Raw genomic sequence first — 52,102 nt, forward strand, 5'->3', positions numbered from 1 at the left:
TGGCGACTTCCTTGACCAGCTCGGCGCCGATCTTCTCGTACGGGTCGTCCAGCTCGATCTCCTTGGCGATGGATACACCATCGTTGGTGATCGTGGGGGCGCCCCACTTCTTCTCGAGCACGACGTTGCGGCCACGCGGGCCGAGGGTCACCTTCACGGCGTCAGCGAGGATGTTCAATCCGCGCTCGAGGCCGCGGCGGGCCTCTTCGTCAAATGCAATGATCTTTGCCATAGCGGCTTACGTCCCTTCTGGACAATAGACACTGGACGCAGCTTTTGACGGCTGCTGGCCACCTGCGGTGCCCGCGACGGACGGCTCACGACGACGGCGGTTTCTGTACGCCGCGCCGCTCACCTCACCGAGGTGGCGGGTTTCACTCCCTACGGGCTTTCTTAGCAGTCAGCCCGCGAGAGTGCTAACTCAATAATTAGCACTCGCAGGTGTCGAGTGCAAGCTGTTGGGAGCGGCCGGCCGGACCGCTTCGCGGATCGCGCTACCCCTGAGCGCCCCCGGGCCAACAATCAGGGTGGACCCCCATGGAAACGGCCGGTCGCTCCCGCGTAGATTGGCAGGTAAGACAGCGCAAGCGAACTATCGGCCCGGCACCGGGCAAAGGTCGGAGAACCATGTCTGAAACACCGGACGAAAAGAACACCAGCAACCCCACCGAACCCCTGGCGCCGGGCCCCAACCCGACGAGGCCGCTCGGCGGCCAACCGCCGTACGGCGCATCCGGCCAGCGGCCTTCCGGGCAGCCCGGTTACGGGGTTCCGGGGCAGCAGCAGCCCGCTCCCGGGCAGCAGCCCTTCGGCCAGCAACCTTACGGCGCCCCGGGACAGCAGTACCCGCAGCCCGGCCAGCCGGGACAGCCCTACGGCCAGCAGCAGTACTACGGGGCTCCCCAGGGTTACTACTACCCCGAGCAGAAGTCGCGGCTGATCGGCGGCCTGCTGGGCATCCTGCTGGGCGGCCTGGGCGTGCACCGGTTCTATCTGGGCCACGTCGCCATCGGCGTGGTGCAAATTGTGGTCACCTTCCTGACGTTTGGCCTCGGCGCCGTCTGGGGCTTCGTCGAGGGGATCATGATCCTGGTCGGGGCGGAACCGTTCAAGCGCGATGCCCGCGGAGTCCCGCTGAAGGAGTAGCCCCAATCGGCGCGACGAACCGGCGGCGGAGGCACCCCAGCCTCCGCCGCCGTCGTCGTTGCGGGTCTGCTACGGCGCGACCCGGACCTCTTCGGCCTGCGGACCCTTCTGGCCCTGGCCGATCTGGAACTCTACGCGCTGCCCCTCATCCAGGGAACGGTAACCATCCATTTGAATAGCGGACCAGTGGACAAAAACATCGGAATTTTCTTCGTCCACGGTGATAAAGCCGTAGCCCTTTTCCGCGTTGAACCATTTGACGGTTCCCAGCGCCATAGCGTTCTCCATACTCAGTAGTTCCAGCCTGCCGCCTACGGTTCGGCGGCAGAGTGGTTTTACCCTAAACCAAGCAGGGGCGGAAAAGTGAGCTGCGGCACACTTAAGTTATTGAGGCGTAACCGAATTCCGCACGGGCGGAGCCTTCCCCATGGGTACCGGGAGTCCAACGCCAAGGCCTCTCGGCTGCCCTGCCGGCGGCGCCTGCGTTTATTGGTAGCCGGGACCGAGCGCCACGGTGACGTACTGCGAGACGTTGCCGTTTGCCTGCAAAGCGCTGATGCCCAGCAATTCACCGAGCGCCCGCGCATTGGCTTCCTGGCCCGGGTTGTAGAAGATTACCGAACCGGCCAGCGGCGCGCCGCCCCAGTTGTCCACGACCGCGATCGACCAACCGTCCGCCTGCACCCTCTGCGATACCGTTCCGGCCAATCCGGTCACGCCGGTGCCGTTGAGGATCATCACCGGATCCTGCTTGTTCACCGCGGCGGCCTCTTCCGTGGGCTCCTCGGTTGCTTCCTCGGTGGGCTCATCCGTGGGCTCGCTGGTCGCCTCTTCGGTGGCTTTCGGGGTGGCTGTATCCGTTGGTTCCGGGGTTTTGGTTTGCTGTGCCGTCGCCGACGGTGAAGCCGAGGCAGTTGCGGCGCTGGACTGCGCGGCCACCGGGGTCGGAGATCCCCCGCTCCCCAGCAGCGGGAGCACGAAGAACGACAAGGCCCCCACCGCCAGTGCAAGTACCGCGGCCAGGACGATCAGGCCCAGGCCGTTGGACTTCGGCGTCGCCATGCGGGCGCGGTGCACACCGTGGCGGTCTGAAGTTTCAGGGACCTGGTCGAACTCATCCCGGGGGTACTTGGTCATCGCTTACAGTGCATCCTTGGTGGTGGAGAAACGGAAACCGGCCTACCAGGCCGTCCCGGATCTAGGCGTCGGTGCCCAGCCTGCGAGCAGTGCGCGCGCGCTGGCGGGACGTACGTAGTCTACGCAATCTCTTCACCAGCATCGGATCGTGCGCCAGCGCATCCTCGGTGTCGATCAGCGCATTCAGGATCTGGTAGTAGTGCGTGGCGGACATGTCGAACAGTTCGCGGATGGCCTGTTCCTTGGCTCCGGCATACTTCCACCACTGCCGCTCCAGGGCCAGCATCCGCTGGTCGCGTTCGCTCAGGGGGCTGGCGTCGTCAACCTCGGCCTCGAGGGAAAAGGCACTGGCCTCGGCCGAACCTGCCACAACACACCTGCGCTTCCTAGTACTTGCTGACAGCAATCAATACCGCCTCCCATAATAAGTGCGAATCACAAGCGTGTCATTCACCCCGCCTGCCGGGTCTGGGTCGGCCGCTGGCCGGCAGTGGGGAGGTGCCTGGCTGGCCGCTGCCGGGAGTGCCCGCGGTGCCTGATTGACCACTGGCGACAGTGCCGGTGGCGCGTGCTTGTTCGCTGGCCGGCAGTGCCCGCGGTCCCCGATTGCCTGCCGGCGGGTGGTTTCCGCAAAGATAGAACGGTGAACTACGACGACGGTGCCCTCTTTCCGCTGCCAGCCCACCCGCCTGCCGCGGACTTTGGCGCCCCGTACCCGTTTGCCTCCCCGCAGGAGCTTTCCGCCGTTATTCATCCCGAGTGGGCCGAGGTGCTCGCTCCGGCCGAACCGCTGCTCTGGGACCTGGCCTCCTATCTGGACGGGGAGCGCGCCGCCGGCAAGACCTTGCTGCCCGCGCCGGCCAACGTGTTGCGGGCGTTCCAGCGGCCGCTGTCCAAGGTCAAGGTGCTGATCGTCGGCCAGGACCCCTATCCCACGCCCGGACACTCGATCGGACTGGCCTTCGCCGTCGAACGGCACGTGCGTCCGCTGCCGCGCAGCCTGGCCAACATCTACCGGGAACTGCAGATGGATCTGGGTATCCGGCCGCCGCAGCACGGAGATTTGAGCGCCTGGAGCGACCAGGGCGTGCTGTTGCTTAACCGGGCGCTGACCGTGGAGGCCGGCAAGGCCGGCTCGCACCGCAACAAGGGGTGGGAGCAGATCACCGAACTCGCGGTCCGGGCGCTGGCCCAGCGCGGCGGCCCGCTGGTGGCACTGCTCTGGGGCCGCGAAGCCCAGCAGCTGGCTCCGGTACTGGAGCAGGTGCCGCGGATCGAGACCGTGCACCCCAGCCCCTTGTCGGCGTCCCGCGGGTTTTTCGGGTCGCGGCCGTTCAGCCGGGTGAACGAACTGCTGGCCGCACAGGGCGCAGACCCCGTGCACTGGGAACTGCGCTAGCCGGGGCTGGGCGACGTGGGCTTCCGGCTGGCCGCCAAGACGTTTTTGTCCATGTTTAGCGCAAGGGTCCGGCGTCGCCGCAGGTCAAGGGCTTAACGGTTTCCAAGACATGGACAGTTTCGGCCAAACGTGGACAGCGGGGACCGTGCGCGGACCGCTGAGGCCAAGCGGTTCGCGGTGAGGGTTCGCGCGTTCCTGGGCGCGTGTGACCTTCCCCATCCGCAAATTGGGATTACCTGACCGGTGGATTAGGTTGTCCTAAGTAGCAGTTTCCCTTCGTCAGGAGTAGTGCAGGATGCAGACACAACCGGCAGCAGCCCCCGCCCGTGCGGGACGGAGCGCTCGGCCGCCGAAGGTGCAGACCAACCTCCAGGTGACGCGCACCGAGTGGATTTCACAGCACATGGTCCGGGTCTACGCGGGCGGCGAGGCGTTCGATTCGTTCGCCGAAAGGTTCGCGGCCAAGGACGCCACGGATCAGTACATCAAGATCTTCTTCCTGGACCCCGCGCTGGACGTGGAGCTTCCGGTCAACGTCGCGGAGCTGAAGGAAACGCTTCCGGCCGACAAGCTGCCGGTCACCCGCACCTACACCGTGCGCCGTTTGGACCGCGACACCCGCGAAGTGGTGGTCGACTTTGTGGTCCACGGCGACGAAGGCCTCGCCGGGCCCTGGGCCGCGCAGGCCAAGCCGGGCGACTGGATGATGTTCAACGGACCCGGTGGCGCGTACCGGCCCGATCCCGACGCCGACTGGTACCTTTTGGCCGGCGACGACGCGGCGCTGCCGGCAGTTGCTGCCGCCATCGAGGCACTGGCCCCGGACGCGTGCGGCCATGCTTTCCTGGAAGTGGATTCCGAGGCGGACGTGCAGGAACTAAACGCTCCGGCCAACCTGGAAATCCACTGGCTGTTCCGGCGCGGCCAAACGCCCGGGACCACTACCCTGCTGCGCGACGCCATAGCAGGCCTGGACTGGCCCGGCGGCCGGGTGGATGCATTCGTCCACGGTGAGCGCGACGAGGTGAAGTCCCTGCGCGATGTCCTGTTCAAGGACCACGGGTTGTCCCGCGATCAGGTCTCCATCTCGGGCTACTGGGCCTACGGCCGGGCCGAAGACGCCTTCCAAGCGGAGAAGCGTACGGCGGCGGGCCAGATCTTCCCGGAGAATTACCCGGCCTGATCCGACCAGGCGCCAACCGATCGCCAGGCCCATCCCGCACCCGGCGGTTCCGGCGTCCTTAACGGCGCCGGGCCCGCCGGTTTTCGTTCGAGCCCAGCCCCTTGGTGAACGGCCGGGCCAGGTTGTCGCCGAGCACAGTACCGCCGGCGATGGCCAAAATCACCGTCAGCGCACTGAACAGCCCCAGGATGCCGTTGAACGGCGCCTCGGTGTTAACGGTCAGCTCGAAGATGGACCGGAACACGGACAGGCCAGGCAGCAGGAACAGCACCGCCGGGACCGCCACCACCAGCTGCGGCGAGCCCATCCGCAGGCCCACAATGCGCCCGAGGAACCCGATCACCACGGCTCCGACGGCCGGTCCGATCCGGTCCCCGATCCCCGCCCACACCACGAGGTCGTAGATCAACAGCCCGACCAGCCCGACGGCGGCCGTGGGCAGCAGCATGTTCAGCTTGGTCTGCTCGGTCATGCAGAGAGCAATGGTTGCCACGACGAGCAGCAGCGCCCGGACCACGTAGGGGTACTGGCCTTGGCCATCCACAAAGACTTCGGGCAGGCTGACGCCGAGCATCGAGCCGCCTACCAGCCCCACGGCGACCCCGGCGGCAATCGCGGCGAAGGTAAAGAAGGCCGAGAGATAACGCCCCGACGCGGTGACCGGGAAGCCGTTGATGGCGTCCTGGGTGGCGGAGACCAGCCGACCGGTCGGCAGGAGGAACAGGATGCCGCCGGCGATCACCAGCGACGGACTCATCGGCACGTGCAGCGCCCAGAACAGCAGCGCCATGACGGTGGCCAGGCAGGCGCCGATGCCGGTGATGAAGAAGTCCGGCATCCGCCATTTGCTCAGCTTCCGTCCCACCAAACCCATCAGCACGGTGGAGATGCCGCCCACGAGGGCCGCGAAGATGCTGCCGCCGAGGAAGGCAATGATGAAGCCGGAGAACACGCCGCCGGCCGCGATGGCCATCCACCGGGCGAAGGGCTTGGGACGCGAGGTAATCTCCTGCAGCCGTTCCTTGGCTTCGCTGCGGCCCACCCCGCCGTTGACGATGTCGGTGACCAGTTCGTGCACTAGGGACAGGCCGGCGTAGTTGTTGGTCCAGGACCGCACCACCCGCATCACGGTGATGGGAATCGTGTCCGGTTTGGCGTAGTTGATCACCACGGACTGGTTGGTGATGTCCACGTCGATGTCGCTGAGCCCGAAGGCCGCGGTGACGGCGATGATGCTGGTTTCCACCTCCAGCGCGCCGGCCCCGTAGCGGAACATGGTTTCCGCCACGTCCAGGGCAAAATCCAGGGTGATGCGGGCGGAGGCATCGACCCCGCCCGTCTGGATCATCGGGTTCGCGTAGGGGCTGCCGGCCAGCCTCTCGACGATGCTCATCGGCGCAGTGGGCGGCGCCTCGCCCTGCACGAGCTTGCGCAGCATCCGGCGGGCTGCCGCGTTGGAGCGCGAGGCTGCCGCGGAGGCGGGCAGCGGCGCGGTGCCGCTGGGGACGGGCTTGACCTGCTTGGCTACCGGCCGGTCCGTCGGACGTGGCACCGGAGGGTGGGTGGGCTGGGGTCCTGCGACCGAACCGGCGCGGCCGGCACCGGAGCCGCTGCCGGCATCGTTGGCCGGAATGTTCTTCGGCTTGATGATCGGCAGCATCCCCGCCTGCGGAGTCGTGGGTGACATGGATTCCTGGTCTGGGTCCTTGTCCTGCAATCCCTCTCCGTTCTGCGTCACCGCCACCGTCACGGCGGCGCTCGTTGATCCCGGGTTAAATCCTTGCACACCTCGCTGGCAGGTCACCGGCATGGCGCCGAGGCGCACGTCACGCCTCGCGGATTTCACCGCTGACGACGTCGATGCTGAACTTCCGCGTCAGGCTCGCCACCGGGGCGCCACCGGAAGGGCTGTCCCCCGGGACAGCGGTGCAGGTGAAGGAAACGGTCAAGCCTCCGGCCGCAACGTCCGCGCGGGTCACCGTGCGGACAGGATGGAGGAAGCGGGCTTCCCCGCCGGGCCCCAGGTCCTGCGGCGGGAAATCCGCGGAGTTGTCGAACCCACCGGATAACCGCACCCTCAGGTGCTGCGGTCCCAGCATCTTTGCCCGTCCGGCAAAGACGAGCACGTCCCCGGCACGGTAGCCCGGCCCCGGCTGGCCCTCGGGCGTGCTGCGGACCGCGTGCAGCACCATGTCGAAGCGCAGCGGGTAGTCCCCGGGCACCGGCAGCGGTCCGGTCACGGGCCTCGGCCCTCCCGCGCCGCCGTCGGCCCGGGACGTGACTGCCCCGCGCGGCCACGCCGCCAGCAGCAGCCCCGGATCTGCCGTGGCATAGACGATCTCGCGGCCGCCGTGCCGCTGGTACAGCACTCCGATGCGGCCGTCCGGCAGCCGCACGGCGGCCGGCCCGGTGGCACCGCTCCCGTGAACCGTGAGCTTGTGCGGCCAGGAGTGACCGTTGTCCCGCGACAGGCTTAGCACAACATTGCGGTGCAGCAGCGGGTCCTGGCAGTTGGCGGCCAGCAGCCAGCGGTTGCTCGCCGGTGCGGCCAGCCCGCCCAGGGCCGGCAGCCCGTCGAATCGGACCAGGGTACCACTGCTCCCGGGATCCGGCAGTTCGTCGACCGGCTGCAGCGGCCCATAGCTGTGCCCGCCGTCGTCCGAGACCGCCGCCCACCGCCGGGGCGCAGCCCAGGTATGCAGCAGCACCCGGCCGTCGGTCAGGCAGACGGCGGCACTACCGCCGTCCTCCGCGGCCACCGGGCCGGAGGCCCGTGCCGGCAGCGGCTCTCCCATGGTCCAGGTGTCCCCGTGGTCGTCGCTGTAGCAGGAGGCCGCCCTCGCCCGCGCACCCTCCCCCATCACCGCGAACTGCACCAGCAACCGCCCGGCAAACCGGCCGGCATGCAGGCCCGTGCCGGGGCCGGCACCTGCCAGCGCTGTGATCGTGTCCGAAGCCCGCCGCGGGGCGACCGACCGATGCTGCCAGGTGCCGCCGTCGTCGTCGGAAGAAAGGAGTTCGAAGCGGCGTCCCTTGGCCGCGGGCTCCGGGCCTGCGTCACCGCCGCCGGCCCCGGCGACAAAGGCCAGGAAAATCCGCCCGGTTGCGGCGTCGGAGAACAGTCCCGGTTCGCCGGCCGCGTGCCCGGAGGTGTCCGCCCACGCCACCTGCTGCGGTTCCCAGGTGGCTCCGCCGTCGAAACTGCGGCGCAGCAGCAGGTCCCCGGCGGGCCGCCGGCCCTGCCTGCCCAGGCCTGCATAGGCAACCACGGCGCTGCCTGCCGGAGTCACGGCTAGCGCCGGAGCCCGGTACTGGCGGTAGCCCTCCACGCCACGAACGGCGAGGACCTGTTCCATTCCTCAACCGTACCTTTCACCGTGCCCGGAGGGCAGGTCTGCACGACACGCCGGTCGAATCCGGTTGCCTGGCCCAACCATCGGTCAGGATGTGAACTGAAACACAAGTTGTAGTTTTGCCTCGCACCCCAAACTTTTTGAAAGGACGCCCAACGATGAGTTGGTTGGACCGATCGCATACGATCGCCCCTCCGGGCTTCAACCGCTGGCTGATTCCGCCGGCGGCGCTGGCCGTGCATTTGTGTATCGGCCAGGCCTACGCGACCAGCGTGTACAAGAACGCCCTGGTCGCCCACTTCGACGTGAGCCTGACCGAGATCGGCATCATCTTCTCCATCGCCATGGTGATGCTCGGGCTCTCCGCGGCCATCATGGGCACCTGGGTGGACCGCAACGGTCCGCGCATGGCGATGTTCACGTCCGCCTTGTTCTGGAGCTCCGGGTTCCTGGTCGGCTCGCTGGGCATCTTCACCGAACAGCTCTGGCTGGTCTATCTCGGCTACGGCGTGATCGGCGGCATCGGCCTGGGCATTGGCTACATCTCCCCGGTATCCACCCTGATTAAGTGGTTCCCGGACCGCCCGGGCCTGGCCACCGGCATGGCGATCATGGGCTTTGGCGGCGGCGCGCTGATCGCGAGCCCGGTTTCAACCGCACTGCTGCAGTTCTACGACCCCAGTTTCGACGGGACCCCGGGCTGGGTAGCCAGCGGCGACGCCGTCGGCAAGCTGTTCCTGACCCTGGCCGTGGTGTACCTGGCCTACATGCTGTTCGGTGCCTTCACGATCAAGGTTCCGGCGGCCGACTGGAAGCCGGAAGGCTTCGACGCCTCCAAGGTCAAGGCCAAGGCCCTGGTCACCACGGCAAATGTCTCGGCGAAAAATGCCATCAAGACCCGCCAGTTCTGGCTGGTCTGGATCGCCCTGTTCTGCAACGTCACGGCAGGCATCGGCATCCTGGAGCAGGCCTCCCCGATGATCCAGGACTTCTTCCGCCAACCCGACGGCGTTTCGCTGGTGTCGGCGGGCGTTGCGGCCGGGTTCGTGGGGCTGCTCTCGATTGCGAACATGGGCGGCCGGTTTGTCTGGTCCACCACCTCCGACTACCTGGGCCGCAAGAACAACTACATGCTGTACCTGGGCGTCGGCGCCGCCCTGTATGTGGTGCTTGCGCTGTTCGGCTACACCTCCACCGGGCTGTACGTGCTGCTGGCAGCCGTGATCATCAGCTTCTACGGCGGCGGTTTCGCCACCGTTCCGGCTTACCTGCGCGACCTGTTCGGCACCTTCCAAGTAGGCGCCATCCACGGCCGCCTGCTCACGGCATGGTCCGCCGCCGGCATCGCCGGGCCGTTGATCGTGAACGCCTTCCTGGACGCCCAGGGCAAGCCGGGCGAGCTGACGGCACAGGCCTACCAGCCGGCCCTGCTCACCATGGTGGGCCTGCTGGTCATCGGCTTCATTGCCAACCTGATGGTCAAGCCGGTGGACAGCAAGTACCACGAGGCACCAACAAGGGATGCCGGCGAAGCCGCGATGGCCGGGAAGGAGGCCTGACATGAAGAAAGCCCAAGTAGCCCTCGGCTGGGTGCTGGTCGGCGTGCCGCTGCTCTACGGCGTCAGCCAGACGCTGCTGAAGGTCTCCGCACTCTTCGGCTGATCCCTCAACACGCTTCGCCGGCCGCCCCGGCGAAGCGCAACCCCCGGCAGGCCCGGCTCCTTCGAGCCGGGCCTGCTGCTTGACAGCCAACCGGCCGGACGTAGCGTTGGACATGCCATGGATTGGTTCAGCGCCGAGGGGTTCGAGTTGGCGCGGCAGGTGCTGCAACGGGGCATCGCCGCGGTGTTCCTGATCGCCTTCGCCTCCGCCCTGGCCCAGTTCCCCGCCCTGCTGGGCGAACACGGGCTGCTGCCCGTCCCCCGGTTGCTGGAGCGAAGAACCCCGCGCGGTTTCACCCTCTTCCGCTGGGGGTACACGGACCGCCGGCTGCGCGCGGTGGCATGGTCCGGCGTCGTCATCGCGGCCCTGTTGGTGGCCGGCCTGCCGCAGCTGGGGCCGCCGTGGGTGCCGCTGATCGCGTTCCTGGCCCTGTGGTTCCTGTACATGTCCATCGTGAATGTGGGCCAGACCTTCTACGGCTTCGGCTGGGAGACGCTGCTGCTGGAGGCCGGCTTCCTCGCCGCCTTTTTGGGCTCGGATCGGGTAGCACCCCCGGCCCCGGTGCTGTGGCTGTTCATCTGGCTGGTGTTCCGCCTGGAGTTCGGCGCCGGCATGATCAAGATGCGCGGCGACCCGGTCTGGCGAGACCTGACCGCCCTGTACTACCACCACGAGACCCAGCCGATGCCCAATCCGGCCAGCTGGTTTTTCCACCACCTGCCCAAACCGCTGCACAAGGTGGAGGTGGCCGGCAACCACTTCGCCCAGCTGGTGGTGCCGTTCTTCCTGTTCTTCCCGCAGCCGGTGGGCAGCATGGCGGCCGCGGTCGTGATCATCACGCAGCTGTGGCTCGTGGTGTCCGGCAATTTCGCCTGGTTGAACACCCTGACCATCCTGCTCGCCTTCTCGGCGGTGTCCGACGACGCGGTGCAGGCCATCCTGCCGGTGGGTGACTTCACGCCGGAGTACCAGCAGGAACCGGTGTGGTTCACCGTGGTGGTGCTCGCGGTCTGCGCCCTGCTGGTGTACCTGAGCTACTGGCCGCTGAAGAACCTGTTCAGCCGGCACCAGCTGATGAACGCCAGTTTCAACAGCTGGCATCTGGCCAACGCCTACGGCGCCTTTGGGTCCATCACCCGGGAGCGTTACGAAGTGGCGGTGGAAGGGTCCGCCGACGGCGTCCACTGGCGCGAGTACGGGTTCAAGGGCAAGCCCGGAGACCCGCGGCGGATGCCGCGGCAGTTCGCGCCGTACCACCTGAGGCTGGACTGGTTGATGTGGTTCTTGGCGCTGGGCTCCCGCGGCGAAAACTGGTTCATCCCGCTGCTGCGGCGGCTGCTGGAAGCCGACAAGGCCACGCTGAAGCTGCTCCGGCACGATCCGTTCGGCGGAGTATCACCGGCCTTTGTGCGGGCAACGCTCTACCACTACCGGTTTTCCACCTGGGCGGAAAAACGCAGCACCGGACAGTGGTGGATCCGGCGCGAGTCCGGGCAGCTGGTGCCGCCGCTCTCCCGCCCGCGCGCCGCGGAATAACCCCGGCCTGTCCGCGGTTGCCCCAGTACAACATGCATACGCATATATGCCTCGACACCAACGAAAGGCGGCCACCGCGTGGCACAAACAATCGAACTCGGGCTGGACACCTTCGGGGACGTCACCACCGGGGCCGACGGGCGGCTCCTGGCGCACGATGAGGTCATCCGGAACGTCATCGCGGAAGCCAAGCTGGCCGACGAGGTGGGCCTGGACTTCGTCGGCATCGGTGAACACCACCGCGAGGACTTCGCCGTGTCCGCTCCGGACGTGGTGCTGGCCGCGATCGCCGGCCAGACCAGCCGTATCCGCCTGGGCTCGGCCGTGACCGTGCTCAGCTCCGACGACCCCGTCCGGGTGTTCCAGCGCTTCTCCACCCTGGACGCCGCCTCGAACGGCCGCGCCGAAGTCATCCTGGGCCGCGGCTCCTTCACGGAGTCCTTCCCCCTGTTCGGCCTGGACCTGGCCGACTACGACGTCCTCTTCGACGAGAAGCTCCACCTCTTCACCGAACTGCTCAAGGAAGAGCCCGTCACCTGGGCCGGCCGCACCCGGCCGCGGCTGGACAACAAGCGGATCTACCCGCCCACGGCGTCCGGCAGCCTGAAAACCTGGATCGCCGTCGGCGGCACCCCGCAGTCGGTGGTCCGCGCGGCCCACTACGGCCTGCCGCTGATGCTGGCCATCATCGGCGGGGCACCGATGAACTTCGCCCCCTTCACCGAGCTCTACCAGCGGGCGCTGGACCAGTTCGAAAAGCCGGCGCTGCCCATCGGGGCGCACTCCCCCGGCTACATCGCGGACACGGACGAGCAGGCCCGCGAGGAGATGTGGCTGCCTTATGCGGACATGCAGGAGCGGATCGGCCGCGAGCGCGGCTGGAGCCGGATGACCCGCGGCCAGTTCGAAGCCGAGGCGGGCCCGGACGGCGCCCTGTTCGTCGGCTCCCCGGAGACCGTTGCCACCAAGATCGTGAAGGTCGCCAAGGGCCTGGGCCTGTCCCGCTGGGACATGAAGTACAGCCTGGGCACCCTCCCGCACGAGAAGCTGATGAACTCCATCGAGCTCTACGGCACCAAGGTGGCCCCGCTGGTGCGGGAGCAGCTGGCGGAGTAGGCGCCGGCGGGGCGAGCGCCAAAGCCGGCGCGGGCAGGCGCGCAATCCGGCGAGGCAGGCGCCAAAGCCCGCCAACCCGGGCCATAGCTGGCGGAACAAACCCTAAGGCTGCCGGGATCGGAACGAGATACCGGCTCGGCACGCCTTAGCGTCCGACGGCGGCGGGAGGCTTCGCGGGAAAGACTCCCGCCGTCGTCGTCCCTTGCCTTGTTAGTGCTTTTTTGGAGTGCGGGACCTTTGCCGGGGTCCCGCCGTCGTGCATTTAACGTTCAACCCGTACCCTGAATGATGTGCGCCTTCTTGTTAAACCATTCATCGCAACCGTCCTGCTGCTCGCCCTCGCTTTCGCCGGACTTTCGCCGGCTGCGGCGGTAACCCGTACCGCCCAGGATCCCTTCGTTGCCGAGGTGCTGCGGCTGACCAACCTTTACCGCGCGCAGAACGGCTTATCGCCGGTGGTCTGGAACCAGAACGTCGGCAATGTCGCCCAGCAATGGTCCGAGGAACTGAACACGCGGATCAACAAGAACACGCTGGACATGAACAAGATCCATCGCCCGGGCTACGGAAGCATGCAAATCCCGCGCGGTTTCGACTGGTACACCGAGAACATCGCGATCAACAACAACGCCCGGCAGGTTGTGGACTGGTGGATGAACTCCCCCGCCCACCGGGCCGGCCTGCTCAGCCCCAATGCCACCGACATCGGCATCGGGTACATGAAGACCACGCACAAGGACTGGTACGGGATGTACGTGGCCGTCGCGAACATCGCCGGCTACGCGACCACCCGGGCAACACTGCCGCCGCATCCGGGCATGGTCCGGGCCAGCTTCCAGCACGGCGATGTCGCAGCCGTCGACTCCGCAGGGAACCTCTACGCCTACGACTCGGCCAAGGGGCACGACCTCTATAAGCGCCGGTATGTCGCGGGCGGGTTCAAGGGTGTGGCACAGGTGCAGGTGGCCGACTGGAACGCCGACGGCGTGCTCGATGTGGTGGTGCGTTGGAAGTCCGGCAAACTGACGGCGCACTTCGGCAAGCCGGACGGCGGGCTGGAAAATGCAGCCACCATCGGGGCTTCCGGCTGGGGCAGCTACGACGTCACCGTCACCGCGTGGAAACAGGCCGACCCCTACCCTGCACTGCTGGCCCGCCACACGGACACCGGCCGACTCTACTATTACCCGAACCCGGCCGGGCTCAAGCACGGCAGCCGCACGCTACTGGGCACCGGCTGGAAGTCCCTGCCGATCTTCACGGCCGACATCGACGGCGACGCCAAGATGGACGTGGTCGCCAAGACGCCCCAGGGCCAGCTCAAGCTGTACCGCTCCAACGGCGCTGGCAAATTCATCTCCGAGACCCGGCGGATCATCAGTTCCTCCGGTTGGAACGCGATGACCCACCTGTCCCTGATCCGGGACCATCTGGGCGACGGAAAGCAAGGTGTGCTGGCACGCGACACCCGCGGCAACCTGTACCACTACCCGGTGTTGACCAACAAGCTTGGCTCGCGGGCGGTCATCGGCGTCGGCGGCTGGCAGACCCTGATCATCGGCAGCTGACCCGCGAGCGCCGGAGGCCCGAAGCCCGCGGCGTCCAGCCGTGCTCCTGGCCGGCGAGCGCGGGGCTGGTCCTGTCGGGCTAGTCTTCCTGGCCCTCGGGCTGCTCCCCTTCCGGTCCCGCGCCGTCCCTGTCCGCCGGCAGTTTGGCTTCGAGGTCCCGGTCGATTTCCGATCCGGGTTCGATGACGATGCCGTCTTCGTTCTGCGGGATGTCCGGATCCAGTTCGGGGCGGTCTTCGCTCACAGCATTGCTCCCTTCCGTGACGCTTACTGCCTGCAGGCCCTCAGCCGTGGGCGTGCTTGCTCTCGTCCGGCGCATGCACATGGGCCTCGCCGACGAGTTCCACCAGGCCTTCCACCGCAGTGGACAGGGACAAGTCCGGAGTCCGGGCGATGAAAGGCACCAGTAGCCTGTTCTCCTTTTCGATGTGCAGGGCGAACACGCTGCGCATCGACGCGGCAACCGTGGCCGCCTCAAGTCCTTCGGCTCCCCGCAGCTCATCCAGCAGCGAGGCCAGCGCCTTGTGGTCAGTCAGCAGCGACTCCACCAGGAGCCGGGCTTCCCCGGTCGCACCGGCCGGCCCGAACAGTTTGGCTTCTTCCAACTCGTTGTGCGGCAACATTTCCCGTTCGCCCCACTCCAGCAGGATGCCGTGCGCGTTGTAGACGGTGTCTTCGTCTCCGGTGTCGAGGCCCCGGGTGAGCTCCGCCGTCGTTGCCTGCAGCCGGGCCAGCATCTCGGTGTGGTGGCGAACGACGGCGGTCGCGGCCGTGCTCTCTGCCTCGACATTGCTTTCGGTCACCGCGTGCTCCTCCGATCGAGGTGTGCCCGCCTGCAGGCGGGCCGGGTCTGTCCATTCTCGACGGGGGCAGCCGGGCTGTCGAGGGTCCGGCCAGCCCCCGTGCATTCGTCCCCCGAGGGCTGCCGCTCAGCTGTGCTTCTCTCCGGAAAAGCGCAGAGGATCTTTCCGATGGCCGGACCCTGTTCCGGACGGCTGGTCTGGTGGTGCACGGCACGCCGTGCTAGTACGGGAGTGGCCTGACATTAGCCGGGCCCGGGTCCTTGCGGCCACAGGAAGAAAGCCGGTTCCGGCTGGCTGACTGGAAGGAAAAATCGTCATGCCCAACTATCGGATCGGATACTTTGTCGGGAGCCTGGCCAGCGGCTCCATCAACCGCACCCTCTCGAAGGCGCTGATCAAGCTCGCCCCGGAGGGTCTGGAATTCAACGAGATCCCCATCCGGGACCTCCCCCTCTACAACTCGGATTACGACGCGGACTACCCCGCCGAGGGCCGGGCGCTGAAGGAAGCGGTAGAGGCCTCGGACGGCATCCTATTCATCTCGCCCGAATACAACCGGTCCATCCCCGGCGCCTTGAAGAACGCCATCGACTGGGGATCCCGCCCGTGGGGCACCAACTCCTTCGCCCGCAAACCCACCGGCATCATCGGCGCTTCCCCGGGCGGCATCGGAACCGCCGTCATGCAGTCGAACATGCGCAGTGTTCTCAGCTTCCTCGACGCCCCGCAGCTCAACGCGCCCGAGGCCTACATCAGCTTCAATCCGGACGTTTACGGCGACGACGGCGACGTCAGGGATGAGTCCACGCAGGCCTTCCTGCGCCACTATATGGAGGAGTACTCCGCGTTCGTCCAGCGCGTCCTCGACGCCAACGCCGCCGGACACATCGGCGACGAGGACCCCGAATCCCGCAAATGACACCACAACCGTAGATGCGGTCGTCTCCGTCGCCGACTGCGGCAACAACCTGGCAACGCTGTCGATGGGAGCACTTATCGGACTCATTGGGCCGCTGAGCCGAGCCTGGGTGGGGCATCACGGACCTGTCCGCAGGACTGTGCATTGCCCGGTGCCGGACGGGCGGGCATGATGCTGGGATGAGACTGGCGGGAGGAGCCAACGACCCGTGCTTCGACCAATGGCTGCTGTCGCGAACCGAGCGGGGCAACGACGCTACGCGGTTGCTCCCGTGGTCAGCCGGTAACGAGGTGCGCGTGCTGCTGCACGGCCGAGAGTATTTCCCGCTCCTGGCCGCCGAGCTGGATGCGACAGGGCCAGGGGACCTAATCCTCGTGGCCGGGTGGCGCATGGACGCCGACGAGCTCCTCACCGCCGACCTGACCGTGGCGGAAGCGCTGAGCCGCAGCGCGCGGCGCGGAGCACAGGTGAAGGGGCTGCTCTGGCGATCCCATCACTCCTGGGTAGTGGGCACGTTGAGACAGAACCGGGCGTTGGCCACCCACATCAACGCATCGGGCGCCGAGATGCTGCTCGACCACCGCGTTCGCCGGTTCGGCAGCCACCACCAAAAATTCGTGGTCATCCGGCACGGGGCCCATCCCGGCACGGACGTCGCCTTCGTGGGTGGGATGGATTTAGCCCGTTCCCGCGGCGACGACGAGACGCATCAGGGGGACCCGCAGCCCCGCAACTTCGCCAGCGCCTACGGACCAACTCCAGCGTGGCACGACGTCCAGCTGCTGCTGCGCGGACCGGTCGTCCTCGAAGTGGAAAAGGTGTTTCGAGAGCGCTGGGACGATCCCGCACCGACGACGCGCTTGCCCTGGCACCGGCTGCCAGACGTGATCCGCGGCCTGCCGCAGAAGGCCTCCCCCTTGCCTCCAGAGCGGCCGGCACCGCCGGCCGCGGGCCACTGCCACGTGCAGTTGCTGCGCACCTACCCCACGCGCTCCCCGGGGTACCCGTTCGCACCCGATGGGGAGCGCAGTGTGGCCCGCGAGTACGCGAAGGCGCTGCAACGAGCACGACAGCTGGTGTACGTGGAGGACCAGTATCTGTGGTCGGCCGACGTCGGCCGGGTCTTCGCGGAAGCCCTGCGCCGCAATCCCGGCCTCCATGTCATCGCCGTCTGCCCCCGGTTCCCGGACCAGGAGGGCAGGCTTAAGGTTCCACCGGCGCTGTTCGGCCAGGGCTTGTCCTGGCGCATGGTCCGCGAGGCCGGAGGCGACCGGCTATTGATGCTGGACATCGAAAACGGGAGCGGCTGGCCGATCTACGTCCACTCGAAAGTCTGCGTGGTCGACGACGTCTGGGCCGCCGTGGGCAGCGCCAACCTGAACCGGCGATCCTGGAGCCACGATTCCGAACTCACGGCCGCCGTGCTGGACGAACAGCGCGACCCAAGGCACCCGGCAGACCCGGCCAAACTTGGCGACGGCGCCCGCCCGTTCGCCCGCGACCTGCGCCTGCGGCTGCTCTGCGAACATCTGGGACGCGTTCCCGGCAATAACGCCGACCTCCTCGATCCCCGCGAGGCGGTCCGCGCCGTCCGCTCAAGCGCCGACGAGCTCGACGCTTGGTATCGTGCGGGCCGCTTGCTCCCGCGGCCGCAGGGACGGCTGCGCTGCCATATCCCGGCAAAGGGGTCACCCTGGCAGCGCCGGTTCGCAGCCCCGGCCTACCGCCTCCTCTTCGACCCCGACGGCCGCCCCCTCCGGATGAGACTGCGACGCCGCTACTGACAGCCCTCCCGCCGGTTCGGGGGCGTCGGCCCTTCCTGGAAATCATGTGTCCGGGGATTCAATCCGCCCGCCTCAGCTCTCGCAGCCGACTCCATCGCCGTCGCGGTCGAATTTGGTGTCCCAGCCGGGGTCGCCGGCCCGGATCGGGGCCGCACCGGCTTCCTTCACGGCGGTGCAGTTCTTGTAGAACACGTTCCCGCCGGCCGGCGCCTCCTGGATGGGTGCCGGTACAGGCTGTTGCTCCGGCGCTGGTACCGGCTTGGGTGCCGCCGTCGCGGCTGCCACGGGCACGTCTACTCCCCCGTCGGTCGGGACCGGCTGGTCCGGGCAGGAGCTGGAGAGGATGTTCTTGATGGCGTCGTGCTCTGCCTGGGTCATCCAGAGTCCATACTTGGCTTTGACGGCAGTCTGCAGGGCCACGTACTCGCAGCGGAACGACTTGTTCGGAGGCAGCCAGGTCGCGGCATCGCCGTCGGACTTGGAGCCGTTGGTGGGCCCGTCGACCGCAAGCAGGTTCAGCGGGTCGTTGGCGAAGACTTCACGCTGGTTCTTGGCCAACTGCTGGGCACCCTTCTGCCAAGCGTCCGAGAGGGAGACAACGTGGTCGATCTGGACGGCGGTGCTGGTCTTATTGCCGCGGACGAAGTCAATGGTCGTGGCTGTGAAAGGATCGGCCAGCACCCCTGAGGTGACCACACAGCCGCCGGCCTTGAGAACCGTGTATTCCAGATCGCGCTGGAGGATGTCATTGCGCGCGTCGCAGCCGTTACGGTCCGGATCCAGCCAGCCGTCACCGAACTGATCTCGTGAGTATCCGGTCTTCGGGGCGCGGCCTTTGATGGCGATGCCGTCCAGTTGTTCCAAGGCGGTGCCGGCGGCGGCAGGCTCCTCTGCGGGTTCCTTGGATTGTGGGGCCTTGGGCTCCTCCGTCTTTTTGGCCGGTTCCGTGGTTTCGGGAACCAGGGTCGGTTCGGGGCTGCCGGTCACCTCGATGGTGGGGCCGGCCAGGCGCTGATCCGCTTCAGCGGGCGAGGTACAGGCGGATAACAGAACGGCCAGCGCCAGTCCGGCCAGTGCGAGGGGCTTCTTCTTCTTCTCCATGTCCCTTCATGTCTACGGCAGATGCCTCACCGCGTCCCGGCTGACACGCCGGAGGGTCAAGCATATGAAGGTGGACGAGAACGGAAGGGAATCGCTAATTCACGGATCAATAGTCTTCGCGGTCATGGAAGAGGCCGCCGACAGGGATCGGTTCCGCGGGTTCAGGGGCGTAGCGGGCTGGGAAGGCACACAAGGCGAGCACAATGGCAGGTGTTCAGCACAACGGCACCATGCTTCCGTTCATCGCGGTCCCCGGGCGTGCCGTCCTGGGCCTCGGCGGAACCTCGGTCGGGTGGGCCGCCGGGTTGGCCGCAGTTGCACTGTCGCCGCGGTTCCTCCACCGACACCCGACGGCGCTGGGAGGAGTGGATTCCCGGTCCCTTCCGGGGCTACCTTCTTCCTGGCCCGTCGGGAAGCTGCCAAGCCGGAAGGGGAGCGACGGTGCGGTGCCGTGGGTCTGCCTTCGCGTCGATTCGGCACGAGCACCAGCACCATAAAAGGGGCAAAGGCGAGTACGACGTCGATAACGAAAAGGGTGACTTCCATGGCCAACTCCTACCCTTGGCTTTTAGGGTAGGCGCCGATTGGCGGGCACACAATGGGTTGAGCTGCCAGCCCAGGGATCGGTGACGGCGGTGCCTCGCGCCGCCTCAATTTAGAGCCAGTCCGGCGACGGCAGAGGGTTACCGTGACGCCCTTCCTAACCCACAAGGGCGCCCTAGGATAAGTCGCTCTGCCTTCGGTGCCCCGCATCCCGGCCGGTCCCGACAACGCCGGTTGAAATCTCCGATCCTGTCAGAGGCCGGTGTTAGGTTGGCAGCAACTTCAGATGGAGAAAAGGAGGACGAGATGGCCAAGACACATTCCCGCGGCATCGGAATCGACTTTATGGATTCAAACTCGTGCGGCCGCTGCGATGCCTGCGACGAACTGCCCGCACCGGTGATCTGCGAGGACTGCTGCTATGACGAGGATGGCAACTTCGTCCGGCTCGTTGAATGGCCCTGCCCAGAGGTGCAAGCCGCCAAGGCAGCCTAGGGACAGTCCGTTGGCGGCGCACGGCAATCCGTTGGAGCCCCTAAGGCGTCACCGTCGACTTCCTCTGCGGCGGCACAAAGAAGCCCCGCTCGGTGCGGGGCTTGTGCTAAAGGAAGGAAACGCTGGAGAGCGCCATCCACACGAGCCCACCAAAGACGGCCGCCGCGAGAATCGGCAGCATGGCGATGACGATTGCCCAGACTCCCGGTTTCCTGCCCGCATTCTTCGAGAGCGCCAAGAGGCCTGCGATCAGGCCTGCCAGCAACGGCAGCAACGACGCCCACATGAGCGCCCAGGCCGTCGGCAGCAGCAGGCCGGCCAGGAAGAGTGCCAGGCCCAGGAGAGATAGTCCCAAGGCAAGCTTGCCCGTCTTCTGTTCCGCTGCTTGTGCGTGAAGTCGTTCAGTCTGCACGACTGGTCCAATCTGTCGGGAGGGTCAAGCTCAGAAGAAGGCTATACCAATCTGCTGGTAGGCCAGCAGCGGCCCACACCAAGCACCAGCCAACCAGATCATCGGTTTATGCAGAGAGCCGACAATGATCGGGCCCGGGCCTGAAAATCACTACACTGCAGCGCTCTACTTCATTCGCTACACAGAAATCCGCGGTGGCGCCGCCGTAAACGTTTTCGGGGAGCGCCTCTCGCGTTCGGTTCACCGTGCCATGCCAGTCGTGCTGCTGGCCATAGCCCTGGTAGTCACCGCCCCCGGTTTCCATAGGACCGGCCTGCGTACCTGAGCGACGGGGGATCGTGACCAACAGGTTACTCCCGCAGGAACGAGCGCACTGGAGATGTTGCTCCGATAATTCCCATTATCACCGCCACGGTGAAAACTACATCGCTGCAGGGACCGTGCGTATCTACCCGCAGCAGAGACAACGGCGCATCAGGTGCCGGTGGGGACGACTCAGCGGCACTAACCGTTGGAGTAATGGGTGCACTCCTGCGGGCCTGCAGGCTTGGGGCAGTCCGGTGTTGATAAGCGTCGCCCCACACCTCCCGGGGCGTATGGGTGTCGTGGCGCCTTCCCAATGACGGACTTCGCCGCAGTTGTGAGCGTCGGACCCGGGTGCCGCTGGAGCGCATTATGAGGAGGAGGAGGTATCTTGCTGGTTGTTTTGACGGGGATTGATGGCTCGGGAAAAACAACGGCCGGGCGAGCAATGGTTGCTGCCGCACGGCGAGACGGCAAGGACGCACTCCTGCTCGGGAATTACGCCGGCCGGCGCAGGTTAGCACTGCTTAGCACTCGGTGCGGGGTCCGGATTCCTCCGCGGTTTGCGGATGCGGTGGAGACAATAATCCGCACTGGCAATGTGCTGATCTCCCATGCCCGGATCCGCAACTATCCGGGCTTGGTGATCATGGACCGTCACCTGCACTGCCAGTTGGCGTTGCGGCAGGCGCGGGGCCTTCCCCGGGGAAGCCTTCTTCCCTTCCTCCTCAGGAAGCTCCCAAAACCTGACCTGATCATCCACCTCGTGATCGACCCTGAACAGGCGCATCGCCGAGTCTTGGCACGCGGAACGGACAAGGAAACTCTGTACGACCTCAACTCGTTCCGCGCCGCCTACCGTTCGCTTCCTGAATACGCGCACTTCACCGAGCTGGCCTCCGATGGTACGCCGGCGGAGGTACTCTCCAGGCTGACCATCGCCATAGCCAACGCAGGAAGGGGCAGAAGCAAAGAACTCTGGGAAGGAGCGGTCACACCAAGCCAAGAGCAGCTTTGCGGGCACTGAGTGTTTCGGCGCGGACACGTTCAGACATCTCAGGTAATACGCAGAACGCCCCTAGGGATGGACAGGGTAACCGCGGGCTGGACTCATCTTCCGGAGAACGACCTACGGGCAGGAGGTGGACAGCACCGGATTAGTCCTTGCAACAGCGTCCCCTTGCAGCTAGAGAGAGGAAAAACTTCTTGATTTCCGAGACCGATCCGCTTGAGCCTACCCCCGGTCCTGCCCGCTTGGATGACGTCTCCGCTCTTCGTCGCGGGGACCAGATTGAAGCCACTAGCCCCGACGGAGTACGTTACCGCGGCCGGGTGGAAGAGACTGCCCCGGAAATGGGAGTCGTTTGGATCAAGGACGAACCGTTCGGCAACCGCAGCATGCTGGACAGTGTCGACTACAGCATCCGAGTCATCCGCAGTTGAGACGCCAAATGCCCGATTTCACAACAAGAACAAGACCCACGCAACCGCCCAAGTGTGTGATCCTGTGCCCCAGCCAGATTAGGCAGGACGATTTGGACGAGATGCGCTTCGGTCCGGCGTCAGCACTCCTCTACGACGGACACGATGCACAGGGACCAACCAAAGATCTCAAAGCTGACGTGCCGCCAGGGGAAATCGGTCCTTGTAGAGCCATTACGACAGCAGCACCAGCGGACGCAGGTAGGAACGCTTACGGCCGTCCAGTCCGTCCTCACCGGAAATCAGTAGGCTCTGCACCGGAATAGGCTATAGACATGACCAACCGCGAACCATTGTTCATTCGGGGTTTGCGCCGTCGGACCGACGGACAGGTGAATCGACCAAGAGCAGTAAGCCGGATCTCCGCCTACGTGTACGGCAATGTCCTGGTGCTGGCGGCCATTGTCGCCTCCACTCCGTCCGCGGTCCGCACGGGTGAAGCTCTCATCTACATCCTAGGAACAGCGCTGACCACCTTTTGCGCTCACATCCTCGCGAACGGTTTCAGTGCATCAGCAGTGGGCGGCAAACTCTCCCGAACGGAAATGCTTCGATTAGTCATGGATGCCGGCCCGATCCTGACATCGGGGCTGATGCCAGCGGCTATGGTCAGCCTTTCTGCGGTGGGGAGGTTTGACGATCGGCTTGGACTTGCCGCGGCAGCTGCGCTGATCCTGGTCCGACTAGCCTCCATCGGCCTTGTCGTCCAAAGGCTGACCGGCAGGTCCGCCAAGGGAGGGGCACTGTGGGGCGGTATCGCTCTTGCCATCGTCGCCAGCGTTATCGTCGCAGTAAAACTTCTAATCGCCCACTGAGATAAGTCGGCCCAAGGCCAACCAAGATTGCAACGCTTCGAGCCTGGTCCTCCGTCCACGGACCCTATCCCCCAGACGGCCCGTTATTCGTTGTCATGGCGCAGCCCTAACGAGTCGACTGATCCAGATACCAAGTAACACGATGGTGCCCACCCAAGACACACCATATGACCGCGCGACCTGCCGTGTTTCTGATGCCGCCGCCACCCTTGGATTTCGCTATCACAGACACAAGAAACCCCTCTCGACTGGCGTCTTGCCTAGTCAGAGAGGGGTTCGTGGAGCCCCCTGCCGGATTCGAACCGGCGACCCCCTGTTATCGGTAAAGGCATTCCCGCCGGTTCCCGACAGATCCCCAGCCCCTGATTTGACTAGGCAAAATGCGGATATGAGGCCTTCATCGTATCCCGGCAATTCCCGCCGGTTCCCGACCAAAGCGTGTGCAAAGCGTGTGTCTCATCTGCAGTGACATGCCCTGTAAGTGACCAAGACGCCGGGAGTAGATTCTTGCAAGACAGCGCGGCAGCGCCGGTTACTCTTCCCGGCATGGGCCAAGCTGGCTTTCGCGCACGGCGCCGGCGGGCGGCTGGTTCATGGCTGCCGATGTTCCCGGCCTCCGAGCTCGTAAGATACTCCTTGTCAGACTTGCACTGCACCTTTCCGACGCGTGAAGAGGAGTTGCGCTTAGCTCCGGCAGCCCGCGGGCTGTCAGGTGACCATGTCGGAGGAGTGGTGCCCCCCTTCCACCACCGGACTCTCGCACGCTCCTCCGCCTCGCCCATAGCGGCCTCAAGCGATGTAACAAGAAGGCTGCCGAAATTTGCGGCGAGCAACTCCCCACGTACTGTCCAGGCAACGATTCCCAGGACTGAGTCGCATCATGGGTGACAGTCTGGCTATTGTTGAGCGCCAACTCCCGAACTAGGTCAGCGACCCGGTCCGACACTGGGTCAGCGATCCGGTTCGACGCAGTGTCGCCGTCGGGCTGATCAAAGTTGGGGTTACGTGGCCGGGAGCGGCCCCGAAGGGCCTCCCACAGTTTTACTGTTTGCAGTAGTCGCTGCCAATAGCGCCGACCGGTAAGTAGAGAGAGCCGTAATCCAGGTCCTTCACTGCAGCCTCATCACATGTGCTCTTGTAGCCATAATCGTTCATTTTTACGTAGACAACCAGATCCTCGTAGGCCAGCAGTGCTTTTGCCACACCTTGGACTTTCTTGGCAGGAACATTGCTCACCGATAGTTCCAAGTCCACGCTGCCGGCAGAGATAGATTCACCGGGTTCAAGCCGCACACCGGTCATGGAACCACCGTCGAAGTTCAGCACCGCGGTGAACCCCATGTCCAGGGCGCACTTGCCTTCCAATCCGACGTTCTCCCCGTAAGTGCAGACTGGGCTGTCGTCCGGGTAAATGGCCGCGACGTCGATGCTGTCGCCTCCGGCAAGATGAATGGAACGACCAGTTCCGGAAGTCGTATTTTCGAAGGAAAAGTGTCCTCTCGAGCTCAGTGACAGATCGGAGTGATTAAGCTTGGGTGCTTCGGCCTGCATGATGTCGCTGGATTGCGGATCGTCAATGGCCCAGGACACATCAAGCGTGTACCCATACTCGTCCACGTCCTTATCGGACATGGTCAGTGTCGTAGTTCCCTCAAAGGTTCCGCTGTCGTCGACAGATTCATCCGGGTCCACAACGGTCAGCTCGACGCCGTCGGGATGGTTGACCATGAAGTCAGCCGCCGGGTACTGCGCCTCAACCACCCAGTCGTCCTGGGCCTCTCCGCCAGGGCCGTCAGTCACGACCTCGTAGCCTTCGATCCCCAGGTCGGCCAACGCTTTCTTGGCCTCTAAGTAAGTCAGCTCGACTACATGCGGCATCTTCGGCGGACCGGACTGGGTGGCGGCCGCGGCCGACGGTTCGGCGGCCTGGTCGGTGCCAGCGGAGTTGCACCCTGCCAGCAGAAGTGCCGTCAGAGCGACAGCGCTTATAGTGATTCTTTTGTTCAAGGCGGCAGCGCCTTCCCAATCAAGGCCGAATCCGAAGCGAGATTCGGCAGTTCCCCCAACAGGCTGCTACCCGTTGTACATGTCCATTCAAAAGCTATAGCCAAAGAGTGTGCACGTTGGAAGGAACCCCTTCCGGTACGTTAATCCGTAATTGAAACGTTATGCCAGTCCCCTTTGTGACGGACAGCGTTCTGGCTTAGCCAAGCTGACATCAGAAGCGCCCTGCGATCGTTTAGACTTCCGGAAAAATCCATGGAGGGGAAAATGCGGCACGGACGCACGGATGAGCAGTGGAACGAACTAGCCGCACACGGCTGGAAATTCCTGAAGGAGCGCGCCAAGCAAGGGGTGGACACCTCCTACACGGAGATGAACGCGACGCTTCGACGCCGCACCCGCCAGCGCGAATTCGACTTCGATTCACCCGGTGAACGCAATGCCATGGGCGACCTGCTCGGTGAGATCGCCGATCTCGACGCTGCCGCCGGCAACCCCTTCCTGCTCACCGCCCTCGTGCGGTACCTGAACCTCAGCGAACCGGGCCCCGGCTTCTACAATCTGGCCGTCACCCGTGGCAAGCTTCCCAAAGGCGCGTCGGCAGCCAAGAAAGATGAGTTCTGGATGGAGCACTACTTGGGCTCCATCCGTTACCATCAGGGCAAGCTGGCGCCAGCTTCCTAGGCTGGCTCTTCTCCGGTCCTTCGAGGGCCATTTCAGCCGGACGACCTGGAGCGCGACACGTTCACCATGCTGTTCCAGGAGCCACTCGCTCCCGTATTCGAGGGAGCGGTCGAGGAAGCGCAGCATCCTCCGGGCCACGTCTTCTAGAGGGCTGGTGCCTCTTTTAAAAGGGTGAGGAGTGCGCATCGGCGCGATCGAAGAGCAGCTGCCCGTCGACAACAGCGGCTTGCTGGGCACCTCGGCGTTCGTGCCGGCCGGGCAGGCCCGTGAGTTCGAGCTCGGCAAGGCGCTGGGCGCCACCGGGGCGGTCATCGAACCGCTGTCCCTGGCCGTCCTGCCCGAGGAAGGCCTGGCGGTGCTCTGGCTGCCGTTCGTGACCGGCACCGGCGAACCGGTGACCGCGGTGCGGTGGGGCCGAGTGCTCAACCAAGTCCACCTCTGGCGTCCCGACACGGAACTGCCGGTGTTCACGGACCGGGCCAAGTCTTTCGTCCGGTTGGATGAGCTGCCGGACGCCGCCCTCGCCGACGGGCTGCGCGACCGATACGACAACGCCTTGAAGACCCTATTCGCCACGGCGACCCGGTGGAGCCCCGTCCACGGGGACGCGCACGCCGACAATGTGCTCAACCTGGAGCGGCGGGCGATGCTCTGCGACCTCAGCACGGTTTGCTGGGCGCCGACCGTCTGGGACCTGACCCACCTGCTGAACCGGGCCGGGACCGGCAGCAACACCGGCTACACCCCGGCCGGCCTGCTCCGCCAGTTCGACTTCACCTCCGCTGAGGTGGAGGCCGCCCTGGCACTGCGCAGGATCGCCGCGAAGATCGCCGCCGCCGGCCGGGCGCAGGCCCTCGCCGCATGATCTGAGCGTCTGCCGGTCCAGTGCCTCAGTCCTTGTCGTGCTCCAAGAAGTTGTTCACGTAGGTATCCGCGTCCATGCCGAAGATCTCGGCCTGCTCGCGATCTCGCGAATTCAGTTCACCGTGGTCTCCGAACCACTCGTCATCCATCTGCCGGCGAGACTTGAACTGGAAGTCGTCGTGGTCGGAGTCGCGAGCCCGCTCCCGTCTGCTCGCGTATCCAATGCTCTGGAGGTACTCGTCGACCGCACGCAGCGCGTCCTTTTTCGCCCTGTCAGCCGCAAACGACGACTGAAATGTGTATGCGATGCCCAGAAGACACCCGAGGGTGAACGCGGTGTACATCGCTGCGCCCATGCTGAAGGCCGATCCGTACATCGCGCCACCCACCGTCGCAGCGACGACGATGCCGATGATCCAAACGATGACGTATACCAGGCGGGCGACCCAGAGACGGCGGGCGGCGACGGTAGCCATTGGCGCGTTCGAGGCCTCAACCATCTTCACGAGTTCGGCCGAGTCCGCAATCTTCCTCAGGCGCTTGTACTCGACCAGTTCTGACCGACGCAACAGGCTCGTGTCGACTACCGCTCGCTTTGGCACATGTACCCCCATTCGATGGGCCGATGACCGGCCGGTCTCTCCGGCTGATCGCCGGTGGCATCATTCTTTGCTATATGCGGCGTCGTGGACAAGTTGGATCGCACAGGCTCTCGATGGGCGCGGACATTTCCGTGCGGTCTCCTGGGCGGCGGCATTTGAGAGGCCAGCACCCGCCGGCCGCCTGGTCGCTTACCCCGCGAACTCGACCCGGGAGACGAGGTGGACCTTGCCGTTTGCCGGATCGTATTCGTACCGCCTGAGCTCGCCGAGGCCGAGCCTCTCGCCGGCTTCCCTTGCCAGCACTTCTGCGTTCCGGGAGCAGACCGACGTCGAGCCGTTCGGGGAGAAGCAGGACTCGATGAAGCTGTCTGGCACGAACCTCCCGCCCATGGGATCGGAGGAGTTCCTGCCCGCCCACCAGCGCACCCTTGCACCCTCTTTAGCCACATCCACCGCCGCTTCCACGGAGGCAACCTGAAGGCTGCCGTAGCCGGCATCCTGCAGCTCGTTGACGTACTGATTCGGCAGAAGCGCCCATGAGAGTGTGCCGTCGAGGATGATGTTCTCGCCGAGATTGAGGGAGACCTCCCTGACCACTGCTGCAACGCGGTTTGAGGCATTATGCACATGCGATGCCAGCTCCCGCATGCTGACCGGCTTGCCGTCCACGAGGACATGCTTGTTCCGGTATTCGAGGAGGCCGTGGTTTTCGGCGTCCCTCAGCAACAGGTCCTTGGCCTGATCCGGGTCGATCAGCCGGTAGCCAGTGAGGCCCATGGCTTCCACGGCCCTGCTTTTACCAGCCCCGGGTGGGCCCGCCGTCACGACGACAGCCTTGCTCCCGGGCTGCACGTTCTGGTCAAGCCGACGGTAGGCCTTGGCGGCTTTAGTCACGGCCAGATCGTCGAGGAACCAGTCCAGGCGCGCCGGGGCGGCGCCGAGTTCCCCTTCCGGCGACAGCAGAAAGGAGAGCTCGGCATGCACGGAATCCCGGAGGTCAGCCAACCGCGTTCCGAATCTCGGTGAACTCTTCCTCGGTGATCATGTCCTGAACGTAAGCTGCCAACACCTGGTCCCAGGTGCCTGGGATTCGGCCTTCATGCGGATACGGGGCGTCTTCCCCGAAGGTGTAGGGGAATTTCTTTAACTCTTCGACCAGCTCCTTCCGCGGCGTCTTGTCGACGAAAGCCCGAAGGATAATTTCCCGTGGGGTCTTTTCGGCGACCGACGGGTCGGCTTTCGCGGCCATCAGCATCCGGTTCACCTTGGCCTGATTGGTGCAGAGGATGTCAGCGATCTCGCGCTGGTTGCGGCCGGCATTGGCGGCCAGGAGCGCTCCCCGGATCTCGTCGAGGCGGTCGATGGCGGCCCGAGCCTGGCGCACTTCGGCCTCACGGTGAAGTTTCCGGTCCAGAGGGGTCTTCAAAGACATTGCTGGATCCTCTCCCTTGGTCGTATATTCAGCCTAGTGTTTGATTCAAAATGAATCAAGGTCGTGCGGGCGGACCTTCAACCCCTGCTGAACCCTCTCTGGCGGGGACGAGGCCGAGGACCAGGCCCAGGGCGCCCGCGAGCTTCAGCATCGTCCCGGAGGTCGGGTTGCCGACGCCACGGTCGATCTTGACCCGGAAGCGTCGAGGCCTGGGCACGCGAGGAACTGGAGCCGTCTCTAGCCGTGCAGGACCGCCTGCGCCTTGCCTTGGAGGCATTCGCTGGAGTCGAGGAGATGATTGGGCGACAAGCAGCCTCTACTTGGTCCCTGTGGTGAACCCGCGGCTTGCGGGTCGCTCGCCTGTGGCGGCTCTGCGCGACGGTCTGCTCGATGAGTTAAGCGCAGCACGGTTCGTGCGGCTGGAAGATGCCTGGGACGGCTAGGATCGAGCCATGGAGATCACCGAGGCGCACCTGGCCAAGATTCTGCGAGCCGGTCGACAGATCGCCTTTGACGCGGTGTGGACCGCTGACCCGAACCTCGCCAGCGAAGGTGAGGCACCAGACTTGTACTTGGTCGTGCGGGTAGGCAGCGGCCGCACCGTGAGCCAGCTAACCCGGCCGGCCTTCCTGCGAGAGGTGGAGCGGATCGTACCGGGCGCAGCCGTTGCGATCGAGGATTGGCACGATGTCGTCGAGGGCCGCTTCCCGGAGGCGAAAACGGTAAGGGAATCGATGCGCGAAATCCGGAGCGAGCTGGCCTCGTAAGCACCGACGAAAAAGTGCCAATAGGATTTCGCTATGGAAACCCTAGTGGCGCCCTCGCCGTTGGTCACCAGGGCCGCTGAAAGTCTTTCGCGGCGAGATCAAGCAGCGCCTCCGGATCATCGAAGAGATCCAGGGGGAGGCCCCCTTCTAGCAAGCCATTCGGGCTACTTAGCCAACGTAGCGCGTGACGAGGCTTCCACTCATTCGTGTGCGCGAGCTCAAGCAAGCGCTGCAAGATGGTGAGCTCCCTGGAGCCGCGGGTCCAGCCGTTATCCAGCAGGACCTCCGCGAGATGATTATGGCGTTCAGGCCAGGCCAGCGCGGCTACGTCAGGATCAGCCTCCACGAAGAAGAAGACGTTGACGAGCTCGTCAAACTCCGTGGCTCCCTGCGACCGTAAGTTGCTGACCACTTCTGCCCAGTCGCCTCTGGGCGGGTCGGTTCGCTGCCTAAAGGCAGCTCGGATGCGGTCCATGTGCTCCAAGGACGGCCGCTTTCCGCCCTTCCACCAGCCGTGCATCTCATCTGGCGTCACACCGGCGAGGGCGGCAACAGCCTCCTCGCCCAGCTCATCACGCAGGACCTTGAGCATGAATCCGATCATGCCGTGGGCGCTCATTTGCCTATCTCCTCGGATCGAGAGCGCAGCAGTTGGATGAGCGCCCCGTCGGCCCTCTCATCGCTACCGGAGCGCCGGACTTCCTCCATCAGTTCCAGGATCATCGGGATCACGCCCGGCCCCGGTGGGCGGCGCTTATATTCCTCACGCAGCAGACAGAGCAGCTCATTCTGATTCGCCTGCGTAGCCGGTGCGCTGCTCCCGCACCTTGCTCGACGAAGGGAAAGTCCGCGCTACCCACGGTTTGAGGGAATAGACGCCGGGCACTGGGGGTGCCTTCTCCGCGTAAGCGCGTTCCTCCAAGGCGCGCAACACGTCCAGGTCGTCCGCCTCTTCGCCGGCCCGCTCGTAAACGTCTTCAATAATGTCCTGGAAGCTGCGGTCCGGATTCCCTTCCCACTCCAGTCGCAGGAGATCCATGATGACCGGGATCCGGTAGTGCGGCCTGCCTTCTGGGCCTGGTGACGGGGATTCCATGAACGCCGCCGCTATTGTTTCAACGTCTCTTTCCCTGCCGAATCCGATGGCTGCGGCCGGCGTCATGTGAAGCAACAGATGCTCGCTGGTCATCCAACCACGGGCCAGGTCTTCTCCGTGAACATCCTTAAGCTGGATCCAAATACCGTAGGCGAATTCGATACGCTCCTGCTCGTTATTGTTCATGCCAAGCTGACCGTTGTACCAATAGAGGGGGCTCTGCTCATTGCCGGTTCCGGCCATGCGTGCCACTGTTTCGGCGCCAAAAACTTCAACCAGCTCCCGAACGGCCCCGTAGACTTCCCGCTCAGCCATTCTGATCCTCCAGCAGCACGATCAGCTCGTCATCCTCCAGCAAGCGCGCGCGGCCGCGGACCCCCAGCCGGTCCTGCAGGTTGTCGACGAGCTGCAGGAATCGTTCGTCAGGGTGCCTCTCCCATTCCCGCCGCACGAGGTCCAGGATCACAGGGATGCGGTCCGGGTCCCGTGCCGGCAGCCCGTCAAAGGGGGTTTCGAAACTCATTTCTCATCTTCCAGTTTCTCGATGCTGACGACCGGCGTCGTCCTTCGGTAGGTCGCGGTCCTGCCGTCTTGGACAACGTCCATCCAGAATCCGCCCCGCTCCCCCACGACCAGCTTCACGACCATCAGGATGATTGTCGTTTCGCCGTCGCGGCGGAGTTCGGCAGTCGGCAGGGGCCCGATCTCATCGGATTCCGGCGCATACTCCCCCGGGAGTCTGGTAATCGTTCGTGTTGGTCGATTGAGGTCCAGGAGGTGCACCGAACCTGAGGCAGTCCGGATTTTGAATACACCCGCGTCCGTATCGGTCAGTTCGTATCGTCGGCTCATGGCACTAGTTCCAAGATCCTGAAGACAGGGGTGACGCTACGCATTCGGCTTGTGCGCTGCTCGATGTCAACGACGGTGAATGCGGACAACTCCCCCGGCTTCATCACCTCTATGCTCTGCAGGCGCTGGATGCAGCCGTAATGCGAGAGAAACAGGCGGGCACGGAGATCGAAGACGTACCGGATCTGCGGCGCGTGATCAACGACGTAAACGCCTGAGCAGCTGTCCGTCAGCTCATCAATCCATTCCATCCCCACAGCATATCCATCCATGCGTATGCATGGAATTAGACATGTCCAACGGTGCCGCAGCCAACAAAAGACGAGAAGGCTCTGTAGCGAGAGTTTTCCGAATCTCATGGAAGCCGACGTTCTAATGCGCCAGCACGGACGCCGGTCGGGGCGGGCGAAACCACAAGGGCGCCCCCATCCCAGTGGCCTGGAGTTTCGGCATCCCCCTCTTCATATTCATCAGGACCTCCGGAGCGTCAGCACACCTCACCCGTCCCAGGCGTTTTCAAGCTGTGCAGTTGCCGCGACTGCTAGCTCCTCAAAGCGGCCCTCCCGGCAAACCCGAATCGGACTGGCACCGTGAAGACGCGGGTTGGCCGACGTGAAAAATCGCTGGACCACACGTAAGCCTTGCGTTTGTTCGAGGGCGGTAAGGACGCGGTGGGCTTCTTCCAGACGGTCCCGTTCTCCGGCAGTCGGCTGAACAGTTCCCGTTATCCAGGCCTGGACTATTTCTTGATCCCGCCTGCCAGCCAAGGACGCTGTAAGGGCGGGCGTCAACGCCTCGGCCAGCGAGGCCGCGATGCTGGCGATGTCCACGTCAAAGTCCCATCTGTTCAGGACTTGCCATCTGCGCGGCGGCAGTTCGCACAGCCTTAAACCGGTCCTCGCGGATGGCGTTCACGGCGATGTCGTTGAGGAAGGGGTTGTCACCAATGAACCACATCCTAGTAATGTCCGGCCCCTCGGCGGCCTCCACCGTGTTTCAGACCTCCAGCGCCAGCCGCAGCTTCTCGGATTGCTTCGGCGACGGCACGGGCCCGTCAGGCTTTCCCCATGCCTCCACGAGGGCACGATCCCGCTCACCCGCTATGCCTGCAACCAGTGTCCGGCCCAGATCCTGGAGCAGCTTGGCAGCGACGGCATGAATTTCGGTCATGAACCCAAGGCTACCCGGGTGAGAATCGGAGCGTAGAGCAGCATCTGCTATTAGGCGTGGATAAGGTACGCCCGGTGTGGCGGGTGAGCTTGCGGAAGAGCACCCCGACGCATCAAGTAGCATTGCTCCCAATTGCCCGGCAGCGGAAGGAACGTTTCATGAAGTACGTCGTTTTGCAGATGGTCCTCAAGGAAAAGCTGATCGGAAGCGGCTCGGGCAACCTGACGTCCCTGGAACAGGCGATCAATGATCAGGCCGCGAAGGGCTACCGGCTCCACACGATCACCACCGCGAGCAGCGGCAGCAAGGGATTCGGCGGCGGCGACCGCATCCAGGCAACGATGGTGTTCGAGAGCCTCAGCTAAACGCTGATCGGTTCCGACGGCACAAGAAAGCCCCTGCTCCGGCGTGCGGAACAGGGGCTATCCGTCGGGGCCGGCTAGTCTTTTAGCCCCTTGCAGGACTCCACAACGTCGGCGGAGAGACCGAGCTTGGCGCGGATCTTCTGCGAGGCAGCCGAAACGTCCTCCATCACTGGGCCCGCGTTGTAGTTGTGGATGAAGTTGTCCGCATCCGGGGCGGTGGTCAGATGGTTCAGCCACGAGATTTCGCCGTAGAGCCCTTCGGCGAACAGTTCCACGGTGTCCTGGACGTCTTCAGGCCAGAGGGCTTCCTCGTAGCTGTCGACCGCGGCCCGGTTAGCATCGCGCTGGGCGCCGGCGATCTTCTTCGCCTTGTCCAGGTCGAACGCGGCGGTGTCGTAGTAGCCGGCCTGATCCCCGGCCCAGGCACTGTCGACGAGCTCAAACAGCTGGCCGGTGAGTTCGTTCCGCGGGCAGACGCCTTCAAGGTAAACCTGCCCGGCTTCCTCATCGCTGAGGACGGCCGGGGTTTCAGCGGTCGGTTCGGGCGTAGCGGTGGCCGCCGACGTCGTTTCCGGCGCGGCACTGGTGGCCGGAGCCGGTGCTGCTTCCGTCGCAGATGGGGCTCCGCAGCCTGTCGCGGCGAGCAGGATGAAGGCACAAGCCAGAGTTGCCAGTCGTTTCATGATTCCCCCAAGGTGATATTTCGTTTCATCCTAGGGCCAAAGTAGCAAGCCCGGCGGCTCCTGAAATGAAACCGCCCTGTGTCCGCGCGGATTTTGGCCCGCGCTGCGGGAAGCCTTGAAATAGGGGCGGCTTATCGTTTCCTCCCCCTGCTCTCCGGCTTTGAACAATCTAGCGTGTTCCGTGGCGCAACGAGAGACCTCGCGCCTCATCCACACCTCGCCGCTGATGTGGCGTCTGAGCCAGCGGACGCAGTCGCAATGCAGTCTATAAAGAGTGCGCTTACCCGACTTACCTCGTCGACGGCACAATTCCATGAGCACCGAGTGTCCGGCAATATGCAACCTGCGTGCTCGGATCAGCGCGTCGACATTCCTCGAAGCTTCATGCTCAATGATTGAATGTCAGAACCGTCATTCGATCAAGGGAAGACAAATGAAGGGAACGCACAGTTTTAAAACAGCAGTTACCGCAGCTTGCTTATCAACTTTAGTTGCATGCGGCTCGCCATCCGTTGGTGCAATCGAAGAGAGCGCGACGTTTGAAGCCGCGGGAACCTTGGAGGAAGTAGTGGTTTATCACAACACGGATTGTCAACTGATGAACGTTAGGTCACCTAAGCCTGGAGACCCTGTGAAAATTCAAGCCAAGGGCATCACGGTAGCTATGGGGGAGCTCGGTGAAGGTACGTTCGAGGATCGAAGCGATACGAATTCCGGCTACCGCTGTCTCTTTCCTTTCACGGTGTCTGACGTGCCAGCCGGAGAAAGCTTCTACACTGTGGTTTTCGAAAGGCAAGGAGATAAAGAGATCCCTGAGACAGAACTGGCATCGGGGAACGCTTACTTCATCTCCCACCAGCTAGACAACATGCCAAAGTAAGACAATGATGCCAGCGACTTGCTACCCATTCGCTTTGCGCTTCCACGCCGACGGGCGAGCCCGTTGGATATTTGGGGATCTTGCAGCTCTGGCCAGGGCGAGAGCTGCCTTTGAGCGGTCGACAGACGGCCGAGCGCCGCTGCCCACACTTCTGCCAATGCGGTGAAAAGGGGAGTGCTGTAACGAGAGTGGCACCGGTCAGAGGCTACCTCCCGAGGGGCGGCAGCCTTTGCCAGCGGAACCTAGAGGGCGATCGATCGGGGTTGGCCTAGCCAGCCAGTTCCGGGCAGGTGTTCTTGAGTTGCTCGTTGGCCAACTCGGCCTCCTCGGTCCAGTCCACGTTGGCAGGGCTGCCTTCTGCGAGCCGGTCAGCCATTGTCTTCAAAGCCGGTTCCAGTGGTTCAGCGACACGCTTGGCTAGCTCGTCGAACTTTTTGCTGAACTCCTTCGCCTGCTCATCGGTCGGGTTTTCTCCGCCGGCTTCCGTCATTGATCGGGCGGCCAGGGCCAAGATCTCGTCACAGGAGTCGGAGACCGTCAGGCGCTCGGCCGAACAGGCGGTGGCACCAACGGCAAGGGTAATCATCATTACGGCGGCGGAGAGCTTCTTCAAGGGTTTCCCCCAACCGGAATAGTTGTTTTATGTCTAACTAACTCTAGGCGCAAAAAACTCCCCTGGTGCTGCAGCGCGCTGTCGGCGGGCGACTCGACTGCCGGCCTTAGGACGATAGGAAACCTCATAGGCATCTGCAGAAAGAGCACGGCCTAGAATCGCCCCGGAAACACTGGAAAGATGGCAGAAGCAACCCAGCGACAGCTGACGGCCGAACTGCTCAACGCTCTCCGGTTAATGCGACAGGACCTTCGGTGTTTCCCGCACGGTTGCGATGCCATCCTCACGTACGTCGACGACCAGAATTGCCCGCTCCCCCACCCGCAAATGATGGACGCTCAGCAAGCGCAGCGTTTCAGCCTCACGACGCAGATCCGAAATGTCCCACGGCCTCTCCGAGTCGGTCTTGGGCTCCCACTCGCGCGGGAGCCCGGTGAGCGTCCTGGTCGGCGGGTTCAGATCCAGCAGATGCAAAGTGCCTGAGAAGGTGCGGATCTTTAACACCCCGGTGTCCTCGTCCGTCATTTCATAACGGCTCATAGGGCGATCTCCACCAAGGCGGCGACCGGTTCCTCCTGGCAGACGTTCGTCGCCGCTTCAACGAACATGGAGATAGCAGCGGGTCCGCGTGGACATGGCGGCTGCGTGGGCTGTCACTCCGGCATTCACGGTGGCTCTAAGGGTTCGCCCAGGCGGAGAGTCCTAGGCGATTTCATCCGCCAGCCGTTTCTTCCAATCGTCGTAGACTGAGCGGGCGATCCCCAGGCGGGCCAAGGCCGCCTTCGTGGTCAAGCCCCTGCCCTTCAATCGGTCTACTTCCAGCACCTGCCGATAGCGCATTGCTGCATGCGTCTGTCGTTTGGCGGCGTATTCCGCCTTCTCCGCGGTGCGGCGCACCTGCCAACGTTCCGTTTCGCTCTTGCCTAAGCGCTGCATGGCAACTGGGACTGACGTAGTACCCCACCAGGGGTGCTGAAGCAGGTCGTGTTTCGGGTCAGCCTTCCGCAACGCCTCGGTCAGCTCGTCGATTCGGCCGATATAAGCCTTCCGGGCCAACGCTTCTGCAGCGTTGGAGATTGCATTCACTGGCACCAAGTGTTCCGGCCGGCAACATAGGCGGACGGCGCAGACGTGGTGAATGGCCGGCACTTGCGAGTATTCACCCGGGAAACCTGCAGCTGCCCAGGCGACAACTCGGTGGACGAGACGATTGGTCTGGTGCCTACCCGTATAGCCATACCCGTTCTCGCGTCTAGCTCCCTGCCAGACCCAGCAGGACTCCGGATCTTCGGGATCAATCTCGGAGCGCTTCCGAATGGTTTTCAGCAGTAGGTCGGAATTTTTCGTACGAATCGCCCGCTCGATCGGGCCCAGTCGGTGCAATCGTTCGCTCATGACGGCAGTGTATGAAGCACCACCCACAATCCTGACGTCGACATTGTTTTTGGCCCAGTATCAGCCATAGTGCTAGGGCCTAGGTCTGTCCCCCAACTTCGGGCACCCCGGCTCGCGAGGATCCAACTCAGGAGGTCTGCGAAGGAAGCGCAGCGGATGTTGAAATGCCGGTTTCACGAGCCCGTGTTCGCCGACACCTCGATGACCATAGTTCAACCCGCAAGAGCTGCACCGGCTCCGGGTGGTTACCCGATTCGGTCCGGACACAGCATCTCCGGCCATGGGTGATCGCGGCCAGCGGCGCAGCACCTTAGACGAGGCAGTGGAGGCGCGGGCGGCCAATGCAAGTGCGGCAACGATCCTCAGGCTCCCAGTCCAGATTCAGTCCGGCGAGAGCCTCCTGTGGTCGGGCTGCAGGCAAAAGCCACTGTGAGGCCCCCCACGGCACTTCCTGGGCACGACGGTACCTCCCGCAGGGTTTGACGCCCTAAGGCCGCTCAGGGCCGCACAGCGCCCTCTCAAGGCCCATTTAACCGCTTAGCCGTAGTCAGCCAAGTCGAAATGACGTGACAAGGCGCCATCGGTTGCCGGACATGCCCAAGGGTGTTTCCGATCCTGCAGCGCACACTGGGTGAACATGGTGAACTCACCCATTCCGGAGCCGACCAAGCCTGGGATCCTATGTCCCGCCGGCGGAGGAGAGGGCGCCGTGGGTGAAGTTCGATTCCCGTTCGGCGAACGCCAGGTCCAGCCTTCACGCCATGGAGCGATCGGTCGCGGCGACCAGCTCCGGACGGCCTGCCGTGGAAGAATCCGTCAAGAACGAGACCTGATAGACGACATCGACGTCGGATGAACGCAACGCCTTCATCGTGTCCTTGTGCCCCTGCTCCAGCAGCTCGCGCGCAGAGCTCGTACGGCGCCTGCAGCGCCACCATGGTCCGGTCAGCGGCGAGGCCTCCAAACAGCGGCGCTCGTGCTCGAGACTGCACGCCGCAGCATCTGCAGCATCGGGTCCTGTACCGGGGCTGGTGACGAGTCCGGTGAGTACGTAGAAGCGCCGCTTCAGCGCGTACAGACCCTTTGGAACAGGCCGGCAGGTCGGAAGCGGACAGGACCTGGGACGGGGACTTGTCTTGAAGAAAGAACAGGCAGTGCCTTTCGGAAGCGGGATACGGGTCTTACCCCTGCACATGCGCAGACGCTGCCAGACATGGAAAAAGCCCCGGAGGATTCCTCCGGGGCCCGGCTACTTGCCGTCTTGGCCGGTGTCTGCTTCTCCCCTGCCCTCCAGCGCCTCCCTGGATAACAGCTTTTTCTCGTACCGGGACTCCCGAATGTCCCTGATCTTCCCGTAGCCCCAGACTGCTCCGACGGCCAGCGCGCTGACCGCCACGCCCTCGATCAGGCCGACAAGGTTGCCTTCATTGCGCCCGTCTCGGAAGCCGTCTTCGGCACCTTTATAATAGCCGGCACCCCATGCTGGATTTCCCACCATCCCACCCCCTCGTCATGTGCTTGAACCTGCATGAGCATATCCGCCGGCGGCATTGAAAAGGCCCCGGAGGGAGGGGTCCTTCCGGGGCCTTGGTCCGGCGGGTCAGTCGTTGCCGCGGATCAGCGAGATCAGCCGCAGCATCTCCATGTACATCCAGATCAGGGTCAGGATGAGCCCGAAGGCCAGGTGCCAGCCGTACTGGGCCGTCAGGCCCCACTTCACGGCGTCCTCGACTTCGGTCAGGTCGATGATCAGGCAGGCCGCGCACAGCAGGACCGCGAAGATCCCGAGCGGGATGCCCATTGGAATGGACGTACCGGGGATGGCGGCCGAGTACATGCCGAACATCCTTTCGATGACTCCGGTGAACATCAGCACCAGGTTGACGATGCCGAACAGCAGCAGGCCGATCATCGCCGTCAGCGTGAAGGCCACGAACCTGCCGGTGGCGCGGACACCCGTCCTCCGGAAGACCAGGAAGGTGGAAGCGGAGACGCAGGCCACCGCCAGGGTCGCCTGCAGGACGATGCCCGAGCTGGACGCCGCCGTCGAGGCCGCCCGCCGGGTCCAGCCGGAATGGGCCGGGCGCGGCCATGCCGGCCGCAGCGAGTACCTGAACCGGGCCGCGGACGCGGTGGAGGCCAATGCCGAGGCCCTGGCCGAGCTGCTCTCGAGGGAGCAGGGCAAGCCGCTGAACGGGCCGAACGCCCGATTCGAGGTCGGCGCCTGCGCGGGCTGGCTGCGCGCCACCGCCGCGTTCGAACTGGAGCCGGAAACGCTGGTCGAGGAAGACGGCAACCACGCCGAGCTGCACTACCGGCCGCTGGGCGTCGTCGGCGCGATCGGGCCGTGGAACTGGCCGATGATGATCAGCATCTGGCAGCTCGCCCCGGCACTGCGCATGGGCAACACCGTGGTGATGAAGCCCTCGGAGTACACCCCGCTGTCCGTGCTGGCGCTGGCCGAGGTGCTCAACACCGTGCTGCCGGCGAACGTGCTGCACGTAGTCCCGGGTGGCCGCGAGGTGGGCGAGGCCCTGGCCGGACACGCGGGCATCGACAAGGTCATGTTCACCGGCTCCACCGCCACCGGCAAGGCGATCATCCGCTCCTCCGCGGACACGGTGAAGCGCCTGACCCTGGAACTGGGCGGCAACGACGCGGGCATCGTGCTGCCGGACACCGACCCGAAGGCCGCCGCGCAGGACCTGTTCTGGGGCGCATTCATCAACACCGGGCAGACCTGCGCAGCGCTGAAGCGCCTCTACGTCCACGAGGACATTTACGACGACGTCTGCGCCGCGCTCACCGAGGTGGCCGAGCAAATGCCGATGGGCGTCGGGCTGGACGAGAACAACGTGCTGGGCCCGCTGCAGAACAAGGCCCAGTACGACATCGTCGCGAAACTGGTGCAGGCAGCCAAGGACTCCGGCGCCCGCGTGCTCACCGGCGGCAACCCGGAAAAGGGCCAGCCCGGCTACTTCTACCCGGCCACCCTGGTGGCCGACATCGACAACGACAACCCGCTGGTAGCCGAGGAACAGTTCGGCCCCGCACTGCCGATCATCAAGTACTCCACCGTGGACGAGGCCGTCGAGATGGCCAACGCGCTGAAGGTCGGCCTGGGCGCCTCGGTCTGGTCCTCCGACCCGGCCAAGGCCCGCGAGGTCGCGGCCCGGATCGAGGCCGGCACGGTCTGGATCAACAAGCACGGCGCCATCGACCCGCGCGTCCCGTTCGGCGGAGCCAAGCAGTCCGGCTACGGCCTGGAGTTCGGTGTCGAGGGCCTCAAGCAGCTCGGCGCCCCGCAGGTCATCGCCGGCTAAAGCGTCACGATTGGGCGGCGACTGGAACACTTTCAGTCGCCGCCCTTCCCTACTGTGGTCTCATATCCCAACATTGCCCCTTCGGGGAGCACTAACATCTGTACCCAATGGGAAAGGCCCGGCCACGACATTCCGCAACCGGGCCACACCGAGTCGTTACAGGATGAGGGCCTGGGCAGGCAGGCCACGGTCAGGCGGCTTGCCTAACGCCGGGGTTCTTTCCTTCCTCTGGATTCCACCCAAGTATCAACGTCTGCCAGACGATAACGGATGGATCGGCCGAGCCGTAAGAACCGCGGTCCGTCATTGATCAGGCGAAGCTTCTTCACGTACGCCTCGGAAACCTGGAGATAATCAGCCACGTCCTCCGTAGTCATCATCCGCGACACGGTCATGGTCATTTGTGCAGTAGACATGCCGGCTTCTATGCAGCCGAACCATTTTCGGGTGACAGCTATTGCGTTTCGTTCCCTGAATTATTGGCTCAAGTCCAGTAGTTTCGTCGTACCGAATACGAACCAAGGAGGATTCCCGACAACGGCACTCCCCGAACTTTGTTCATGGAGCACGCCCAAAGGAGCCGACATACCCAGATCACGGCCCGCATCGAAGCATTGGTCCGGTGGCGGCGCGCCGCTGGCGGGCTGCACATGGGGAAGGCTTCCGACCGGACTAAGCCCGAAGCCCGTGAGAATGTTATGTCCCGGTACGATATGAGGGCCGAGGCCGATTCCGATGCGGACATAAACGGGTCGACGACGATCGGGGAACTCTGGGTGAAGTCGCTTCGCGGTCGAGCAACGGGTGCCACCGACATTTACGGGAACCCTGAGGATAACGATCGTCCCGTCCATGGGTCAAAAGACGATTGCCCCGCGCACTCCCTGCTACATCGAGGGGGGTCCTGCGGAAGGTGGCAGATAGTCGACACCAAGACCTTGGCGGACGGGCGAATAGTTTCCATCGGTGGCTTGTCCGACGTCGACGATCCCGCAGGGGATGGTTTCGGCGGTCGGTGCCAACCTCCTGGCGCGTTGTGCTGATTCCACGGTTAAACGTGCGGAAGAATCACGTCATGAGACCAGATACAGCGCTGACACTGACCGTTGCTGGCAAAGCGCGCACAATTCAGGACGCCTTAGATATTCTAGAGCGTTACCCTCCTAAGACTCCCGCGGCATTTGACCTTATCGGAACTGGCGTGGCCGCGGAGCTGACCGTTGAGGAAGTAGTTCGAACCCGGAAGATCAGCTCACGGATCTCCAATAGAGAGGTCGCATTCTTTGTAAACACTGCGAGCACGGCGCCATGGGTTGAGGCAACCGCCGACCTCTCTGATGCGGATCCTGGCGTTCTTGGCGCGACCGACGGGCAACTCTTCTCGTCGATGTCGGATCTGTACTGGCACTTCGCCGAAGGAGCACCTAAGGGCGTAAGTTTCGCGAAGGTCTCCAAAGTCTTGCACCTGAAGATGCCAAGTCTCTTCCCCATCCTCGACAGTCATCTCCGCCGCTCATATGCTCCAGCAGCAAGATTGCTTAAGGTCCAGTACCCGCATCTTGGATGGAGGCGACGCACTTGGCTTGCAGTTCGCAATGATCTGCTCGCGGCGCGGGCTTCTGGCGCTCTGGACGAACTACGTGCTCGGGTGCGCTCATATGACTCTCCGGATGGCACTAAGCAGGATCAGGTTAGGCGTTTTGATGAGCTCACAGATCTACGCCTTCTGGATATTTTGGTCTGGTAGCAGGTACGCCGGCAGTTCAGAAGGTTGCCGAAGGCGACTATGTCTTGGACACCGATTGGACCAGTAACATCGCGTCGCGGCTCTGCCCCCACTACTCCGGCATTCCGTTGCTTCCCCGTTTAAGGACATGGCCCCCGGCCCACTATAGGTTCAAACCGGTCATGCGGTACATTCGAATCTCCGCTCTTAGGGGCTGCTATCCCTCTACGATCGGAGCAATCCGGACCACGCTGCTGCCGATCACCTCGGCGGCAGCGTGGTCTTCTTAACGGCTCACTACCCTAGGCGCTCCAGCACCGTCCGGTAGTCGGCTACCTCGGCCAGTCGCTCGATGTAGCTGCGGTGTGTGATGGCCACGCTCGAATGCCCCAGCAGTTCGGCGGCGGCACCGTCGGACAGCTCACGGGCTAGCATCGTCGCCACTGTGCGCCGGAAGGCGTGAGGGGTCACCTTGCCTTCCAGCCCGCTGCCGGCAAGCGCCGAGCGCAATGACCGGCGGATGGAGCTGGCCTGCAGGTACCCGCCCGTCTGGGAGCTCCACAGCACGGCTTCCGTGCCTTCGGGCGCGGCAACGCTGCGGCGCAGCAGCACCTCGACGGCGAACCGGGGCACCGGCACAATGCGGTTTCCGGCATCGGTCTTCGGATACGCCTGCCGGTACTTCGGCCCCTTGCGCGGCTCCACCAGGGTCCCGCGGATGGCAATCTTCCCGACGTCGCCGCCGAGGTGCACGTCTTCCCATCGCAGGGCGAGGATTTCGCCCACGCGGCAGCCACTGCCCAGGAGCAGGTCCACGGTGTCAGCCAGCACCCCGTCGTTGGCCGGACCGTAGGTTCCGGGAGTGGTCCGCCAGGTGCGCACCGCGTCGCGCACCTGGGCCAGGTTCGCTTCGGTCAGGGCCCGTGGTGACTTCGTCTTCTTTGGCAGCGGGCTCACGTCCCGGACCGGGTTTTCCCGGGCCAGGTCCTGCCGCTTCGCATAACCCATCAGCTGTTCCAAGACCGTCCTGGCCAGCCGGGCTGTCGAGTGTCCGCTGTTGCCGTGCACCAGGCCGTGCAGAAACCGCTCGCACTGGCTGGTCCGAAGATCGCGTGCCCGCAGTTCGCCGATGGCCGGGACAATGTGTCGACGAACCATCCCCTCATACTGGTCCCAGGTCTGCCTCCGTACTTTGGTCTCGGTCTCGGCAGTCACCTGGTTGCCGCGGTCGTCGACCTCGACGGCCGGCGGTTCGATACTGCTCAGCCAGGCGGCCGCCACTTGGGCGACGGTCGCCTGCGCGTTCAGGGGGCGCCCCTGTTCCCGGCGCTCCATGAGGGCTTCCATCAGGTTCTTCTCGGCTATAGCCTTGGTGCGGCCGCTGCGCTCGACCGTGACGGTCTTCCCGTCGTAGCCGCCGAACCGGCACCATGCCCTCCAGACGCCTGTGATTTCGTTCTTCTTCGCATTCGGTGCGGTCCAGTCACCCTGTGCGAGTTTCGCGCGGGCCATCAGGCTGCCACCTCGCGGTTTGCCCGGTACCAGGCGGCCACGGCCGGTTCCTCGTAGCGGACAATGTTGCCACGCAGCTTGATGAGCGGCGGCCCGACACCGGCACTCTCCCAGTTCGCCAAGGTCTTTGGCGAGATCTCCCAAATGGACGCCAACTGCGCCCGAGTCAACAGCTTTACAGGTTCGTTTTCAGCGGTGTGCTCCATGGCGATCTCTATGCCCCGAGGAACCGCCGACGGGGGAACTTTTTTGAGCAAAGCGTGTGCAAAGCGTGTGTTTGAAGGCTGCCGGAGCACGAGAAAACCCCTCTCGACTGGCGTCTTGCCTAGTCAGAGAGGGGTTCGTGGAGCCCCCTGCCGGATTCGAACCGGCGACCCCCTGTTTACAAGACAGGTGCTCTGGCCAACTGAGCTAAGGAGGCGTGCTGGCCTTACGGCCGGCGTACCGGACAAAACCGGCTAGATAAGGTTAGCCCAGGCGGCGGCCCTGCGTGAAACCGCAGCAGCCGCCGCCTGGATGCCGGCCGGGACCAGCCCGGCGGATGGCTTAGGCGCGGGCGTCGATGATGCCCTGGGCGAACTCCTGGAAGTTGCCGGAGTTCGTCCACTTCTGGCCGTCAACGAAGACCGCCGGGGTGCCGCCGACCTGGTATTCGTTGAACGTCTGGTTCACGAACGCGGTCCAGGGGCGGAATTCGCCGTCGTCAATGCAGGAGGCAACGTCGGTGGCTCCCGCGGATTCGGCGATGCTCGCCAAGGTGGCGTTGTCCAGTCCGGCCCCGCCTTCCGTCGGCTGCTGCGCGAAGAGCTGGGTCAGGTAACCGTTAAAGGCCTCGGGGTGGGAGTCGGCCACGCAGGCCACGGCGTTCGCTGCACGGGATGAGTAGTTGGTGGTGGACACGCGGTCGAGGAAGGTCGCCACGCGGTACTCCACCGTGGCCTCGCCGGAGGAGGTGAGGTCGGTCAGGTACCCGCCGTACTGCCCTTCGAAGTCCTTGCAGACCGGGCAACCCATGTCCACGTACACCACGATGTTGGCCGGTTCGCCCTCGGGCGCGGCAGCAACGCCCGGCGGCACGATGGTATCGCCCTCGGTGGCGGCCGGTTCCGGGATGTTGTTCAGGTCGACCTGGATGGGCTCGGTGTCCGCCAGCCCGTCCTGGGTGATGGTGTACCCGCCGAACTCATTGCCGTGGGCCGGCGCAGCACCGGTGTCGGCGACCTGCCCGCGCTGGTTGGTGATGACAACCCCCGCAATCACGGCGATGATCACGAGGACAGCGACGACCACCCCGCCCTTGACCAGCAGCGAGTTCCGCTTTTCGCGCTTCTGCTGCTCTTCGCGTATCTGGCGGGCCTTCTCGCGGGCCGCAGCAGTGCGCTCGGCCTTGGTCGGCTTAGGGCTGTGTTGGGTAGCCATGGATCCTCGCGTCTTCTTGGTCTGCTTCGCCCAGGCAGGGCACTACAGACCTAGTTTAGTTGCAACTTCAATGTTCAGGCGGAACGAGTGGCCGCGTTCACGTTTACTGCCTCAGTGCGCCCCCGGGGAAGCCTCAGGTTGCCATTCCTTATAAAGTCATGAACAGGACGGTATACACAAAGGAGAGGTCAATTGGCGAATTCCGCAGAGATGAACGGTCAGGAAGCAGAAGGACCTCAGTTCGGGGAGTACGACCTGATCGTCGTCTCCAACCGCCTTCCGGTGGACCGCGCCCCCGAGGACGACGGCCAGGGCCCCTGGCGGCGCTCGCCCGGCGGACTGGTTACGGCGCTGGCTCCGGTGATGGCGAAGACCGACGGAGCCTGGGTGGGCTGGCCGGGGGTGCCGGACGAGAAAGTTGACCCGTTCGACCACGACAACATGCATCTGGTCCCGGTGACCCTGAGCGCCGACGACGTCGAGTTGTATTACGAAGGCTTCTCCAACGCCACGCTCTGGCCGCTCTACCATGACGTGATTGCCCCGCCGGAGTTCCACCGCGCCTGGTGGGAGTGCTACAAAACGGTCAACCGGCGCTTCGCCGAGGCAACCGCGGAGATCGCCGCCGAGGGTGCGACGATCTGGGTGCAGGACTACCAGTTGCAGCTGGTTCCCAAGCTGTTGCGCGAGATGCGCCCGGACCTGAAGATCGGTTTCTTCAACCACATCCCGTTCCCCCCGCTGGAGATCTTCGCCCAGCTGCCATGGCGCCGGCAGGTGATTGAGGGCCTGCTCGGCGCGGACCTGGTGGGCTTCCAGCGCCCCAGCGACACCAGCAACTTCCTGCGCTGCGTGCGGCGCTTCAGCGGTCTGAATGTGCGCCAGCAGCAGGTGCACGTGGTTGACAACGACGGCGGTGCCCGCCTCTGCAGGGCCGGCGCCTTCCCGATCTCGATCGACGTGGCCCATATCAGCGAGCTGGCCAATCGGCCGGATGTGATCGCCCGGTCCGAGCAGATCCGGCAGGAGCTGGGCAACCCCGACACCGTCTTGCTGGGCGTGGACCGGCTGGACTACACCAAGGGCATCCGGCACCGGGTCAAGGCGTATGGCGAACTGTTGGAGGACGGCAAGGTGGACGTGGAGAACGCCGTGCTGATCCAGGTGGCCTCGCCCAGCCGCGAGCGCGTCGAGTCCTACCGGCTGCTGCGTGAGGAAATCGAAGGTTCGGTGGGCAGGATCAACGGCACGTTCGACACCCTGGAAAACACCGCCATCCGCTACCTGCACCACAGCTACCCGGTGGAGGAGATGGTGGCGCTCTACCTGGCCGCGGACGTGATGCTGGTGACCGCGCTGCGCGACGGCATGAACCTGGTGGCCAAGGAGTACGTTGCCTCCCGCAAGGGCGTGGACGGCGCGCTCGTGCTCAGCGAATTCGCTGGTGCCGCCGACCAGCTCAAGCAGGCCATCCTGGTCAACCCGCATGACATCGACGGGCTTAAGGATGCCATCGTCCGGGCGATCAATATCCCGCCGGCCGAGGCAACCCGCCGGATGCGGGCCATGCGCCGGCAGATCCTGCAGAACGACGTCGAGCACTGGTCGCGCGCCTTCCTGAAGGCGCTCCAACAGCCGCAGGCCGATGACTGAGCGCCGCGACGCGGGGCAGTCTCGCGTGCCCGCAGTCCCCGACGCCGGTGCCCCTGACGCCGGTGTCCCAGACGCCGCAGTCCCCGACGCCGGTGCCGGCCGGGATCTGGTGCCGCTGGATCTGCGGGCTGCGCTGGAGCAGCTCGCCCGCACCGAGACGCTGCTGGTGGCGCTGGACTTCGACGGCGTGCTCGCGCCGATCGTGCCGCGGGCGGAGGACGCCCGTCCCCTGCCGGCCTCGGCAGCCGCCGTTGCCGCGTTGGCAGCCCTGCCGGGGACGTCCACCGCCTTCATCTCCGGCCGGGCGCTGGCCAGCCTGCGCGCCGTCGCCTCTCCGGACGACCGGACGCTGCTCATCGGCTCGCACGGCGGCGAGGTTTTCACCGGCCCGAACAGCCCTCCGCTGGTGCTGGACGAAGCGCAGCAGCAGGCGCTGGCGGCGGCGACCGCCGTCGTCGAAAAAGTCGTGGCCGCCCACCCGGGCACCCGGCTGGAAGCCAAGCCGGCCGGCGTCGTACTCCATACCCGCACGGCCGCCGACGACGTGGCGGCGGCGGCCACGGATCGGGCCCGCGCCGCGCTCCGGGAGGTCCCCGGGCTGCACATCAGCGACGGCAAGCGCGTGCTGGAGACGTCGGTGCTGAGTGCCGACAAGGGCCAGGGCCTGGGACTGCTGCGCTCTTTCACCGGCGCGACCGCCGTCTTCTTCGCCGGCGACGACGTGACCGACGAACATGCCTTCGCCGTGCTGCGGGACTCCGACGTCGGCGTCAAGGTGGGGCCGGGCGACACCGCCGCGGCCTACCGGGTGGACTCGCCGCAGACCTTCGCCGCCGCGCTGGCCCTGCTGGCCGAGCTGCGGGCCGCTGCCCGGCCGGCCTAGCGCGGCGTACGCACGTCCGGCCCGGGGCGCGTTGACAGCCGTGGCATACTGAGGGCGTGAGCCGCCTCACACCGTTGTGCGGCGGGCTCGGAAACTGAATACGCACCCATCACTACGGATCGTCGGGCACGTACCTGCCCGTGAAGGGAAACGACATGGCAACGGTAACGTTCGACAATGCCACGCGCTTATACCCGGGCACCGAAAAGCCTGCGGTGGACAGCCTCAAGCTGGAGATCGCCGACGGCGAGTTCCTGGTCCTCGTAGGCCCGTCGGGCTGCGGCAAGTCCACCTCGCTGCGGATGCTGGCCGGCCTGGAAGACGTCAATTCGGGACGGATCCTGATCGGCGACCGCGACGTCACCGACGTACCGCCGAAAGACCGCGACATCGCCATGGTGTTCCAGAACTACGCGCTGTACCCGCACATGTCCGTTGCCGACAACATGGGTTTCGCCCTGAAGATCGCCGGCGTGCCCAAGGAAGAACGCAACGAGCGGGTCCGCGAGGCAGCCAAGCTGCTGGACCTGGAGGAGTACCTGGACCGCAAGCCCAAGGCGCTCTCCGGCGGCCAGCGCCAGCGCGTGGCGATGGGCCGGGCGATCGTGCGGAACCCGCAGGTGTTCCTGATGGATGAACCGCTGTCCAACCTGGACGCCAAGCTGCGCGTGCAGACCCGCACGCAGATCGCCTCCCTGACCCGCCGGCTGGGCGTCACCACCGTCTACGTCACCCACGACCAGGTCGAAGCCATGACCATGGGCGACCGCGTGGCGGTGCTCAAGGACGGCATCCTGCAGCAGGTGGACACCCCGCGCGCCCTCTACGACCGGCCGGCGAACGTCTTCGTGGCCGGCTTCATCGGTTCGCCGGCCATGAACCTGCTCGAACTTCCCGTGACCGACGGCGGTGTGCAGTTCGGCGGCCTGACGTACCCGGTGCCGCGCAACCTGCTGGACGCCGCGCACGGAAACACCGTGACGTTGGGAGTCCGGCCGGAGGACCTGGAGCGCGCCGAGGACGGCCAGGGGCTCGCGGTGTTCGTGGACGTCGTCGAGGAACTGGGCGCCGATGCATACGTCTACGGGCACACCGAGCTGGACGGAAAGCGCTACGACATCACCGGCCGCGTGGACGGACGCACCCCGCCGCCGGCCGGCAGCACCACGTATGTGCGGCCCAAGGAGGGTCACGTGCACCTGTTCGACACCCAGAACGGGCTGCGGCTGGGCGAGCATGCCCCCGACACCCCGCCGGCGTCGGTGGCGGACCTCAATACTCCGATCGAAGCCGGCAAGACGGCCGACTAGGTCTCCGAGCCTAGGATGTAGTCATCATGGCTGACCATCCCGGCACCGGCGGCCCCGTCCAGGGTGCCGCGGACACGGCCCTGTCCGGCGGGGCCGCGTCGATAGCGTCCCTGAGCATCACCGCGGCTACCACCGACGAGCGGCTGCTGGATCTGCCGTGGCATTTGGCCCTCGAAGACTGGCCGCCGGAAAACCTGGCCGCGTTGCCCCGCGGGCTGTCCCGGCACGTGGTCCGGTTCGCTCCGCTGGGCGCGGGCGTGGTGGCGATCAAGGAGACCGGCGAAGACGCCGCCCGGCACGAATACCAGATGCTGCGCAGGCTGCAGCGGCTGGCTATCCCCTGTGTGGAACCGGTGGCCGTGATGACCGGGCGGCTGCGCACCGACGGCACTCCCCTGCAGCCGGTGCTGGTCACCCGGCATCTTCGTTTCTCGCTGCCGTACCGCGCCCTGTTTTCCCAGACGCTGCGGCGGGAGACCCTGACCCGCCTGATCGACGCGCAGGCGCTGCTGCTGGTGCGCCTTCACCTGGTGGGGTTCTTCTGGGGCGATGTTTCGCTGTCCAACACGCTCTTCCGGCGGGATGCCGGAGCGTTCGCTGCCTATCTGGTGGACGCCGAAACCGGCGAACTGCACCAGCGGCTCTCGGACGGCCAGCGCGAGCACGACCTTGAGATCGCCCGGGTGAATATCGCCGGCGAGATGATGGACCTCGTCGAGGGCGGGCTGCTCGAGGAAAGAGTGGATCCGGTGGCGACCAGCGAGCGGATCATGGACAGCTACCGCAAGCTGTGGGTGGAATTGACGGCGCAGGAATCGTTCGACCTGGGTGAGCGGTGGCGGGTCAACGCCCGCATCCGCCGCCTGAACGACCTGGGGTTCGATGTGGAGGAGTTCTCGATCAATACCACCGCCGACGGAGCCACCATCCAACTCCAGCCCAAGGTGGTGGACGCCGGACACCACCAGCGCCGGCTGCTGCGGCTCACGGGCCTCGATGTGCAGGCGAACCAGGCGCGCCGGCTGCTCAACGACCTGGATGCCTACCGGGCGGACAACCAGCCGGAGCAGAGCGAGGAGATCAGCGCCCACAGCTGGGTCCGTCATGTCTTCGAACCGATCGTCCGGGCCATCCCGCGCGAACTGGCGGGCAAGCTGGAACCGGCCGAGGTGGTCCACCAGGTGCTCGAGCACCGCTGGTATATCTCCGAGGCGCAGGACCGGAACGTGCCGCTGGCGGAGGCAGTGCAGTCGTACGTCGATACGGTGCTGCGGCACCGCCGCGACGAGGCCGCCATCATGCTCGATCCGGATGCGCGAACCGCCGCCGCCCTGGACGCGGCCGAGACCGACGAAGGCTGACTGCGCTCAGGCGGGTCCGGGCTGCTGCTGCCCTCCGGTCTTGCTGAAGATTGCCACGAGGAAGTCCGACGACGGAGTGAACGGCCGCAGGTCCCAGGTGGCCAACCGCAGGTCGGCCGCCAGGCCCGCCGCCGCGGCGTCGGAGAAAAACTCGTCGAAGTCGTAGCCCCGGCCGGCGCCGAACCCGGCCACGAGCCGGCCCGCCGGAGCCAGGTGGCCGGCCAGGTTCCGCAGCACCTCGCCCGAGGTGCCCGGGGCGAGGAAGGTCAGCACGTTGCCGGCGCTGACAATCACGTCGAACGGCTCGGCGATGCCTTGGGCGGGCAGGTCCAGCTCCGCCAGGTCGCCGACCAGCCAGGTGCAGTCCGGATGGTCCGTGCGTGCCGCTTCGATCAGCTCGGGATCGATGTCGACGCCGACCACCGTGTGTCCGCGGCGCGCCAGTTCGCCGCCCAGCCGCCCCGGTCCGCATCCGGCGTCGAGGATCCGGCTGCCGCGCGGCACCATCGCGTCCACCAGCCGGGCCTCACCGTGCAGGTCGGTGCCTTCGGCGCGCATCTGCTCGAAGCGCTGGATGTACCAGGCCGAATGGCCCGGATTCCGGCGCTTCATTTCTTCCCACAACGTCTCTTTCCTCATGCCACCAGCCTACGCGTGGCGGGCGCGCGGCCGGCCCGCATGTCGCGCGACCGAACCGGCTCAGGCCGACGTGTGCTCTGAGATCCGCGCCGGCAACGCCTTGCCCGGATTGAGCAACCCCCGCGGGTCGAACACGTCCCTCAGCCGGCGCTGCAGTTCCAACACCTCTTCGCGCTGCTCCCGCCCCAGCCACCGCACCTTGAACTGTCCGATGCCGTGCTCGCCGCTAATCGTGCCGCCCAGCGCGAGCCCGACGTCGATGGACTCGTCCAGCGCCTCGTTGAGCGCTGCCACCTTGGTTACGTCCCCGCGTCCGACCCAGAAGGTCGGATGCAGGTTGCCGTCGCCGGCGTGCGCCACCACTTTGAGTCCGACGCCGTGGCGCTCGGCGATTTTCTGCAGTTCGTTGATGTAGTGCACCAGCTGGGACCGGGGGACCGCGACGTCTTCCCCCACCCGGTAGTCATCGTCCACCTCGGCGCCGCGGCTGTGCCGGCGCAGATCCATCAGCCGGACCGCTTCGGCGGTGTCCGCCGCCTTGATCTCGCCGCCGAGCCCGGTGAGGACCCCGCGGATGATGCCGGCTTCCACGTCGGCCGCATAGCCGTCCGTCTGGATCAGCAACAGCGCCCCGCCGCGGCTGCGCAGGTTGGAACCTTGCTCCCGGTCCAGCTGCGCCATGGTGTTTCCGTCCAGCAGTTCCATGATCGCTGGCTGGACCCGCGCCCGCCCCACCGCCAAAACCCCGGCAGCGGCAGTTGCCACGTCGGGGAAGAACGCTGCCACCGTCTCCAGGGCGGCAGGCAGATAGCGCAGCCGCAGCGTCGCTCCGACCACCACGCCCAAGGTCCCCTCGGAGCCAACGAACAGTCCGGTCAGGTCGTAACCGGCGACGCCCTTGAACGTCCTGTGGCCGGTGTGGATCAGCGTCCCGTCGGCGAGCACAACGTCCAGCGCCAGCACGGATTCCCGCGTCACCCCGTACTTGGCACAGCGCAGCCCGCCGGCATTCGTCGCGATGTTCCCGCCAATCGTCGAGCTGCGGTAGCTGGCCGGGTCCGGCGCGTACATCAGCCCATACTCGGCGACGGCGGCGTTCAGGTCGGCGTTGATCACGCCCGGTTCCACGCGGGCGATCTCGTCCTCCGGATGGATCTCCAGGATCCGGTTCATGGCCGCCAGGCTCAGCACCAGGCAGCCTTTGGACGCGTGCGCGCCGCCGGACACCCCCGTGCCGGCCCCGCGGCACACTACCGGCACCCCCGCCGCATGCGCGGCGCTCATCACGGCCTGCACGTCCTCCACACTCTGCGCGCGGACGACGGCGATGGGCAGCTGGTGGTCGAGGACCGGGCCTTGGTCGGTGGCACAGGCAGCCAAATCCGCCGGTTCCGTGCTGACCAACCCTGTGGGCAACGCACACTGAAGGTCCTCAAGAAAAGAGTCAGTCACGCGCTCGATGCCGCCGGGGGCAGTTCCGTGATGCTTGCTGCTCACGCGGTGCCTCCCATGAACCGGACGTAGCGGTCGAGCACCTGCGGCCAACCCGCGGCATAGGCGGCCCGCTCCCGCCCGCGCTCGGGCATGTTCTCCCAGCCGGAGTGGGTCAGCCGCACCTCCGTGCGGGCGTCGCCGACGGCCACGAAGTCGACGTCGACTTGCCCCGAGGACCCGGGACCCGTGTCCGGGTGCCAAGTGCAGCGCAAGTGGCTGCCGGAAGCCCATTCCAAAATCTCGCCCCAGACGTGGACCTCATCGTCCAGGGTCGTTTCTGTCAGCACGTGGTCTTCGAACTCCACGTGGCTGCCCTCACCGCCCACGCTTTGGCTGTCTACCGGCCACCACAAATGAATGAGATCGGTGAAGCCACTGAAAGCCTCCCGGCTGTCCCGCGGAACGGTGACGCGGCAGTGGATTGGATCTGCGCTCTTGGATGGTTCCGGCTCGCGCGGCGCGTGGGAGAACAAGGACGAATTCATAGCCCCAGCCTAGTCCCGGTTGGGTGGGGTGGTTGGTGGTTAAACGCGGGAAGGCCCCGCCATCGTTGGCGGGGCCTTCCCGTGTTCAAAGAATGTCCGGCGGCGACCTACTCTCCCACACCCTCCCGAGTGC

At 65.1% G+C, this 52,102-nt stretch carries 59 protein-coding genes and 1 tRNA gene (1 of these 60 only partly in view); 25 read left to right on the top strand and 35 right to left on the bottom strand.

The genetic code is table 11. The features are described 5' to 3' along the window. Window positions 1-232, bottom strand: the 5' portion of a protein-coding gene (groL, locus tag AC5RUK_RS16910) for a chaperonin GroEL (RefSeq protein WP_493987608.1). The gene continues 1,397 nt to the left of window position 1, outside the view; only the first 232 of its 1,629 coding nucleotides appear in the window; it begins with the start codon at window positions 230-232; the stop codon falls past the left edge of the window. 395 nt (window positions 233-627) lie between these two features. Between groL and AC5RUK_RS16915 the strand changes: the two genes are divergently transcribed. Next, complete coding sequence (locus tag AC5RUK_RS16915; protein WP_494152912.1) at window positions 628-1,146, top strand: TM2 domain-containing protein; 519 nt, start codon at window positions 628-630, stop codon at window positions 1,144-1,146. Between the two features lie 69 nt (window positions 1,147-1,215). On the opposite strand, the gene AC5RUK_RS16920 is transcribed toward AC5RUK_RS16915, so the two are convergent. The 3 genes from AC5RUK_RS16920 to AC5RUK_RS16930 all read right to left on the bottom strand — a co-directional run bounded on the left by AC5RUK_RS16920 (window position 1,216) and on the right by AC5RUK_RS16930 (window position 2,653). After that, on the bottom strand, window positions 1,216-1,422 hold the full coding sequence (locus AC5RUK_RS16920; RefSeq protein ID WP_127515201.1) for a cold-shock protein: 207 nt from the start codon (window positions 1,420-1,422) through the stop codon (window positions 1,216-1,218). Window positions 1,423-1,632: 210 nt separating this feature from the next. Next, window positions 1,633-2,283 carry a LytR C-terminal domain-containing protein gene (locus AC5RUK_RS16925; protein WP_494152913.1) on the bottom strand — a complete coding sequence of 217 codons (651 nt, stop codon included), beginning with the start codon at window positions 2,281-2,283 and terminating at the stop codon, window positions 1,633-1,635. A gap of 61 nt (window positions 2,284-2,344) precedes the next feature. Further along, complete coding sequence (locus tag AC5RUK_RS16930) at window positions 2,345-2,653, bottom strand: DUF3263 domain-containing protein (RefSeq protein WP_127515197.1); 309 nt, start codon at window positions 2,651-2,653, stop codon at window positions 2,345-2,347. Between the two features lie 273 nt (window positions 2,654-2,926). On the opposite strand from AC5RUK_RS16930, the gene AC5RUK_RS16935 reads away from it, so the two are divergent. Further along, window positions 2,927-3,682, top strand: coding sequence for a uracil-DNA glycosylase (locus AC5RUK_RS16935; protein ID WP_493987605.1), 756 nt, complete (start codon window positions 2,927-2,929; stop codon window positions 3,680-3,682). A gap of 295 nt (window positions 3,683-3,977) precedes the next feature. After that, a complete protein-coding gene (locus tag AC5RUK_RS16940; protein WP_494152914.1) occupies window positions 3,978-4,865 on the top strand; it encodes a siderophore-interacting protein in 888 nt (295 codons plus the stop codon). Between the two features lie 58 nt (window positions 4,866-4,923). Here the strand turns inward: AC5RUK_RS16940 and AC5RUK_RS16945 are convergent, their stop codons facing one another. After that, entirely contained in the window at window positions 4,924-6,552 is a 1,629-nt protein-coding gene (locus tag AC5RUK_RS16945) for a threonine/serine exporter family protein (RefSeq protein WP_494108362.1), read from the bottom strand. Between the two features lie 139 nt (window positions 6,553-6,691). Next, window positions 6,692-8,221 (bottom strand): sialidase family protein, encoded by a 1,530-nt coding sequence (locus AC5RUK_RS16950; RefSeq protein WP_493987602.1) that lies wholly within the window; start codon window positions 8,219-8,221, stop codon window positions 6,692-6,694. A gap of 155 nt (window positions 8,222-8,376) precedes the next feature. Here AC5RUK_RS16950 and AC5RUK_RS16955 point away from each other — a divergent pair, with 155 nt between their 5' ends. The 5 genes from AC5RUK_RS16955 to AC5RUK_RS16975 all read left to right on the top strand — a co-directional run bounded on the left by AC5RUK_RS16955 (window position 8,377) and on the right by AC5RUK_RS16975 (window position 14,100). Further along, complete coding sequence (locus AC5RUK_RS16955) at window positions 8,377-9,777, top strand: OFA family MFS transporter (RefSeq protein WP_493987601.1); 1,401 nt, start codon at window positions 8,377-8,379, stop codon at window positions 9,775-9,777. 1 nt (window position 9,778) lies between these two features. Continuing rightward, window positions 9,779-9,880, top strand: a complete 102-nt coding sequence (locus tag AC5RUK_RS16960) for an MFS transporter small subunit (RefSeq protein WP_493968694.1) — start codon at window positions 9,779-9,781, stop codon at window positions 9,878-9,880. Window positions 9,881-9,997: 117 nt separating this feature from the next. Then, on the top strand, window positions 9,998-11,416 hold the full coding sequence (locus tag AC5RUK_RS16965) for a lipase maturation factor family protein (RefSeq protein ID WP_494152915.1): 1,419 nt from the start codon (window positions 9,998-10,000) through the stop codon (window positions 11,414-11,416). Between the two features lie 78 nt (window positions 11,417-11,494). Further along, window positions 11,495-12,532: an LLM class flavin-dependent oxidoreductase gene (locus AC5RUK_RS16970; protein WP_494152916.1), complete on the top strand. Its 1,038-nt coding sequence runs from the start codon at window positions 11,495-11,497 to the stop codon at window positions 12,530-12,532. 290 nt (window positions 12,533-12,822) lie between these two features. Next, window positions 12,823-14,100 (top strand): CAP domain-containing protein, encoded by a 1,278-nt coding sequence (locus AC5RUK_RS16975; RefSeq protein ID WP_494108366.1) that lies wholly within the window; start codon window positions 12,823-12,825, stop codon window positions 14,098-14,100. 79 nt (window positions 14,101-14,179) lie between these two features. Here AC5RUK_RS16975 and AC5RUK_RS16980 read toward each other — a convergent pair whose 3' ends face one another. Further along, a complete protein-coding gene (locus tag AC5RUK_RS16980) occupies window positions 14,180-14,344 on the bottom strand; it encodes a hypothetical protein (protein WP_493987597.1) in 165 nt (54 codons plus the stop codon). Window positions 14,345-14,384: 40 nt separating this feature from the next. Beyond that, window positions 14,385-14,903: a hemerythrin domain-containing protein gene (locus AC5RUK_RS16985; RefSeq protein ID WP_494152917.1), complete on the bottom strand. Its 519-nt coding sequence runs from the start codon at window positions 14,901-14,903 to the stop codon at window positions 14,385-14,387. Window positions 14,904-15,219: 316 nt separating this feature from the next. Here AC5RUK_RS16985 and AC5RUK_RS16990 point away from each other — a divergent pair, with 316 nt between their 5' ends. Then, entirely contained in the window at window positions 15,220-15,822 is a 603-nt protein-coding gene (locus AC5RUK_RS16990; RefSeq protein WP_494108368.1) for an NADPH-dependent FMN reductase, read from the top strand. A 179-nt stretch (window positions 15,823-16,001) separates the two neighbouring features. Further along, window positions 16,002-17,606, top strand: a complete 1,605-nt coding sequence (locus AC5RUK_RS16995) for a phospholipase D family protein (protein WP_494152918.1) — start codon at window positions 16,002-16,004, stop codon at window positions 17,604-17,606. 72 nt (window positions 17,607-17,678) lie between these two features. Here the strand turns inward: AC5RUK_RS16995 and AC5RUK_RS17000 are convergent, their stop codons facing one another. Further along, entirely contained in the window at window positions 17,679-18,707 is a 1,029-nt protein-coding gene (locus AC5RUK_RS17000; protein WP_494152919.1) for a GmrSD restriction endonuclease domain-containing protein, read from the bottom strand. 849 nt (window positions 18,708-19,556) lie between these two features. Between AC5RUK_RS17000 and AC5RUK_RS17005 the strand changes: the two genes are divergently transcribed. Beyond that, a complete protein-coding gene (locus AC5RUK_RS17005; protein ID WP_493987592.1) occupies window positions 19,557-19,745 on the top strand; it encodes a hypothetical protein in 189 nt (62 codons plus the stop codon). A 106-nt stretch (window positions 19,746-19,851) separates the two neighbouring features. On the opposite strand, the gene AC5RUK_RS17010 is transcribed toward AC5RUK_RS17005, so the two are convergent. Further along, complete coding sequence (locus AC5RUK_RS17010) at window positions 19,852-20,157, bottom strand: hypothetical protein (RefSeq protein WP_494108371.1); 306 nt, start codon at window positions 20,155-20,157, stop codon at window positions 19,852-19,854. Between the two features lie 694 nt (window positions 20,158-20,851). Here AC5RUK_RS17010 and AC5RUK_RS17015 point away from each other — a divergent pair. The 3 genes from AC5RUK_RS17015 to AC5RUK_RS17025 all read left to right on the top strand — a co-directional run bounded on the left by AC5RUK_RS17015 (window position 20,852) and on the right by AC5RUK_RS17025 (window position 22,757). After that, a complete protein-coding gene (locus tag AC5RUK_RS17015) occupies window positions 20,852-21,487 on the top strand; it encodes a nucleoside/nucleotide kinase family protein (RefSeq protein WP_494152920.1) in 636 nt (211 codons plus the stop codon). A 179-nt stretch (window positions 21,488-21,666) separates the two neighbouring features. Next, on the top strand, window positions 21,667-21,903 hold the full coding sequence (locus AC5RUK_RS17020; protein WP_494152921.1) for a hypothetical protein: 237 nt from the start codon (window positions 21,667-21,669) through the stop codon (window positions 21,901-21,903). A 314-nt stretch (window positions 21,904-22,217) separates the two neighbouring features. After that, window positions 22,218-22,757: a hypothetical protein gene (locus AC5RUK_RS17025; protein WP_494152922.1), complete on the top strand. Its 540-nt coding sequence runs from the start codon at window positions 22,218-22,220 to the stop codon at window positions 22,755-22,757. Between the two features lie 1,041 nt (window positions 22,758-23,798). On the opposite strand, the gene AC5RUK_RS17030 is transcribed toward AC5RUK_RS17025, so the two are convergent. Then, window positions 23,799-24,764 carry a PASTA domain-containing protein gene (locus AC5RUK_RS17030; RefSeq protein ID WP_494152923.1) on the bottom strand — a complete coding sequence of 322 codons (966 nt, stop codon included), beginning with the start codon at window positions 24,762-24,764 and terminating at the stop codon, window positions 23,799-23,801. A gap of 264 nt (window positions 24,765-25,028) precedes the next feature. On the opposite strand from AC5RUK_RS17030, the gene AC5RUK_RS17035 reads away from it, so the two are divergent. After that, window positions 25,029-25,445 carry a hypothetical protein gene (locus AC5RUK_RS17035; protein WP_494152924.1) on the top strand — a complete coding sequence of 139 codons (417 nt, stop codon included), beginning with the start codon at window positions 25,029-25,031 and terminating at the stop codon, window positions 25,443-25,445. Window positions 25,446-25,623: 178 nt separating this feature from the next. Further along, a complete protein-coding gene (locus tag AC5RUK_RS17040; RefSeq protein WP_494152925.1) occupies window positions 25,624-26,310 on the top strand; it encodes a phosphotransferase in 687 nt (228 codons plus the stop codon). A gap of 25 nt (window positions 26,311-26,335) precedes the next feature. On the opposite strand, the gene AC5RUK_RS17045 is transcribed toward AC5RUK_RS17040, so the two are convergent. The 3 genes from AC5RUK_RS17045 to AC5RUK_RS17055 form a co-directional block, all read right to left on the bottom strand. After that, a complete protein-coding gene (locus tag AC5RUK_RS17045) occupies window positions 26,336-26,911 on the bottom strand; it encodes a hypothetical protein (protein ID WP_494152926.1) in 576 nt (191 codons plus the stop codon). 189 nt (window positions 26,912-27,100) lie between these two features. Further along, window positions 27,101-27,916 (bottom strand): zeta toxin family protein, encoded by an 816-nt coding sequence (locus AC5RUK_RS17050; protein WP_494152927.1) that lies wholly within the window; start codon window positions 27,914-27,916, stop codon window positions 27,101-27,103. Next, window positions 27,909-28,343, bottom strand: coding sequence for a hypothetical protein (locus tag AC5RUK_RS17055; protein WP_494152928.1), 435 nt, complete (start codon window positions 28,341-28,343; stop codon window positions 27,909-27,911). The genes AC5RUK_RS17050 and AC5RUK_RS17055 overlap by 8 nt, the downstream gene beginning before the upstream one ends. A gap of 452 nt (window positions 28,344-28,795) precedes the next feature. Between AC5RUK_RS17055 and AC5RUK_RS17060 the strand changes: the two genes are divergently transcribed. After that, window positions 28,796-29,110, top strand: a complete 315-nt coding sequence (locus AC5RUK_RS17060) for a hypothetical protein (RefSeq protein WP_494152929.1) — start codon at window positions 28,796-28,798, stop codon at window positions 29,108-29,110. Window positions 29,111-29,174: 64 nt separating this feature from the next. Here the strand turns inward: AC5RUK_RS17060 and AC5RUK_RS17065 are convergent, their stop codons facing one another. The 7 genes from AC5RUK_RS17065 to AC5RUK_RS17095 all read right to left on the bottom strand — a co-directional run bounded on the left by AC5RUK_RS17065 (window position 29,175) and on the right by AC5RUK_RS17095 (window position 32,228). Then, window positions 29,175-29,729, bottom strand: a complete 555-nt coding sequence (locus AC5RUK_RS17065; RefSeq protein ID WP_494152930.1) for a hypothetical protein — start codon at window positions 29,727-29,729, stop codon at window positions 29,175-29,177. Window positions 29,730-29,894: 165 nt separating this feature from the next. Further along, on the bottom strand, window positions 29,895-30,521 hold the full coding sequence (locus AC5RUK_RS17070) for a hypothetical protein (RefSeq protein WP_494152931.1): 627 nt from the start codon (window positions 30,519-30,521) through the stop codon (window positions 29,895-29,897). After that, window positions 30,514-30,729 carry a hypothetical protein gene (locus AC5RUK_RS17075; protein ID WP_494152932.1) on the bottom strand — a complete coding sequence of 72 codons (216 nt, stop codon included), beginning with the start codon at window positions 30,727-30,729 and terminating at the stop codon, window positions 30,514-30,516. The genes AC5RUK_RS17070 and AC5RUK_RS17075 overlap by 8 nt, the downstream gene beginning before the upstream one ends. Then, complete coding sequence (locus AC5RUK_RS17080) at window positions 30,726-31,058, bottom strand: hypothetical protein (RefSeq protein ID WP_494152933.1); 333 nt, start codon at window positions 31,056-31,058, stop codon at window positions 30,726-30,728. The genes AC5RUK_RS17075 and AC5RUK_RS17080 overlap by 4 nt, the downstream gene beginning before the upstream one ends. Continuing rightward, window positions 31,055-31,309, bottom strand: a complete 255-nt coding sequence (locus AC5RUK_RS17085; protein WP_494152934.1) for a hypothetical protein — start codon at window positions 31,307-31,309, stop codon at window positions 31,055-31,057. Before AC5RUK_RS17085 ends, AC5RUK_RS17080 begins: the two co-directional genes overlap by 4 nt. 580 nt (window positions 31,310-31,889) lie before the next feature. Further along, a complete protein-coding gene (locus tag AC5RUK_RS17090) occupies window positions 31,890-32,015 on the bottom strand; it encodes a hypothetical protein (protein WP_494152935.1) in 126 nt (41 codons plus the stop codon). Window positions 32,016-32,054: 39 nt separating this feature from the next. Then, a complete protein-coding gene (locus AC5RUK_RS17095; RefSeq protein ID WP_494152936.1) occupies window positions 32,055-32,228 on the bottom strand; it encodes a hypothetical protein in 174 nt (57 codons plus the stop codon). A 158-nt stretch (window positions 32,229-32,386) separates the two neighbouring features. On the opposite strand from AC5RUK_RS17095, the gene AC5RUK_RS17100 reads away from it, so the two are divergent. Beyond that, window positions 32,387-32,593: a DUF4177 domain-containing protein gene (locus AC5RUK_RS17100; RefSeq protein ID WP_494152937.1), complete on the top strand. Its 207-nt coding sequence runs from the start codon at window positions 32,387-32,389 to the stop codon at window positions 32,591-32,593. Between the two features lie 74 nt (window positions 32,594-32,667). Here AC5RUK_RS17100 and AC5RUK_RS17105 read toward each other — a convergent pair whose 3' ends face one another. Then, window positions 32,668-33,276, bottom strand: coding sequence for a hypothetical protein (locus tag AC5RUK_RS17105; RefSeq protein ID WP_494152938.1), 609 nt, complete (start codon window positions 33,274-33,276; stop codon window positions 32,668-32,670). A 433-nt stretch (window positions 33,277-33,709) separates the two neighbouring features. On the opposite strand from AC5RUK_RS17105, the gene AC5RUK_RS17110 reads away from it, so the two are divergent. Next, on the top strand, window positions 33,710-34,156 hold the full coding sequence (locus AC5RUK_RS17110; RefSeq protein WP_494152939.1) for a hypothetical protein: 447 nt from the start codon (window positions 33,710-33,712) through the stop codon (window positions 34,154-34,156). A gap of 268 nt (window positions 34,157-34,424) precedes the next feature. Here the strand turns inward: AC5RUK_RS17110 and AC5RUK_RS17115 are convergent, their stop codons facing one another. The 5 genes from AC5RUK_RS17115 to AC5RUK_RS17135 form a co-directional block, all read right to left on the bottom strand. Beyond that, window positions 34,425-34,769, bottom strand: a complete 345-nt coding sequence (locus AC5RUK_RS17115) for a hypothetical protein (RefSeq protein WP_494152940.1) — start codon at window positions 34,767-34,769, stop codon at window positions 34,425-34,427. A 234-nt stretch (window positions 34,770-35,003) separates the two neighbouring features. Then, window positions 35,004-35,309: a hypothetical protein gene (locus AC5RUK_RS17120; protein WP_494152941.1), complete on the bottom strand. Its 306-nt coding sequence runs from the start codon at window positions 35,307-35,309 to the stop codon at window positions 35,004-35,006. A gap of 162 nt (window positions 35,310-35,471) precedes the next feature. After that, window positions 35,472-36,164, bottom strand: coding sequence for an HNH endonuclease family protein (locus tag AC5RUK_RS17125; protein WP_494152942.1), 693 nt, complete (start codon window positions 36,162-36,164; stop codon window positions 35,472-35,474). A 1,249-nt stretch (window positions 36,165-37,413) separates the two neighbouring features. Next, window positions 37,414-37,662 carry a hypothetical protein gene (locus tag AC5RUK_RS17130; RefSeq protein ID WP_494152943.1) on the bottom strand — a complete coding sequence of 83 codons (249 nt, stop codon included), beginning with the start codon at window positions 37,660-37,662 and terminating at the stop codon, window positions 37,414-37,416. 102 nt (window positions 37,663-37,764) lie between these two features. Beyond that, window positions 37,765-38,166, bottom strand: a complete 402-nt coding sequence (locus AC5RUK_RS17135; RefSeq protein ID WP_494152944.1) for a Bax inhibitor-1/YccA family membrane protein — start codon at window positions 38,164-38,166, stop codon at window positions 37,765-37,767. Here AC5RUK_RS17135 and AC5RUK_RS17140 point away from each other — a divergent pair. Beyond that, window positions 38,144-39,487 (top strand): aldehyde dehydrogenase family protein, encoded by a 1,344-nt coding sequence (locus AC5RUK_RS17140; RefSeq protein ID WP_494152945.1) that lies wholly within the window; start codon window positions 38,144-38,146, stop codon window positions 39,485-39,487. The two genes, AC5RUK_RS17135 and AC5RUK_RS17140, sit on opposite strands and share 23 nt — an antisense overlap. 203 nt (window positions 39,488-39,690) lie before the next feature. On the opposite strand, the gene AC5RUK_RS17145 is transcribed toward AC5RUK_RS17140, so the two are convergent. Continuing rightward, window positions 39,691-39,888, bottom strand: a complete 198-nt coding sequence (locus AC5RUK_RS17145) for a helix-turn-helix transcriptional regulator (RefSeq protein ID WP_494152946.1) — start codon at window positions 39,886-39,888, stop codon at window positions 39,691-39,693. A 674-nt stretch (window positions 39,889-40,562) separates the two neighbouring features. Here AC5RUK_RS17145 and AC5RUK_RS17150 point away from each other — a divergent pair. After that, a complete protein-coding gene (locus AC5RUK_RS17150) occupies window positions 40,563-41,234 on the top strand; it encodes a DUF6308 family protein (RefSeq protein WP_494152947.1) in 672 nt (223 codons plus the stop codon). Between the two features lie 276 nt (window positions 41,235-41,510). Here AC5RUK_RS17150 and AC5RUK_RS17155 read toward each other — a convergent pair whose 3' ends face one another. The 4 genes from AC5RUK_RS17155 to AC5RUK_RS17170 all read right to left on the bottom strand — a co-directional run bounded on the left by AC5RUK_RS17155 (window position 41,511) and on the right by AC5RUK_RS17170 (window position 44,144). Beyond that, window positions 41,511-42,725 carry a tyrosine-type recombinase/integrase gene (locus AC5RUK_RS17155; protein WP_494152948.1) on the bottom strand — a complete coding sequence of 405 codons (1,215 nt, stop codon included), beginning with the start codon at window positions 42,723-42,725 and terminating at the stop codon, window positions 41,511-41,513. Next, window positions 42,725-42,931 carry a helix-turn-helix transcriptional regulator gene (locus AC5RUK_RS17160; RefSeq protein WP_494152949.1) on the bottom strand — a complete coding sequence of 69 codons (207 nt, stop codon included), beginning with the start codon at window positions 42,929-42,931 and terminating at the stop codon, window positions 42,725-42,727. Before AC5RUK_RS17160 ends, AC5RUK_RS17155 begins: the two co-directional genes overlap by 1 nt. A 138-nt stretch (window positions 42,932-43,069) precedes the next feature. Beyond that, window positions 43,070-43,146 (bottom strand) — tRNA-Thr (locus tag AC5RUK_RS17165). Between the two features lie 125 nt (window positions 43,147-43,271). After that, on the bottom strand, window positions 43,272-44,144 hold the full coding sequence (locus AC5RUK_RS17170; protein WP_494152950.1) for a DsbA family protein: 873 nt from the start codon (window positions 44,142-44,144) through the stop codon (window positions 43,272-43,274). A gap of 210 nt (window positions 44,145-44,354) precedes the next feature. Here AC5RUK_RS17170 and otsA point away from each other — a divergent pair, with 210 nt between their 5' ends. The 4 genes from otsA (at window position 44,355) to AC5RUK_RS17190 (ending at window position 49,351) form a co-directional block, all read left to right on the top strand. Next, the gene (gene otsA, locus AC5RUK_RS17175; protein WP_493988227.1) at window positions 44,355-45,797 is read left to right on the top strand and encodes an alpha,alpha-trehalose-phosphate synthase (UDP-forming); all 1,443 of its coding nucleotides are present in this window, start codon (window positions 44,355-44,357) and stop codon (window positions 45,795-45,797) included. A 106-nt stretch (window positions 45,798-45,903) separates the two neighbouring features. Beyond that, window positions 45,904-46,680, top strand: coding sequence for a trehalose-phosphatase (gene otsB / locus AC5RUK_RS17180; protein WP_494152954.1), 777 nt, complete (start codon window positions 45,904-45,906; stop codon window positions 46,678-46,680). Between the two features lie 155 nt (window positions 46,681-46,835). Next, on the top strand, window positions 46,836-47,990 hold the full coding sequence (locus AC5RUK_RS17185) for an ABC transporter ATP-binding protein (RefSeq protein ID WP_493987560.1): 1,155 nt from the start codon (window positions 46,836-46,838) through the stop codon (window positions 47,988-47,990). A gap of 26 nt (window positions 47,991-48,016) precedes the next feature. Beyond that, the gene (locus tag AC5RUK_RS17190; RefSeq protein ID WP_493987559.1) at window positions 48,017-49,351 is read left to right on the top strand and encodes a DUF4032 domain-containing protein; all 1,335 of its coding nucleotides are present in this window, start codon (window positions 48,017-48,019) and stop codon (window positions 49,349-49,351) included. A gap of 6 nt (window positions 49,352-49,357) precedes the next feature. On the opposite strand, the gene AC5RUK_RS17195 is transcribed toward AC5RUK_RS17190, so the two are convergent. From AC5RUK_RS17195 to AC5RUK_RS17205, 3 genes are read right to left on the bottom strand one after another with little or no spacing between them, the layout of a single operon-like run. Further along, window positions 49,358-49,990: a class I SAM-dependent methyltransferase gene (locus AC5RUK_RS17195; protein ID WP_494108379.1), complete on the bottom strand. Its 633-nt coding sequence runs from the start codon at window positions 49,988-49,990 to the stop codon at window positions 49,358-49,360. A gap of 60 nt (window positions 49,991-50,050) precedes the next feature. Beyond that, the gene (locus AC5RUK_RS17200; protein WP_494152951.1) at window positions 50,051-51,487 is read right to left on the bottom strand and encodes an FAD-binding oxidoreductase; all 1,437 of its coding nucleotides are present in this window, start codon (window positions 51,485-51,487) and stop codon (window positions 50,051-50,053) included. Beyond that, entirely contained in the window at window positions 51,484-51,969 is a 486-nt protein-coding gene (locus AC5RUK_RS17205; protein WP_494152952.1) for an SRPBCC domain-containing protein, read from the bottom strand. Before AC5RUK_RS17205 ends, AC5RUK_RS17200 begins: the two co-directional genes overlap by 4 nt. Window positions 51,970-52,102 lie beyond the last annotated feature (133 nt).

Source organism: Arthrobacter sp. Y3223065 (assembly GCF_059090885.1).

Excerpts from the sequence above, each read along its gene's own strand:
- AC5RUK_RS16915 (WP_494152912.1), top strand. The coding sequence starts at position 628 with ATGTCTGAAACACCGGACGAAAAGAACACCAGCAACCCCACCGAACCC.
- AC5RUK_RS16920 (WP_127515201.1), bottom strand. The coding sequence starts at position 1,422 with ATGGCGCTGGGAACCGTCAAATGGTTCAACGCGGAAAAGGGCTACGGC.
- AC5RUK_RS16925 (WP_494152913.1), bottom strand. The coding sequence starts at position 2,283 with ATGACCAAGTACCCCCGGGATGAGTTCGACCAGGTCCCTGAAACTTCA.
- AC5RUK_RS16940 (WP_494152914.1), top strand. The coding sequence starts at position 3,978 with ATGCAGACACAACCGGCAGCAGCCCCCGCCCGTGCGGGACGGAGCGCT.
- AC5RUK_RS16945 (WP_494108362.1), bottom strand. The coding sequence starts at position 6,552 with ATGTCACCCACGACTCCGCAGGCGGGGATGCTGCCGATCATCAAGCCG.
- AC5RUK_RS16950 (WP_493987602.1), bottom strand. The coding sequence starts at position 8,221 with ATGGAACAGGTCCTCGCCGTTCGTGGCGTGGAGGGCTACCGCCAGTAC.
- AC5RUK_RS16955 (WP_493987601.1), top strand. The coding sequence starts at position 8,377 with ATGAGTTGGTTGGACCGATCGCATACGATCGCCCCTCCGGGCTTCAAC.
- AC5RUK_RS16960 (WP_493968694.1), top strand. The coding sequence starts at position 9,779 with ATGAAGAAAGCCCAAGTAGCCCTCGGCTGGGTGCTGGTCGGCGTGCCG.
- AC5RUK_RS16965 (WP_494152915.1), top strand. The coding sequence starts at position 9,998 with ATGGATTGGTTCAGCGCCGAGGGGTTCGAGTTGGCGCGGCAGGTGCTG.
- AC5RUK_RS16990 (WP_494108368.1), top strand. The coding sequence starts at position 15,220 with ATGCCCAACTATCGGATCGGATACTTTGTCGGGAGCCTGGCCAGCGGC.
- AC5RUK_RS16995 (WP_494152918.1), top strand. The coding sequence starts at position 16,002 with ATGAGACTGGCGGGAGGAGCCAACGACCCGTGCTTCGACCAATGGCTG.
- AC5RUK_RS17000 (WP_494152919.1), bottom strand. The coding sequence starts at position 18,707 with ATGGAGAAGAAGAAGAAGCCCCTCGCACTGGCCGGACTGGCGCTGGCC.
- AC5RUK_RS17005 (WP_493987592.1), top strand. The coding sequence starts at position 19,557 with ATGGCCAAGACACATTCCCGCGGCATCGGAATCGACTTTATGGATTCA.
- AC5RUK_RS17025 (WP_494152922.1), top strand. The coding sequence starts at position 22,218 with ATGACCAACCGCGAACCATTGTTCATTCGGGGTTTGCGCCGTCGGACC.
- AC5RUK_RS17035 (WP_494152924.1), top strand. The coding sequence starts at position 25,029 with ATGCGGCACGGACGCACGGATGAGCAGTGGAACGAACTAGCCGCACAC.
- AC5RUK_RS17055 (WP_494152928.1), bottom strand. The coding sequence starts at position 28,343 with ATGTCTTTGAAGACCCCTCTGGACCGGAAACTTCACCGTGAGGCCGAA.
- AC5RUK_RS17060 (WP_494152929.1), top strand. The coding sequence starts at position 28,796 with ATGGAGATCACCGAGGCGCACCTGGCCAAGATTCTGCGAGCCGGTCGA.
- AC5RUK_RS17065 (WP_494152930.1), bottom strand. The coding sequence starts at position 29,729 with ATGAGCGCCCACGGCATGATCGGATTCATGCTCAAGGTCCTGCGTGAT.
- AC5RUK_RS17070 (WP_494152931.1), bottom strand. The coding sequence starts at position 30,521 with ATGGCTGAGCGGGAAGTCTACGGGGCCGTTCGGGAGCTGGTTGAAGTT.
- AC5RUK_RS17075 (WP_494152932.1), bottom strand. The coding sequence starts at position 30,729 with ATGAGTTTCGAAACCCCCTTTGACGGGCTGCCGGCACGGGACCCGGAC.
- AC5RUK_RS17080 (WP_494152933.1), bottom strand. The coding sequence starts at position 31,058 with ATGAGCCGACGATACGAACTGACCGATACGGACGCGGGTGTATTCAAA.
- AC5RUK_RS17085 (WP_494152934.1), bottom strand. The coding sequence starts at position 31,309 with ATGGAATGGATTGATGAGCTGACGGACAGCTGCTCAGGCGTTTACGTC.
- AC5RUK_RS17090 (WP_494152935.1), bottom strand. The coding sequence starts at position 32,015 with ATGTGGTTCATTGGTGACAACCCCTTCCTCAACGACATCGCCGTGAAC.
- AC5RUK_RS17095 (WP_494152936.1), bottom strand. The coding sequence starts at position 32,228 with ATGACCGAAATTCATGCCGTCGCTGCCAAGCTGCTCCAGGATCTGGGC.
- AC5RUK_RS17100 (WP_494152937.1), top strand. The coding sequence starts at position 32,387 with ATGAAGTACGTCGTTTTGCAGATGGTCCTCAAGGAAAAGCTGATCGGA.
- AC5RUK_RS17105 (WP_494152938.1), bottom strand. The coding sequence starts at position 33,276 with ATGAAACGACTGGCAACTCTGGCTTGTGCCTTCATCCTGCTCGCCGCG.
- AC5RUK_RS17110 (WP_494152939.1), top strand. The coding sequence starts at position 33,710 with ATGAAGGGAACGCACAGTTTTAAAACAGCAGTTACCGCAGCTTGCTTA.
- AC5RUK_RS17120 (WP_494152941.1), bottom strand. The coding sequence starts at position 35,309 with ATGAGCCGTTATGAAATGACGGACGAGGACACCGGGGTGTTAAAGATC.
- AC5RUK_RS17125 (WP_494152942.1), bottom strand. The coding sequence starts at position 36,164 with ATGAGCGAACGATTGCACCGACTGGGCCCGATCGAGCGGGCGATTCGT.
- AC5RUK_RS17130 (WP_494152943.1), bottom strand. The coding sequence starts at position 37,662 with ATGGTGGGAAATCCAGCATGGGGTGCCGGCTATTATAAAGGTGCCGAA.
- AC5RUK_RS17145 (WP_494152946.1), bottom strand. The coding sequence starts at position 39,888 with ATGACCATGACCGTGTCGCGGATGATGACTACGGAGGACGTGGCTGAT.
- AC5RUK_RS17150 (WP_494152947.1), top strand. The coding sequence starts at position 40,563 with ATGAGACCAGATACAGCGCTGACACTGACCGTTGCTGGCAAAGCGCGC.
- AC5RUK_RS17155 (WP_494152948.1), bottom strand. The coding sequence starts at position 42,725 with ATGGCCCGCGCGAAACTCGCACAGGGTGACTGGACCGCACCGAATGCG.
- AC5RUK_RS17160 (WP_494152949.1), bottom strand. The coding sequence starts at position 42,931 with ATGGAGCACACCGCTGAAAACGAACCTGTAAAGCTGTTGACTCGGGCG.
- AC5RUK_RS17170 (WP_494152950.1), bottom strand. The coding sequence starts at position 44,144 with ATGGCTACCCAACACAGCCCTAAGCCGACCAAGGCCGAGCGCACTGCT.
- otsA (WP_493988227.1), top strand. The coding sequence starts at position 44,355 with ATGAACGGTCAGGAAGCAGAAGGACCTCAGTTCGGGGAGTACGACCTG.
- AC5RUK_RS17185 (WP_493987560.1), top strand. The coding sequence starts at position 46,836 with ATGGCAACGGTAACGTTCGACAATGCCACGCGCTTATACCCGGGCACC.
- AC5RUK_RS17190 (WP_493987559.1), top strand. The coding sequence starts at position 48,017 with ATGGCTGACCATCCCGGCACCGGCGGCCCCGTCCAGGGTGCCGCGGAC.
- AC5RUK_RS17195 (WP_494108379.1), bottom strand. The coding sequence starts at position 49,990 with ATGAGGAAAGAGACGTTGTGGGAAGAAATGAAGCGCCGGAATCCGGGC.
- AC5RUK_RS17205 (WP_494152952.1), bottom strand. The coding sequence starts at position 51,969 with ATGAATTCGTCCTTGTTCTCCCACGCGCCGCGCGAGCCGGAACCATCC.